This is a genomic window from Sphingomonas sp. ABOLG (assembly GCF_003950435.1).
GTDB classification, from domain to species: domain Bacteria; phylum Pseudomonadota; class Alphaproteobacteria; order Sphingomonadales; family Sphingomonadaceae; genus Sphingomonas; species Sphingomonas panaciterrae.
The window spans coordinates 1-45,300 of record NZ_QQWW01000019.1; the positions used below are offsets into that span (position 1 = coordinate 1).

44 protein-coding genes are annotated in these 45,300 nt (G+C 63.1%); 23 read left to right on the top strand and 21 right to left on the bottom strand.

Annotated elements, in window-relative coordinates; translation table 11 throughout:
* Positions 1 to 271: MobA/MobL family protein (locus tag CA236_RS16635; protein ID WP_164518970.1), on the bottom strand; the 271-nt coding region annotated here is incomplete at its 3' end.
* A gap of 173 nt (positions 272 to 444) precedes the next feature.
* Here CA236_RS16635 and CA236_RS16640 point away from each other — a divergent pair.
* The 9 genes from CA236_RS16640 (at position 445) to CA236_RS16685 (ending at position 8,075) form a co-directional block, all read left to right on the top strand.
* Positions 445 to 702 carry a DUF5808 domain-containing protein gene (locus CA236_RS16640; RefSeq protein WP_125946456.1) on the top strand — a complete coding sequence of 86 codons (258 nt, stop codon included), beginning with the start codon at positions 445 to 447 and terminating at the stop codon, positions 700 to 702.
* The gene (locus CA236_RS16645) at positions 695 to 1,018 is read left to right on the top strand and encodes a conjugal transfer protein TraD (protein WP_125946457.1); all 324 of its coding nucleotides are present in this window, start codon (positions 695 to 697) and stop codon (positions 1,016 to 1,018) included. The genes CA236_RS16640 and CA236_RS16645 overlap by 8 nt, the downstream gene beginning before the upstream one ends.
* Before the next feature lie 19 nt (positions 1,019 to 1,037).
* Positions 1,038 to 1,280: a conjugal transfer protein TraD gene (locus tag CA236_RS16650; protein WP_125946458.1), complete on the top strand. Its 243-nt coding sequence runs from the start codon at positions 1,038 to 1,040 to the stop codon at positions 1,278 to 1,280.
* Complete coding sequence (locus CA236_RS16655; RefSeq protein WP_125946459.1) at positions 1,261 to 1,545, top strand: hypothetical protein; 285 nt, start codon at positions 1,261 to 1,263, stop codon at positions 1,543 to 1,545. The genes CA236_RS16650 and CA236_RS16655 overlap by 20 nt, the downstream gene beginning before the upstream one ends.
* Before the next feature lie 539 nt (positions 1,546 to 2,084).
* Entirely contained in the window at positions 2,085 to 3,455 is a 1,371-nt protein-coding gene (locus tag CA236_RS16665) for an O-antigen ligase family protein (RefSeq protein ID WP_125946460.1), read from the top strand.
* A gap of 55 nt (positions 3,456 to 3,510) precedes the next feature.
* Positions 3,511 to 4,221 carry a polysaccharide biosynthesis/export family protein gene (locus CA236_RS16670; RefSeq protein WP_125946461.1) on the top strand — a complete coding sequence of 237 codons (711 nt, stop codon included), beginning with the start codon at positions 3,511 to 3,513 and terminating at the stop codon, positions 4,219 to 4,221.
* 106 nt (positions 4,222 to 4,327) lie between these two features.
* A complete protein-coding gene (locus tag CA236_RS16675; protein WP_241212725.1) occupies positions 4,328 to 6,451 on the top strand; it encodes a polysaccharide biosynthesis tyrosine autokinase in 2,124 nt (707 codons plus the stop codon).
* Complete coding sequence (locus tag CA236_RS16680) at positions 6,451 to 7,710, top strand: hypothetical protein (protein WP_125946463.1); 1,260 nt, start codon at positions 6,451 to 6,453, stop codon at positions 7,708 to 7,710. Before CA236_RS16675 ends, CA236_RS16680 begins: the two co-directional genes overlap by 1 nt.
* Entirely contained in the window at positions 7,707 to 8,075 is a 369-nt protein-coding gene (locus tag CA236_RS16685) for a hypothetical protein (RefSeq protein WP_125946464.1), read from the top strand. The genes CA236_RS16680 and CA236_RS16685 overlap by 4 nt, the downstream gene beginning before the upstream one ends.
* Before the next feature lie 41 nt (positions 8,076 to 8,116).
* Here the strand turns inward: CA236_RS16685 and CA236_RS16690 are convergent, their stop codons facing one another.
* The 7 genes from CA236_RS16690 to CA236_RS16720 are packed head-to-tail and all read right to left on the bottom strand — an operon-like array spanning position 8,117 to position 16,265.
* Positions 8,117 to 9,208 carry a DUF1972 domain-containing protein gene (locus CA236_RS16690; RefSeq protein ID WP_125946465.1) on the bottom strand — a complete coding sequence of 364 codons (1,092 nt, stop codon included), beginning with the start codon at positions 9,206 to 9,208 and terminating at the stop codon, positions 8,117 to 8,119.
* Positions 9,205 to 10,251 carry a glycosyltransferase family 4 protein gene (locus CA236_RS16695; protein WP_125946466.1) on the bottom strand — a complete coding sequence of 349 codons (1,047 nt, stop codon included), beginning with the start codon at positions 10,249 to 10,251 and terminating at the stop codon, positions 9,205 to 9,207. Before CA236_RS16695 ends, CA236_RS16690 begins: the two co-directional genes overlap by 4 nt.
* Positions 10,248 to 11,756, bottom strand: coding sequence for a lipid II flippase MurJ (locus tag CA236_RS16700; protein WP_164518971.1), 1,509 nt, complete (start codon positions 11,754 to 11,756; stop codon positions 10,248 to 10,250). The genes CA236_RS16695 and CA236_RS16700 overlap by 4 nt, the downstream gene beginning before the upstream one ends.
* Complete coding sequence (locus tag CA236_RS16705; protein ID WP_125946468.1) at positions 11,753 to 13,039, bottom strand: glycosyltransferase family 4 protein; 1,287 nt, start codon at positions 13,037 to 13,039, stop codon at positions 11,753 to 11,755. The genes CA236_RS16700 and CA236_RS16705 overlap by 4 nt, the downstream gene beginning before the upstream one ends.
* Before the next feature lie 7 nt (positions 13,040 to 13,046).
* On the bottom strand, positions 13,047 to 14,171 hold the full coding sequence (locus CA236_RS16710; protein ID WP_164518972.1) for an EpsG family protein: 1,125 nt from the start codon (positions 14,169 to 14,171) through the stop codon (positions 13,047 to 13,049).
* Positions 14,168 to 15,145, bottom strand: coding sequence for a glycosyltransferase (locus CA236_RS16715; protein ID WP_125946470.1), 978 nt, complete (start codon positions 15,143 to 15,145; stop codon positions 14,168 to 14,170). Before CA236_RS16715 ends, CA236_RS16710 begins: the two co-directional genes overlap by 4 nt.
* A complete protein-coding gene (locus CA236_RS16720) occupies positions 15,138 to 16,265 on the bottom strand; it encodes a glycosyltransferase family 10 (RefSeq protein ID WP_125946471.1) in 1,128 nt (375 codons plus the stop codon). The genes CA236_RS16715 and CA236_RS16720 overlap by 8 nt, the downstream gene beginning before the upstream one ends.
* 282 nt (positions 16,266 to 16,547) lie before the next feature.
* On the opposite strand from CA236_RS16720, the gene CA236_RS16725 reads away from it, so the two are divergent.
* Positions 16,548 to 17,927 carry a glycosyl hydrolase family 28-related protein gene (locus tag CA236_RS16725; RefSeq protein ID WP_125946472.1) on the top strand — a complete coding sequence of 460 codons (1,380 nt, stop codon included), beginning with the start codon at positions 16,548 to 16,550 and terminating at the stop codon, positions 17,925 to 17,927.
* 175 nt (positions 17,928 to 18,102) lie between these two features.
* Positions 18,103 to 18,876 carry an FkbM family methyltransferase gene (locus CA236_RS16730; protein WP_125946473.1) on the top strand — a complete coding sequence of 258 codons (774 nt, stop codon included), beginning with the start codon at positions 18,103 to 18,105 and terminating at the stop codon, positions 18,874 to 18,876.
* Between the two features lie 54 nt (positions 18,877 to 18,930).
* Here CA236_RS16730 and CA236_RS16735 read toward each other — a convergent pair whose 3' ends face one another.
* From CA236_RS16735 to CA236_RS16745, 3 genes are all read right to left on the bottom strand, one after another.
* On the bottom strand, positions 18,931 to 19,890 hold the full coding sequence (locus tag CA236_RS16735; RefSeq protein WP_125946474.1) for a GDP-L-fucose synthase: 960 nt from the start codon (positions 19,888 to 19,890) through the stop codon (positions 18,931 to 18,933).
* Between the two features lies 1 nt (position 19,891).
* A complete protein-coding gene (gmd, locus tag CA236_RS16740) occupies positions 19,892 to 20,959 on the bottom strand; it encodes a GDP-mannose 4,6-dehydratase (protein WP_125946475.1) in 1,068 nt (355 codons plus the stop codon).
* A 147-nt stretch (positions 20,960 to 21,106) separates the two neighbouring features.
* The gene (locus CA236_RS16745; RefSeq protein WP_164518973.1) at positions 21,107 to 22,183 is read right to left on the bottom strand and encodes an exopolysaccharide biosynthesis polyprenyl glycosylphosphotransferase; all 1,077 of its coding nucleotides are present in this window, start codon (positions 22,181 to 22,183) and stop codon (positions 21,107 to 21,109) included.
* Between the two features lie 439 nt (positions 22,184 to 22,622).
* On the opposite strand from CA236_RS16745, the gene rfbC reads away from it, so the two are divergent.
* The 4 genes from rfbC to rfbA are packed head-to-tail and all read left to right on the top strand — an operon-like array spanning position 22,623 to position 26,003.
* Complete coding sequence (gene rfbC, locus CA236_RS16750; RefSeq protein ID WP_125946477.1) at positions 22,623 to 23,183, top strand: dTDP-4-dehydrorhamnose 3,5-epimerase; 561 nt, start codon at positions 22,623 to 22,625, stop codon at positions 23,181 to 23,183.
* A gap of 14 nt (positions 23,184 to 23,197) precedes the next feature.
* Positions 23,198 to 24,250 (top strand): dTDP-glucose 4,6-dehydratase, encoded by a 1,053-nt coding sequence (gene rfbB, locus CA236_RS16755; protein WP_125946478.1) that lies wholly within the window; start codon positions 23,198 to 23,200, stop codon positions 24,248 to 24,250.
* Positions 24,247 to 25,137 (top strand): dTDP-4-dehydrorhamnose reductase, encoded by an 891-nt coding sequence (gene rfbD, locus CA236_RS16760; RefSeq protein ID WP_241212726.1) that lies wholly within the window; start codon positions 24,247 to 24,249, stop codon positions 25,135 to 25,137. The genes rfbB and rfbD overlap by 4 nt, the downstream gene beginning before the upstream one ends.
* Positions 25,134 to 26,003, top strand: a complete 870-nt coding sequence (gene rfbA / locus CA236_RS16765; protein WP_125946480.1) for a glucose-1-phosphate thymidylyltransferase RfbA — start codon at positions 25,134 to 25,136, stop codon at positions 26,001 to 26,003. The genes rfbD and rfbA overlap by 4 nt, the downstream gene beginning before the upstream one ends.
* Positions 26,004 to 26,306: 303 nt before the next feature.
* Here rfbA and CA236_RS16770 read toward each other — a convergent pair whose 3' ends face one another.
* Genes CA236_RS16770 through parA form a run of 3 tightly spaced genes read right to left on the bottom strand, consistent with a single transcriptional unit; the run spans position 26,307 to position 27,501 of the window.
* A complete protein-coding gene (locus CA236_RS16770) occupies positions 26,307 to 26,486 on the bottom strand; it encodes a hypothetical protein (protein ID WP_125946481.1) in 180 nt (59 codons plus the stop codon).
* A 56-nt stretch (positions 26,487 to 26,542) separates the two neighbouring features.
* Entirely contained in the window at positions 26,543 to 26,851 is a 309-nt protein-coding gene (locus CA236_RS16775; protein WP_125946482.1) for a ribbon-helix-helix domain-containing protein, read from the bottom strand.
* Positions 26,851 to 27,501 (bottom strand): ParA family partition ATPase, encoded by a 651-nt coding sequence (gene parA / locus CA236_RS16780; RefSeq protein WP_125946483.1) that lies wholly within the window; start codon positions 27,499 to 27,501, stop codon positions 26,851 to 26,853. The genes CA236_RS16775 and parA overlap by 1 nt, the downstream gene beginning before the upstream one ends.
* A gap of 1,299 nt (positions 27,502 to 28,800) precedes the next feature.
* Between parA and CA236_RS16785 the strand changes: the two genes are divergently transcribed.
* Positions 28,801 to 29,322 (top strand): SgcJ/EcaC family oxidoreductase, encoded by a 522-nt coding sequence (locus tag CA236_RS16785; RefSeq protein WP_125946484.1) that lies wholly within the window; start codon positions 28,801 to 28,803, stop codon positions 29,320 to 29,322.
* Positions 29,323 to 29,726: 404 nt separating this feature from the next.
* On the opposite strand, the gene CA236_RS16790 is transcribed toward CA236_RS16785, so the two are convergent.
* Positions 29,727 to 30,131 (bottom strand): RcnB family protein, encoded by a 405-nt coding sequence (locus CA236_RS16790; RefSeq protein ID WP_125946485.1) that lies wholly within the window; start codon positions 30,129 to 30,131, stop codon positions 29,727 to 29,729.
* 261 nt (positions 30,132 to 30,392) lie between these two features.
* On the opposite strand from CA236_RS16790, the gene CA236_RS16795 reads away from it, so the two are divergent.
* Positions 30,393 to 31,250: a thioesterase family protein gene (locus CA236_RS16795; protein WP_125946486.1), complete on the top strand. Its 858-nt coding sequence runs from the start codon at positions 30,393 to 30,395 to the stop codon at positions 31,248 to 31,250.
* A gap of 210 nt (positions 31,251 to 31,460) precedes the next feature.
* On the opposite strand, the gene CA236_RS16800 is transcribed toward CA236_RS16795, so the two are convergent.
* A complete protein-coding gene (locus CA236_RS16800) occupies positions 31,461 to 32,363 on the bottom strand; it encodes a helix-turn-helix domain-containing protein (RefSeq protein WP_125946487.1) in 903 nt (300 codons plus the stop codon).
* A gap of 463 nt (positions 32,364 to 32,826) precedes the next feature.
* On the bottom strand, positions 32,827 to 33,864 hold the full coding sequence (locus CA236_RS16805) for a replication initiator protein A (RefSeq protein ID WP_125946488.1): 1,038 nt from the start codon (positions 33,862 to 33,864) through the stop codon (positions 32,827 to 32,829).
* A 287-nt stretch (positions 33,865 to 34,151) separates the two neighbouring features.
* Here CA236_RS16805 and CA236_RS16810 point away from each other — a divergent pair, with 287 nt between their 5' ends.
* The 3 genes from CA236_RS16810 to CA236_RS16820 all read left to right on the top strand — a co-directional run bounded on the left by CA236_RS16810 (position 34,152) and on the right by CA236_RS16820 (position 36,262).
* The gene (locus CA236_RS16810; protein WP_125946489.1) at positions 34,152 to 34,337 is read left to right on the top strand and encodes a hypothetical protein; all 186 of its coding nucleotides are present in this window, start codon (positions 34,152 to 34,154) and stop codon (positions 34,335 to 34,337) included.
* Positions 34,338 to 34,547: 210 nt separating this feature from the next.
* On the top strand, positions 34,548 to 35,159 hold the full coding sequence (locus CA236_RS16815) for a hypothetical protein (protein WP_164518974.1): 612 nt from the start codon (positions 34,548 to 34,550) through the stop codon (positions 35,157 to 35,159).
* Between the two features lie 50 nt (positions 35,160 to 35,209).
* Complete coding sequence (locus CA236_RS16820) at positions 35,210 to 36,262, top strand: hypothetical protein (RefSeq protein ID WP_125946491.1); 1,053 nt, start codon at positions 35,210 to 35,212, stop codon at positions 36,260 to 36,262.
* A gap of 40 nt (positions 36,263 to 36,302) precedes the next feature.
* Here CA236_RS16820 and CA236_RS16825 read toward each other — a convergent pair whose 3' ends face one another.
* Positions 36,303 to 37,313 carry a tyrosine-type recombinase/integrase gene (locus CA236_RS16825; protein WP_125946492.1) on the bottom strand — a complete coding sequence of 337 codons (1,011 nt, stop codon included), beginning with the start codon at positions 37,311 to 37,313 and terminating at the stop codon, positions 36,303 to 36,305.
* Between the two features lie 294 nt (positions 37,314 to 37,607).
* On the opposite strand from CA236_RS16825, the gene CA236_RS16830 reads away from it, so the two are divergent.
* A complete protein-coding gene (locus CA236_RS16830; protein WP_241212727.1) occupies positions 37,608 to 37,910 on the top strand; it encodes a hypothetical protein in 303 nt (100 codons plus the stop codon).
* 463 nt (positions 37,911 to 38,373) lie between these two features.
* Here CA236_RS16830 and CA236_RS16835 read toward each other — a convergent pair whose 3' ends face one another.
* Positions 38,374 to 38,790 carry an acyl-ACP desaturase gene (locus CA236_RS16835; RefSeq protein WP_241212728.1) on the bottom strand — a complete coding sequence of 139 codons (417 nt, stop codon included), beginning with the start codon at positions 38,788 to 38,790 and terminating at the stop codon, positions 38,374 to 38,376.
* A 368-nt stretch (positions 38,791 to 39,158) separates the two neighbouring features.
* Between CA236_RS16835 and CA236_RS16840 the strand changes: the two genes are divergently transcribed.
* Both CA236_RS16840 and cueR read left to right on the top strand, forming a co-directional pair.
* Entirely contained in the window at positions 39,159 to 41,420 is a 2,262-nt protein-coding gene (locus CA236_RS16840) for a heavy metal translocating P-type ATPase (protein WP_241212729.1), read from the top strand.
* The gene (gene cueR, locus CA236_RS16845; RefSeq protein ID WP_122163086.1) at positions 41,417 to 41,800 is read left to right on the top strand and encodes a Cu(I)-responsive transcriptional regulator; all 384 of its coding nucleotides are present in this window, start codon (positions 41,417 to 41,419) and stop codon (positions 41,798 to 41,800) included. Before CA236_RS16840 ends, cueR begins: the two co-directional genes overlap by 4 nt.
* A gap of 32 nt (positions 41,801 to 41,832) precedes the next feature.
* On the opposite strand, the gene CA236_RS16850 is transcribed toward cueR, so the two are convergent.
* Together CA236_RS16850 and traA are read right to left on the bottom strand one after the other, a co-directional pair.
* Positions 41,833 to 42,534, bottom strand: coding sequence for a DUF6118 family protein (locus tag CA236_RS16850; RefSeq protein ID WP_206430613.1), 702 nt, complete (start codon positions 42,532 to 42,534; stop codon positions 41,833 to 41,835).
* 6 nt (positions 42,535 to 42,540) lie between these two features.
* Positions 42,541 to 45,300 (bottom strand): Ti-type conjugative transfer relaxase TraA (traA, locus tag CA236_RS16855; RefSeq protein WP_125946495.1); only part of this gene is annotated, 2,760 nt, incomplete at its 5' end.

The window sequence follows — 45,300 nt, forward strand, 5'->3', positions numbered from 1 at the left end:
AGAACTCCACCTCGCGGGCAAGCTGCGCGTCCTTGCGCTTCTCGCCTGCCTCCACCTCGTTCCAGAGCGCGGTGCGGTCGTTTAAACGCTCTGGCGCGCCGTCCGGTAACATCACCTCGGAGTGGATCACGCCCGCCTTATTGCTGAAATCGTGGTTACGCCCAAGCCGGTCATCGTGCAGCTCGGACGCGGAACGATAGGCGGCGCTCGCAACCGCGCTCGATCCGTTCGCACGGCTCACAACCTTGGCGGAGAAATGGTAGATCGCCATGACGCTCCGCACACTGCCCTACTTTGCGCACGTCGGCAACGACGTATAAGCGCGCACTCACACTCTCTGCCGTTCGCGTGATTGACTCCGTCGCAATCTACCAAGACCTACTGTTGCATTGGGCATACTCGCGTTACGCTGCGCCTTCTGTTGACGATGACGGGGAGACGATGATGCCTGAACCCGGCAAACAGGATGTGGCCTTGGAGGCGATCTGGTCGAACCTCGCGCACTGGGCTGAAGGAACGTTCGGCTGCTACTTCGCCAAAGAGGATCCGCGTCTGTGGGTGCCCCGGCGCAAGCCCGGCAGAGGACGGACGCTCAACATGGCGCATCCGCAAGCGGGAAAGCAGATATTGGGCAGCATGCTGTTCTGTGCTTTCTTCCCTGTCGCAGTGTTGGTGTTCACGAGGATATTGGGCAATGCGTAAGGTTCGCGATTATGACGCGGAGTTGAAGGCGCTGGAGGACAAGGCGCGGGCGCTGAAGGCGCGCCGTGTCGAACAACTTGGCCAGCTCGTCACCGCCACGGGAGCCGATGCGCTCGATATGGAAACGCTCGCCGGCGCACTGCTCGATGCCGTCGCCTCGAAAGACGCGGAAGCGAAGGAGGCGTGGCGCGCGAAGGGCTCCGCTTTCTTTCAACGGCGCGGACGCAAGGGTAGCCGGACTGCTGGCGGCAACAGCGACGGCGGAAACGCGCAACCGGGCGCTGATCCAGCGTCTGGAAGCGGCGCAGCGTCGTAGCGATACGCGAGGCTGGGTCGTGCAACGTCGCGAACGCACCCGCCACCTGATCGAGCTGGGCGGCCTCGTCCAGAAAGCCGGCTTGGTCGAACTCGCCGACGACGATCGCGCGACGATCTACGGCGCGCTGCTGGAGCTGGTCGGCCGCGCTCGCGGCGACGATGCCGGCGACACGCTCGCGCTCTGGAGGCGGCGCGGTAAACGTGCGTTCGACGCGGAAAGCGAAGCGATGGAGAAAGGCGATGGCGGCCCTGGATATTGAGGCGATCCGCGGGCAAATCCGGGCCCTGAATTTCGTGCGCGGCACCCCGGCCGAAGTCGCCATGTGGCGCGACGACGATGCGGACTCGCGCGCCAACCTCGCGATCGAAGGTATGGCGCTGAGCGCGCATGAGGAGGCGCTGTTCGATATGCTGCGCGACGAGGCAGTACCGCCAACCCTCGCTACACAAATCATCCTCAAGCTGCTCGGGCATCCCGATGCCGATCTGGCGCTCGCGATCACGCCGCTGGAACAGGCCTGCTGATCGCTGGTCCGTTCATCGACGGCCATCGGCCGATTAGTTGGCGGCTCGCGATCGTCGTCACGGCCTATGCGACGGGGCGATCGGGGACATGAAGCTGGAATACGATACCGTCAGCACGTCTCGTGGCACTGGTTGAGGCGGTAATCGCACCGGCCCCTCGGAAAGCGTCAGCGCGCATGTCGCGCTACGGCGACTCGCCACGCCCGACGAAATCATGCGCATGCCGCCCGACACGCTCTCAGTTCCGAATTCGATCGAGGGCGGCCCTATAGCTGTAGGAAGGCCAGTACTGCTCGCGGACAGCCGACAGACCCATGAACGTTTTATTTGATAAAGGACATTATCATATATCGGGCGCGTGCTCGTAACATCTCGTCTAACATGGTGGCCCAAAGCGGTTTGCTCCCGTTCCATCAGCGGGCGCCACGTTCCGTGTGGCTCTCAGATCGAGGCCAAGCGGCGCAAGACGAGATTGCCGTTCGATCGGCCCGCACCACCATGTGTTTTGAAAATTGCCGCGATCGAATAACAGGGCGCTGATGGTTCATGCGCACTCGTCCCAACGGTCATCTTTTCGGCCCGACCTTCCCCTCGTGCTCATCATTGCAATGGTTGCATTGCTGTGGATCGCAGGTGGCGCATCACGTGCGGATGCCATGGGGCAAGTCATCGTTCGGGCTGGCTGTTGGGCTATCCTGATCGCCGCCATCCTCGGCGGCTCCCTGCCCGCACTGGCGCGAGGGCGACCAGTGGCCATCCTGCTGGCTGCCACCATGGCACTTCCCCTTATCCAGCTAATCCCGCTGCCGCCCGCCTGGTGGCAGGCGCTTCCTGGCAGGGATATTCTGCTGATTCCAGGAGAGACGCCACCCTGGCGCCCGTGGACGATGACCCCCGGAGCGACGCATAATGCACTCGCATCGTTAATCGTCCCGGTTACGATGTTCCTCCTGCTCACCCAGGCAAATGACCGTATCGATCGGTGGATGCCGACTATCCTGCTCGGCATGATTGCTGCGGCCATGATGCTTGGCTTGCTGCAGTTTTCAGGCGCCGGTTTCAACAGCCCGCTTCTCAACGACACCCCCGGCGTCGTCAGCAGCATCTTCGCCAATCGCAATCATTTCGCACTGCTGCTTGCGATAGGTTGCGTGATCGCGCCGGTATGGGCGTTCATGGACCGGGAGGCATTGCGCTGGCGCGGGCCATTGGCGGGCGGGCTTGTATTGTTATTCGTCCTGACCATCCTGGCGACGGGATCGCGCGCTGGCGCCCTGCTGGGTGTATTGGCTCTGGCGCTGGCGCTCCTGCTGGTTGGCCGACGCCTTCGGCGTCGCCTGAAAAATGCGCCTCGCTGGGTGTTTCCGGCACTGGTCCTTGCTGCCATCATAGTGGTCGCCGGGTTCATCGCGCTCAGCTTTCTGGCCGACCGCGCCCAGTCGATCGACCGGCTGATCGCGGCGGAAAGCGGCGGCGAGGATATGCGATCGCGCGCGCTGCCGACCGTTTTGTCGATGATCGCGGCCTATATGCCATTCGGGTCGGGTTTTGGCGGCTTTGACCCGGTTTTCCGGATCCATGAACCGTTTGATCTCCTTAAGCTCACCTACTTTAACCAGGCCCACAATGACTATCTGGGGATCGCGCTTGATGGCGGGCTTGCTGGCGTTGCGGTGCTCGCGGCCGGTATCCTGTGGTGGCTGGTCGCCACGATCCGCATATGGCGAGCGCAGGAGAGCGACAACATCGTGCTCGCACGGCTCGGCTCCGCGATGATCTTTCTTGTTCTTGTCGCGAGCATCACTGACTATCCGGCCCGCACTCCAACGATCATGGCGTTCCTGGTGGTGGCCGGCGTCTGGCTGGCGCAGGTCAATATCGCCAAATCGCAGGCTGCTTTACCGGATTGACCGACAAACCTATAGAGCAGCCACATTTCACGCTATCTGCGGAACATTCACGCGCATGCGCTTCCCGATCCCTGTTTTGTGTCTTGCGCTTCTTGGAACCGGCTGTGCCAAGCATGAGCCGATCCGCTCCAGCGGGAGCCTTACCGTTGTTCCCGACAGTGCCGAGCTACCGCCGCCAGATCGCAGCGATCTGACGGCGGCTGATCGGCCCGCGCTGATCGGCCCGCTTGATACAATCGAGGTAAGCGTGTTCGGCATCCCCGACCTTGATCGCGAGATGCAGGTGGACGCCAGCGGCCGGATTGCCATGCCGCTTGCCGGCACCGTGGATGCGCGTGGCAAAACCGCCGCGGAACTGGCCAGCGCGATCGAAACCGCACTCAAGGCTCGCTACGTCCGCGATCCGCAGGTGACGGTGAACATTAAGAGCTCGGTCAGTCAGGTTGTGACGATCGATGGTTCAGTGGTCGAACCTGGCCTTTATCCGGTCACCAATCAGATGACCCTGATGCGCGTTGTCGCGTCGGCAAAGGGCCTGACAGAATTCGCCCGCCAGGAAGATGTCGTCATTCTGCGCACCGTCGACAATCGACGCATGGCCGGGCTTTACAACATCGCCGCAATCCGGCGCGGTGCTTATGATGATCCGGCCGTCTACGCCAATGACGTCATCATCGTGGGTGATTCACCGCAACGCCGCCTGTTCCGTGACTTGGTCGCGCTGTCGCCGGTTCTTGCGGCGCCGTTGATCGCCGTGCTCCAATAAGGCGCCTTTGATGCATCTCGTCAGTACCGCACATCCTTCCGGCGCCTTGCCGACTCTCCCAGGCCCCATGGTGCCTGGGACCAGCGGCGCTTCAGGCGGCGAAAGGATGCCGATCATCCGGCAATATCTGCGTATCGCCCTTCGCCGGCGCTATGTCATTCTTGGCGCCGTGGCGGCCTGTTTTATTCTTGGGCTGATCATCACGCTGCTGATGACCCCGAAATATACCGCCACCTCGACAATCGAGATTTCGCGCGAATCCAGCCAGGTCACCAATTTCCAGGGTGTGGAGCGCGAAACCAGCGTCGCCGATCAGGAATTTTACCAAACGCAATATGGCCTGCTTCGCTCGCGCGTGCTGGCCGAACGCGTTGCCACCCAACTCCGCCTGATCGACGACAAGTCGTTTTTCGAGCGTTTCGGCGTCAACCAGGACGATCTTGCCTTTCAGGAAGTCAACGGTCGTTACGCGCCCAGTGGCCGCAGCGAGCGCCAGCGTATCGCCGGTGAAATCCTGCTCAGGAATGTCGGCGTCGATCCGACCCGAATGTCGCGACTGGTGGAGATCCACTTCACCAGCCCCGATGCCGGCTTTTCGCAGAAGGTTGCCAACGCCTGGGCCGAAAACTTCATCCAGACCAACCTGGAGCGCAAGGTTCAGGCCACTTCCTATGGCCGCAATCTGCTTCAACGCGAGCTAGGCCAGGTCAAGGATCGGCTCGATGAGTCCCAGCGCCAGCTCGTCAATTATGCGGAGCAGCAGCGCATCATCAACCTGCCGAGCCAGGGCAACGGCGAGAATTCAACTGCCGAGCGTTCGATCGTCGCCGATGAGCTCGCGTCGCTGAACAGCGCATTGTCGCAGGCAACCGCTGATCGCATCGAAGCCGAGGCTCGCTTCCGCGAAGCCGGCCGTAGCGGTCAGTCGAGTGAAGCGCTGCGCAACCAGGCAATCAATTCGCTGCGCCAGCGTCGCGCCGAGCTTGCGGCGGATTATCAACGGCTGATGGTCCAGTTCGAGCCTGATTATCCCCCTGCACGAGCAGTCCAGTCCCAGATCAATCAGCTCGATCGTTCGATCACGCGCGAGGAAAATCGGGTATCTGGCTCGGTAGAGGCTGATTACCGCCAGGCGGCCGAGCGTGAAAACGCCCTGCGCCGGCAGGTCGAACGGCTGAAGTCGAACTATCTCGACCTGCGACGCCGCAGCATCCAGTACAATATCTACCAGCAAGAGGTGGATACGAACCGCGCGCTCTATGACGGACTGCTCCAGCGGTTCAAGGAAATCGGCGTGGCTGGCGGTGTTGGCGTCAACAACATTGCGATTGTTGACCCTGCGGACGTGCCCAAGGCACCCTCGAGCCCCAAGCTCCTGATCAACCTTTTCGTCTCGCTTGTAGCTGGCCTGGTTATCGGTGCAGCCCTGGCCTTCGCGCTTGAGCAGATGGACGAGGCGATCGCTGACCCGGGCGAGGTCGAACGGCGACTGGGGCTGCCGCTGCTTGGCTCGGTGCCCAAGGTGGAAGGTGTTGAGCCGCGCGAAGCATTGCTTGACCGCAAATCCGAGCTGGTCGACGCTTATCTGGCGATCCAGACCAGTCTCGGCTTCACCACCCAGCATGGCGTCCCCCGCTCACTTGCCGTTACCTCGACCCGGCCGGCAGAAGGCAAATCAACCACGGCTCTGGCCGTGGCGACAATGCTGGCCCGCTCGGGCAAGCGGGCGATCCTGGTGGATGGGGACATGCGCTCACCCTCGGTCCACCACCTCGGCGGGGTGGATCACGATCGTGGCCTGAGCAACTTCCTGGCCGGGAACGATGACATCAGCCAGCTGACGTTCGAGATGCGCGACCTGGGCTTTACCGCCATGTCCGCCGGTCCGATCCCGCCCAACGCTGCCGAACTGCTGACCGGCCCTCGCCTTCAGCTGCTGCTGACGCGATTGCTTGAAACCTACGACCATGTCGTGATCGACAGTCCGCCAGTGATGGGTCTCGCCGATGCCCCGCTGATCGCCAGCCAGGTCGAAGGCGTGGTCTATGCCGTTGAATCGCACGGCATTCGTTCAAGCCTGGTCAAGACGGCGCTGCAGCGCCTACTGGGAGCCAATGCGCACATCCTTGGCGGGGTGCTGACCAAGTTCGAAGCGCGCAAGGCGCATTTCGGCTATGACTATGACTATGGCTATGGCTATGGGCGCGAAAAGGCTGGCACGAGCCGCTGATGGCCAACGCGCGTCCAGTTCGCCGCAGGCAGCGTTCGGGGCGTGAATGGGCGCTGCGCTGCGTTCTTGCGGCTGCTGCCTTGTTGCTCTGCTATCTTTCGATGACACGGACGGCCGCTTTTGTGCTGCAAAAGTCCAATGCGGAGCAGGCTTACGCCCTGGCACCGCATGACGGCCGCATCGCCGCACGGCTGGCAGCGCGACTGACGACACAAAATGCCGATGCCCGGCAGCGGGCGCGGTCTGATCGGATCGCGCGCCAGGCGCTGGTCGACGAACCGCTTGCCGTGCAGGCCCTTACCACATTGGGTCTGAACACACTGTCGCGCGGTGACACCAACCGCGCCCGCCAGTTCTTCACCCATTCGGATGCGCTGTCGCGACGCGAACTGGGCACGCGGCTGTGGCTGATCGACGATGCCGTGGCCCGCGGGGATGTTCCAGGCGCGCTTCGTCATTACGACATCGCCTTGCGGACAGCGCGCGCAGCGTCCGACCTCCTGTTTCCGATCCTAACCGCTGCGGTTTCCCATCCGGCGGTTATTGAACCATTGGCTGACACGCTTGCCGCACGGCCGCCCTGGAGCCTGGGCTTTGTCAGCCATCTCGCCCATTCCAGCGTGACGCCAAAGGCCAGCGCAGACTTGTTCCGCCGCCTGTCCCAGCGCGGGATTTCCCTTCCTCCCGAACCGCAGGCAGTGGTCGTCAATGCGCTGGTGGACAGCGGCGCAGTCAACGAGGCGTGGGCCTATTACCAATCCTTCCGCCCCGGAGGTGATCGCCGTCGATCGCGCGATCCGCGCTTCACGGCCGATCTAGAAGCGCCCTCGGTATTCGACTGGAGGCCTGTGATGAACGACGCCGGCGTCACGGCATCGATCCAGTCCAATCGCGCAGGCGGCCTGTTTGATTTCGCCGCGCCCTCCACAGTTGGCGGTATCGTGCTTCAGCAATTCCAGTTGCTGCCGCCCGGGCGATATCGTCTCCAGGGTACAAGCGCCGGGATCGAACAAACGTCGCGCGCCCTGCCTTATTGGCAGCTGGTCTGTCGGGATGGGCGGGAATTGGGGCGGGTCGACCTTCCTGCGTCGACCGAAAACAACGGGCGTTTCGCCGGTGACATCACCGTCAATGGCGTTTGCCCGGTTCAGGTACTTCGCCTAGTCGCCCGGCCATCGTCCGAAATCGGCGGCGTAACGGGCCAGATCAAAAGCGTGGCGCTTGTTCCGGCCGCAGGTTCCACAGCAGGCAGACGATGATCATGCGCGTTCCGCCAATTATTCTTCTGGCTGCCGTGATGCTAGCAGCGCCACCTGTCCTGGCCCAGGTGCGTGATCCTGAAACGGCAGAGGTCGAGCGCCCCGCTCCCCCTCCCGTTGATGACACATGGGTCCGTGCGCCCCAGGCGAATACCGGTCGGATCGGTCAGCGCCAGACGCGCGAAGACGCGGCACGTGCAACCGGCATCAAGCCGATGGCCCGCATCAGCACCCGAATCAACAATCGCGTTCAGGCCCGGCTGCGCAATCGGATCGACCGGTATTACGACTCCACGGGCGATGCCCGTTCGGCATTCGCCACGGCCGAGGATCAGGTCAGCGTCAGCACTCGACCGAAGCGCTGATCATGCCGGTCACGCTGCCGGTCCCCGTCATGCCCCGCAGGTCAGCGTTGCAGCAGGCCCAGATAACGCGCGGCGATCGCATCCCAGCGATAGGTGGCCCGCAATTGCGCCAGTTCTTCATCCTCGATCGGCGTCAGCCCGTCGCGTAGCAGCACAGCGAGACTGTCGGCGTCAGTGAAATAGCTGCCGGCACCCGACAGCGTCGCCCGGTTGAACGCGCAATCGAAGCTCGCCATCCGGCTAGTATGGAACAGCGCCTCCACCAGTGAGGGATTGGTCCCGCCCACGCTGTGCCCGTGGATATAGCCGATCGCGCCTGCCCGCCACGGCTCTAGCCCGGCCTGGTCATAGATGGGATCGAGAAGCGTGATGCCAGTGGCATCGCCATAAAGTTCTCGCAACGCCAGGCCGTAAGCATTGGCTCGCCAATTGCCGATGAACACCAACGGCACCCCCGCCGCGATGCACCCCTGAATAATCGTCTCGGTATTGTTCTCCGGCTCGATGCGGGCGATCGCCAGATAATGGCCGCGCGGCGCGGCTTCAAAAACGGCCACATCGGCCGGTGATGTGGCAGGCAACACGGTGTGGTCGCCGCCATAAGCGATCACCACCGGCTCGTTGCGATACCGCTCACGGAAGAGATCGGCGAGGGCGTCATTGTCGGCAATGACGACCGATGCCGTGCGCGCCGCGCACCATTCCAATGCCTTCAGCAGCAGCCGTGCCGGGGTGGAGAATTTATCGCGGCGCCACTCCATGCCATCGACGTTGACGATGTATCGCACCCGCGGTCTGACCATCTTCAACACAGGCAGGATCCAGGCGCCCGAATAGCCGAAGATGAAGACCTGATCGGCGTTGCGCCGGAACACCGCATCAATCAACGCCAGCGCATCGTGGAACATGCTGGCCACGCCATTGGCGCGCAGCGGCAGGAAGATGCGCCGGTGACCGGCAAAATCGGCGCCGCGCTCATCCTGGCCATAAGCGCTGCGCTCGCAATAGACGATGAACGGCACGTCACGGGCGCAGACGTGGCGGCACAACTGCTCGGCCAGTGTCTCGAACCCGCCATAACGGGCAGGAACGCCCACCGTGCCGACAAGGGGAATGGCCTTTGCCGATGTCATGATGGGCGTCCGTTCATGGTGCGAAGTATATCCTCGAGCCGTTCCAGAAAGGCGCCTTCCGAAAAGGTCATGCGGCGGGATGAACAGGCAACGCGAAGCGCCGCATACCGGGCAGGATCGGCATGAAGTGAGCGGATGGCGCCTGCAATCTCCCCCGGATCGCGTGACGGCGTATCAAAGGCCAGCGCATTGCCCAGAACTTCGGGCAGCACCGTGGTGCCGGCGCCCGCAACGGGCACCAGCCGTGCCATTGCTTCAGCGGCGACCAGCGAAAACGTTTCACTACAAAGCTCCGGATCGGATGCCTGAAGAAGCAGAAAGCCGTCGCGGTACAGCACCTGCGGGTTCGCTTCGCCAAAGACGATCTCGATTCCGGCTTGGCGCGCTCTCGCGACCAGCGCCTGATCGTGCCGCGCCTCGTCCGACAGATACGCCGTCTTGCGCAGCGGCAGGTCGTCCAGCTTTTCCCCGACCGCCACGAACAGGGCAAAGCCCTTGATCGGCTGGGTCGTGCCCACGAACAGTAGGCGATCGCCTCTCGATGGCGTATCGCAATCGGGCAGCGACACCGGATTGTACAAAACCTTCGCCGGCAGGCCGATGCGGGCAGCGTGATCCGCAGAGACGCAGACGATCGGCACGCCCCGCCGGGCGATCAGCCGCAGGATAATCGCGAACGGCCGCGCAAACGTCGCCTCGTGCAGATGCACGGCCACCCGCTGCGGACAAAGCAACACTGCGAGCAGCGCCGGCAGCGCGGCATAGACCGTGTTGGCCCAGATCATCCGCCCGCGCAGCGCGGCGATCGCAACCGGCAAGCTGACCAGCAAGGCCCATAACGGATAAAGCAATTTGCGGATCGGCACGTTGCTGATCCCCAGGTCGGTCCTTGTTTCCGGCAGATCGCTGAGGAACCCGCCACCACCAAAGCCCAGCCTGACCTGAACGTCATGGCCAGCCGCAGCAAGCAGCCGAGCCATGTCGCGGCCGATACGCTGTGATCCGGCATAAGCGTCAAAGGGATTGAGCAGCAGCAATTTCATCGTAAAGCCTGACTGGTCGGCGTGGAGCGCATGGTGTCGCGGCCCAGCCAATGCTCGGCCAGCCACCATAATCCAGCCAGGAGGATTGCCAGCGCGCCCCCGGCAACCAGACGTCCCGGAAGCCCGAATTCGGCAGCAAGCAACGTGTCGGCACCGCGGAGCATGGATCCTGCCACCACGACGACCAGGATACGCAAAGCGGCATCACGCAGGACCTGCCAGCCATCGGCCGGGTCGATCGCGCGAAACATCAGTCCCGCCGCCAGGGCGTGGCTGATCGTCAGGCCGACCGGAATGGCGATAATGCCGATCAATGGAAACAATGCCAGCAGCAGCGCCAAGGCAACAAGGCTGGCCAGCGCGCCCAACGCCGCATAGGTCTTGCCCCGCCGTGCCGCCAGCAGCGCCGATCCCCCCATCAGGTACAGGACAACGGTGACAATCGCGACGGCATAGAAGCGCAGCAATTCGCTAAGCAGCGATTGCTGCGCGCCCGTGATGTTATCGCCGAACAGCAGCGGCGGTATGGTGTCCGACAGGCCGAACAGCGCGACCATGCCAATCGTGACCAGCATCAGGCACTGGCGTACCCAATGGGTCAGCGTCGCACGAAACGGAGCAATATCCTCGGCATTCCAGGTCCGGGCCAGCGCGGGCACCGCCAGTGCCGAAAGCGCGGCCGTGAAGACGGCCTGCACCGTGTTGCGCGCGAAAAAGGCATAGCTCAGGATCGACAGGGCGCCGGTTCCTGCGAGCAGCGCATATTGCCGCTCAACCACGCCGCCCACCTGGCCGAGCGCATAGGGCAGCAGGAGCGGCATGGAAAAACCCAATGCCTCGCGAGCATGGCGGCGGAATGCCGGGCCTTTCAGATGCAGCAGCGCACGCACGAGCTGGGGCCAGAACGATGCCCCCACCAGCAGCGGCATGACCAGCGCGACGTAATAGCTTCCGAGCAACAGCCAGGTGGCGGGAAGCTGCGGAAAGGTGACAATAAGGGCAAGGCCGACGCAGCCGCCAACCGTCCCCGCGATCTCCGGCGCATAAACCCGGCCATGGCAATTGAGGTGCGCGGTCAGAACAGCCACCACCTGCGACAGGGCAAGGGATGGGGCAAGCGCATACAGGAAGAAGGTGGCCGCTGGCGCCTGGCCCGATTGCTGCGGCACCAAGGCCGTTGCCAGCGTTGGCAGAGCCAGCGCCGCTGCCCCGGCAACCAGGATCGCCCCGCCGATCATGATCACGGCAATGGTGGCTATATACTGCTCGGCCGCCTCCTCGCCCTCGCGGTTGTCGATGCTGGCATAGCTGGCGCGGATCGTCTCGGTAATCGGCCCGAACAGCAGCATTCCCGCCGCATTGACGATGCCCAACGCCCAGATCCAGGCGTCATAGGTCGCGCTGGCACCAAAGACCCGGGCATAGACGAACATCATCGCCAGCCCTAGCGTCAGCTTGGCGCCGCGCGCGCCCAACAGGCCGACGAAATCCCACTGCAGCTTCAACCGGTAATCCTTGCACGATGCCGCGATTGTGCCGTTTTGTAGGCATCGAGGAATGTTCCTGGCCGATGAACGATGCGAAAGCGATCGCATTCGGTCGCGCACGCACGCGCCATTGTTTCGAGCCGCTCCGGGGCCACGATCAATTCCTCAAGCGCAGCGGCAATATCTCGACTGCATCCTTGCATGTCCGTCACGGGAATGCGGATGCCGTAGCTGGGCTCAACCACGTCGCGCATACCGCAATGATCCAGTGTCATCACTGGTACGCTGTGGCCCAGCGCTTCCCAGATCGAGGTTGTATTTGCCTCATTGAGGCCGGTGATGACGTGCAGGTGGCTGCGATCGAGCAGATCCAGCACCTCGCTACGCGCAACATGGCCATGCCAATGGAATTGGTCACTCACCCCCAGTTCCGCGGCGCGGGCGATCAGGCTCTCGCGAAGCGGCCCGTTACCCAGCACATCGACGCGGATCTGCTGCGGATCGCGCAGCATCCCGATCGCCTCGATCAGCAGGATCAGCCCCTTGCGCGCTTCCAGTGAGCCGATCCATAGGATCCGAATCGGCCGGGCAGGAAACTTGCTCTCGTCGAGGGTGATCGTCCCTTCGATCCCGTTCTCCGGTAGATAGCGCGATCGTACGCCCTTCAGGCGCTCGAAGATCGCCTGGTTTTCCGTGGTGGCGGTGAACAGAACGTCGGCGCGGCGCAGTGCCCTGGTCACCCGGCCGCTGAAACGAAGCTGCACCGCATTGCCCAGCGTGCGGGCAATCAGCCGCAGCTGCCCCCTGCCCGGCAGGGCGCTGCGCAGCCGCCAGGGGAAACTCGTCGCCCCCCCGATAGGGCCCCACACATAGGGCAGCGGCAGTTTCCACAGATAGCCCGGTTCACGATAACCGATCGGGCCGACGTAATGGATCACGTCATAATCGCCCCGCGCGAGGAGGCGCTTCGCCTCGGCCAGCGCCGCCCGGTGCCAGATGCGATAGGCCAGATAGAAGCTGTACGTCAGGATGCCGCGTCGGTTGAGCGCATTCAGGCGCCGCGCCAGGGGCGGCTCGGGTACGAAACGAAACGTGACGTCCCCTGGCGCGCGTCGATCCACAAAGCTGGGGCTCGGGAAATCGGTAACGTCGCCCATATGCGGTCCGGCTGCGCCGTACAGGACCGTCAGGTCACAATGCGCCCGCATGGTTTCGACATAATTCCACGCCACGGCATATTCCGAGCCGCGGACGGGCGAAATCATATAGGCCAGTACCAGGACACGCAGGCGTTCCGACATGATGCGCTCAGGAAAACTGATAGGGAGCGCTCCACGCCGCTCCACGCGAAACGGCGACGATGAGCCAGAGCAGGAAAACCGCGCCGATACCTGACGCAATCACGATATCACGCGGCTTTCGCGACACCATCAGGCAGTAGTGCATAACAAACCCGATACATATGGAACGCATCGCCACGAAGTAGAACAGGCCGCGTGCAAAAGGAAGAAAGTCCCAGGCATTGGCCACAGGCTGCAGCAAGGCAGCAGCAATATAAAAGTTATGGTATATTTTATAATTCATAACCTCATAATGCTTAGCAAGCTTGGCCGAGTAGGATATTATTATCAAGTCGACTATCGGCCATAGATACACTCCCAGGTTAAGGGACGATTGTTCCTTAGTGAAGGAAAGGTCGGCACGCGTGACATCGGCATAGCCAGAATAACCAATAAGGGATGTCATCAATGTGAACAGGCTTACGATCTGGTCGAAGAACAGCCCGACGAAAGCGTACGAAAAGACAAGCGCCGCTGCTTGAAACTGAACTTTCGGGAGCGGCACCCAACGCAGGGCAATGCCGATCGGGAAGATGATCAACGCACTGCGATGGAACAGATAAGCAAATAGTCCCCAAGCAAAAAACGCTACCCAGCGGCGCTCCGCAACGGCGGAAATGGCCAGCAGAACGGCAAAAAAGGCAATGCCCTGCCTGACGATGTTGTTCACATCGAGCAGGACCAGCGTCATGAAGGCGAAAACCGCAAAAGGCGCGATTTGCGGATGTTTGCGCAGCCAGAGCGAGAATAGCCCGATCTGTATGAAGCTGCTTACCACGATGATCGAGCGTTCAGGCATGCTGAACAGCTTCAGAAACTGAATCAGCAGCAGGAAGCCCGGCTCGAATACGACATCGTTGATGCTGTCGCCAAGCGACGTCCATCGATAATAATCGATATAGCCGAAATAATCCCCGCCAACATTATAGCGGCCACCAATCACCACCGTGAACAAGGCGATCGATATCACCGCTGCCTGCGTGGCGGCATGGGCGGTTTCTTCGACGCCGACCGCCAGCTTGCGCGTCGGAGCGGCCCAGATCGCCATCAAGGCGAGCGTCAGCCCAAGATAGACGACGAATGCCAGCGTCATTTCGGGCCTCTCGTCAGGGGCATCTGGAATGCCGCCAGTCCGAGAAGACGCGCATAGTTGATCAGCACGCGGCGCGGGAAATGCCGCCACCATCGCGCGCCAGCGGATAACGTGCGCGACAAAGACGCCGTTCGTTGCCGGCTCCGGCGATCGCTTCGAGCGGCATAATAACGTGCGGCGGCCAAGGCGAATCCGACTTCCCGGGCGAGTGCCTGTTGCTTCGCGCTGCCGGCCGGCGCTTGGTCAGCGCGCATACCGAGCGCCTCCGCAATAAATAGCATGTCTGCCATATGCTTTTCCGGCTTGCTGATGGCCATTATCGATCCAGAACGCAAACGGTACTCATAAAGAGTTTCCGGCATTCTCAGGATAGATTTTGCTTCAGTTAAAGCAGTAGTCACAAACAGGGCGTCTTCGTGAAAGATTCCCGGCTGAAACTTAATATCTGACCCCTCGAGGAGCGCACGAGAAAAAACGTATGGCCAAGCCGCACTAGGGGGGCGGCCAGAAATAATAAAGCGTATTGGATCTACAACTTTGTTGTAGACCGGCAAGTATCTATATTTTTTCATTGTTCCGCCAATTGTGGCGAACTCAAATGCCAGCACTTCCGGAGAAAATAGCTTTATACGCTCCACAAGATTTTCTATTGCAGTAGAGCATATCTTGTCGTCTCCGTCTACGAACCAGATATACTTTCCTCTCGCTTCCAATAAGCCTTTATTCCTGGCAGCGCCATTGCCTGAGTTTTTTTGTTGGATTATAATGGCGTTTTTCTTGCTTCGACACATACGCTCTATGATGTCTACGCTTCCATCTTCCGATCCATCGTCTACAATAATTACTTCGCAGTTTTCGTCAAATCCCGGAGAACTAAAAATGCTATTCAGGCATTCTCCGATATACTTTTCTATATTAAATACAGGTATAACTATAGATATGGCAGGAGATCTGTAGCACATGCTGTCAACCACGGTTTTTAACCTTTTGACGCCACATAATAGTATTTATCTTACGCTTTACACGTCCTGCCATGTTCCTTGTTCTATATAAGCCGAATTGCGCATCGGGCTTCACGATGACGCTTCGGGCGTCTTGCGCGCTTTCTTGACTCAACAACGTGCCGACCAGTGCCGAAATATCATATGTGTCCAAAAGGCTTTTCCGGGCCTTAGTCAGTGCGGGCAACATAGCTTGATAGATCGACTCCCCTTCGAATAATATGTTTTCGATTGTTCGGCAGGCTCTAGAGTAGTCGTCTAGATCTATCGCGATTGTTGAATTTGGAAAATAGTCATCTATGTTTTGGCAGCCCGCATATACTGGCACCGCATAACTCAATATTGAATCGGCAACCTTTTCCGTCCACAGATCGGGCACTGAGCAGTTTTCGACGCACAAGTGAAATCGATAAGGAAGAATAGCATCTTCCTTGTACTCCACATAACGATGGGGACGGCCAAATATGTCGATCCTGCCCGCATAATCGCGCGCCAGCCGATCCAGCAATGCGCGGCGCTTGATGTGCATTGGCAGGTAATTCAGATTCGACGTGACCGTCGAGAGCATCTGCGTCTTTTCCGGAGGCGGTAGATTGCGGATATAATCGTGCTCGTAGCGATAGCCGGTATCCCGGCTGTATCCGAAATGCCAATTGTTGAAATGTTGCTCACCCGACACCCGCGACCCCGAGCTGGCACCGGCGCAGAAAACCAAATCGAACTGACGCAAGAACGCCGTGGTGTAATTGCCAATTTCCGGGGGTTCGCCAGATATGAAAACTACGCGATTGCCGCGCACCCGCAGCGATTGGGGTGCGGTAATCGCTTCGAAAACAATGACCAGATCCCATATGCGTGGACTGTCATCGTTTTCGACCACATCGAACCCATTCCGAACCGGGTCAAAATGCTGCTTGAACAGCAGTTCATTATACTGATGCAGAATGTTCACTGCAGGGCGGACTTCAGGCGTAGGGAACATTTTCAGCCTTTTGAGGACATCAAGGAACCGCTGACGCAGCGCACGCGGTTTAATGTCTTTGTATCCGCGCAGCATCGCTGCCAGAGGGATGCCGCCTTGCCATCGCTGCATCGGAACGACGACAACCGCGTGCGCTGCCCTGCTCGTGTGAGAGCCTTGGGCAGACGCATGACGGGCACCGCTCGCTGGAACCGCGACGGGGCAGGCGCGCAAACCGTCTCAACGTTGCGAGCGCAGCCGTGCACGTAACGAAGATCGGGCATCTCATACAAAGATGCACCGATCCAATTGGCATGAAGGCGCATATAGAGAAATGTGAATATCTGATGTCTCAAGCCACCATGCGTGCGAACCACGATGTGATTCACAGCGTAATCTCCCGACAACCCAATATTGTCGTATCGACACACCGCGAACGCATGTCGGTTAGTCTCATGTGCATGTCCTGCGTTTGTCACCGATGGTGAAGGCCCAACGGATACATCGCAAGGCTGCAATGACCCTGCATCGCGTGCGCTGCTACCGCGCACGTCCATGGGCGTCAATTGCAAGCACCAGGCCGCACGACCGGTGTATCGTTTATGCCGCCTGGATCACAGGCAAGCGCCTGTGCGTCATAGGCGCTCGCGTACTCGTGGAGTGGAAGAACCCTTGTCGAACCAAACATCGCGGCGCAACGCCATCAAGATCCTGGCAACGGGCGTTGCCGCGCCTGGCGCGGCCCAGGCGCTGAACAGCCCTGCCGCAGCGTCGTCATCGGACCAAGGTGACATTCAGGTCACGCAGTTCGGGGCACGCGGCGACGGCACCGCGGATGATACCGCGGCCTTCGAGCGCGCGATCCGCGCCGCGTCCGAACAAGGCCGCAAACTGCGCATCCCGGCAGGTCGCTACCGGATCACCCGCACGCTCACGATCAATCGCGGTATCCGGATCGAAGGCGATGGCGTCGAGCACAGCATCATCCTGGCGGCATCGGGAAAAGGCCGGCCCGCCATCCATGTCGAGGCGAAGACGACGGATTCAATCATGGGCTTTGCGCTGTCCGGCATCCGGTTGCTCGGCGCGGTAGCGAACAATCCGTGCGACGGGATCCGCCTGTCGACGGCGGGCAATGGCGCCGCGATCCACCAGACGACCTTGCGCGACATTCATATCGTCAACACCGGCACGGGCATCGCGCTGGCGGGCGTCGTCTATCGCTCCTGTTTCGAAAACATCTCCGTCACCGGGCAAGTGACCCGTTACGGTTTCTATTGCGACGCGGGCTTCGAGGATGTCACGTACAACAGCTTCCGCGACCTCGAAGTCACCGATGTGCGGTCAGGTGCCTATGCCTATTGGATCCATTCCAGTTTCTCTAATTTCACCAACCTGACCGCGGACGGGTGCTGCTATTTTCAGTCGTTCGGCGGCTCGATCAGGAATCTCGCGATCGAAACGATCAGCGCGGAAAAGCCGCCGTCGAAAATCGCCATTCAGCTCAATCAGGTACAGATCGCAGATTGCCTTAACCTCATCGGCGTCGATCCGCGCAAATGCTCAACCGGCATCCACGTTTTGGGACAGGCCCTTTCGCTGCGCGCGCTCCGGTTCGTCGCGCCCCAGCCGAACCAGGCGATCATGTTCGACGCCGCATCCGAAGGCACCTTGTCGGGCGTGTACATGGATCGGGCGGTCTCCCGGATCGAAGACTATACGCCCGCCGAAACGCTGGAGCGCTGGAACATACAGGCGGCCCAAGCAGTCACGCGCCCGCGCCGGCCCCGATAGCACATGTCAGGCTGCATGAACGGGCAGTACCGTAATACAGTATAACGCCACTGTATCCGCATGGTAGTTTGACATCGGCGTCCCAGCCAATATCCTTGGCGCCATCAAAGAACCGTTTTTATATATTACAGGTAGAAACCAAAGCCCAGTTACATCATTCGCATAGGATACCCGGATGCTACGCAGTCGTGTCAAACACGCTCTTTTGCAGCTTGGCTTTTCGGCGTCTCCTATTGATCTTGCCAAAGCGTCATCATTGATTCGCGATTTGCGCCCTGTAAAGACAAAGATTCCTCTTGTTCGCATAGGAGGAAACAATGATGGCGCTTATCTTGTCCCTGATGACCTTGAAGGCGTCGCCGCGCTGTTTTCTCCCGGCGTTGCCGAAAGTGCAGCGTTTGAGGAATATTTCGCCGACCTCGGCATCCCTTGTTACCTAGCCGATGCGTCTGTCGAAAAAGCATCGGTCAACCATAACCTCTTTCACTTCGAGCCGCGCTATCTTGGGATTTTCAATCAGGATCCTTTCACCACGCTTGACGCCTGGATCAACAGACATGCCCCTGGAAACAGCGACCTGATCCTGCAAATGGATATCGAGAATGCAGAATGGGGTGTGCTCGCCAATGTGAGCGAGGAAAACTTACGCCGGTTTCGTATCATCGTGATCGAATTGCACGCCATGGACCGCATTCTGGATTCTGCGTTCCACCGCGATGTTATGCGCCGGTTGCTGCAAACGCATCATGTTGTTCATGCCCATCCGAACAATTCATCACCGATTATCACCGCGCGCGGCGTTAGCATCCCGCCGCTGATCGAGATGACGTTCCTTCGAAAGGACCGTGCGGAAGTGACCGGCCATGCCACGCACTTTCCGCACGACCTTGATATCGTGAACGTGCCCGGTCAGCCCGAAATGCATTTGCCCCGCAACTGGTACGCCTAAATAATCCGTAAGATGGTATGTGCGGCGCGGCGCGGCATACCATCTGCCCCTCGCCTACAAGCCGCGCTTGGTAACCGACTGGTCGAGAAAATCGCGATAGGCGCCGGCAATGCCTTCCCGAAGGCCGATGCGCGGCTGCCATCCCATGCCTGCCAGCTTGTCACCGGACATCAGCTTGCGCGGCGTTCCGTCGGGCTTGCTGGTGTCGCGCTGGATTGCCCCTTCGAAACCGACGACATCGCATACCAGCTGCGCCAGATCGGCGATCGCGATGTCCTCGCCCGATCCAGCATTGACGTGGCTCTCCCCCGAATAACGGCGCATCAGGAACACGCAGGCGTCGGCCAGATCGTCGACGTGGAGGAACTCGCGCCGCGGCGTACCGGTGCCCCAGATCTCGATAGCGGCCGCGCCCGCCAGCTTTGCCTCATGCGCCTTGCGGATCAGCGCCGGCAGAACATGGCCGCCGGCTAGATCATAATTGTCCCCGGGGCCGTAGAGATTGGTCGGCATGGCGGAGATGAAGTCGCGGCCATGCTGACGGCGATACGCCTGCGCCAGCTTGATCCCTGCGATCTTGGCGATCGCATACCATTCGTTGGTCGGCTCCAGCGGGCCGGTGAGCAGCGCATCCTCGGTGATCGGCTGGGGTGCAAATTTGGGGTAAATGCACGACGAGCCGAGGAACAGCAGCTTCTCCACGTCCTGCACGTGCGCCGCCTCGATAATGTTCGCCTCGATAATGAGGTTGTCGTAGAGGAAATCAGCCGGAAAGCTGTCGTTCGCCAGGATCCCGCCAACCTTCGCCGCGGCCAGGAACACCGCATCGGGCCTGTTCGCCGCGAACCAGGCGCGCACCGCGGCCTGGTTCTTCAGGTCGAGCTCGGCGCGCGAGGCGGTGAGCACCTCGCACCCCTCCAACCCAACACGTCGCACGATCGCAGAACCGACCATGCCGCGGTGTCCGGCGACATATACCCGCTTACCGGCAAGGTCATAAGGCTGGCCGATCATCTCACGCTCCCTTGGCGATCGGCGCGGTCTTCATCACTTCAAGATCAGCGAGCACCATCTCGCGCGCCAGATCGCGTGGGGATGTCTCGTGCACCCAGCCAAGCTTTTCCCTGGCCTTGCTCGGGTCGCCGATCAGCAGGTCGACCTCGGTCGGGCGGAAGTAGCGCGGATCGATCTCGACCAGGCACTTGCCGCTTTGGGTGCAATAGCCCTTTTCGTCCACGCCCTCGCCTTCCCAGCGCAAGCTGATGCCGACATCGGCAAACGACCATTCGACAAACGTGCGCACCGGCGTCGTCTCGCCCGTTGCCAGCACATAATCGTCCGCCTCGTCCTGTTGCAGCATCAGCCACATGCCACGGACATATTCGCGCGCATGACCCCAGTCGCGCTTGGCGTCGAGGTTACCAAGAAAGAGCTTCTCCTGCCGGCCCAGCTTGATCGCGGCAGCGGCCCGCGTGATCTTGCGCGTGACGAACGTCTCGCCGCGCAGCGGGCTTTCGTGGTTGAACAGGATGCCGTTCGACGCGTGCATGCCATAGGCTTCGCGATAATTCACGACGATCCAGTAACCGTAGAGCTTGGCCACGGCATAAGGCGAGCGCGGGTAGAAGGGCGTTGTTTCCTTCTGCGGCACTTCCTGGACCAGGCCGTAAAGCTCGGACGTCGACGCCTGGTAGAAGCGCGTCTCCTTCTCCATGCCCAGAATGCGGATCGCCTCCAGAAGACGAAGCGTTCCGACCGCATCGGCATTGGCGGTGTATTCCGGCGTCTCGAAGCTCACCTGAACATGGCTCTGCGCGGCGAGATTGTAGATCTCGGTCGGCCGCGTCTGCTGCACCAGTCGGATGAGGTTGGTCGAATCCGTTAGGTCGCCATAATGGAGGTGAAAGCGCGGGTTCTCCTCGTGCGGGTCCTGGTAGATATGCTCGATCCGCCCGGTGTTGAACGACGACGAACGCCGCTTCACGCCGTGAACCTCATAGCCCTTGGCTAGTAGAAGTTCGGCGAGATAGGCACCGTCTTGCCCGGTAACACCCGTGATCAGTGCCGTCTTACGCGTCGTCATGCTTTCCTCTTTCGTCTTGCTGCCACATGCAACGCATGCGCTCCGCTCGAAGTATGGCCTGCGTATCGGAGACGATTTGCGCGGTCCAGCAGCGCCCATGCTTCCATCAGCGTCAGCTATTGCCTGCGCCAGAGCTTTCCATGCGACTTATCGCGCGCCCGTTCCGGTAAACACGATCGCAATCGTCCGAAGCGCAATAAGGATATCTAGCCAGATGGAATAGTTTTTCACGTAGTAGAAATCGAGATTAAGCTTTTCCCTGACATCATTTACGTCAGTAACATGTCCTTGGTTGACTTGCGCCCACCCCGTCAGTCCTGGCTTGATAATATGGCGATAATGGTAAAACGGAATTTGAGTTTCATACCATTCACTCAGCGCCACTGCTTCCGGCCTTGGGCCAATAAGGCTCATGTCACCTCTCAGGATGTTGAACAGCTGGGGAAGTTCATCCAACCGGGTTCGCCGCAAGATACGGCCAAACCTTGTGATCCTGGCATCCCCATCCTTGGTCATAGCACTTTGAAGCAACGCCTCGGCATCGCGTGTTTCGCCCGCAGCATACATGGTGCGAAACTTGTACACGGTGAATGGCTTTGCCCTGAACCCCATTCTCCTCTGCCTGAAAATTGCGGGACCGGGTGAGTCTAGCTTTATCAGCATCGCGATGACGATCATTATTGGCAACAGGAGCAATATCAGGAGAGCCGATATGAAGAAGTCCAATACGGATTTTGCTTTCAACAGCACGTTGTTTGGATTAAGAGAGCCAAGCGTATTCTCATAGAGGTGGTTTATTTCCACTCGTCCAGTAAGCTGCTCCTTGGCCAATCTCGCGTCATATAGTGGAATTCCTGCAAGAACCCATTTGGTGATGGCGCTCTCCCATCGCGGGTCATGATCGACATGCAGGTCGACCACGACGGCATCCTCCCCTTTCAGTTCCGTATCTGGCGTTTCTATGCGGTGCCAGCGCACATTGGGCACATGCGCGAGCTCTCCCGCCAAGCCGCCGGGAACGTAGGAAAAGAAGAACTCCCTCGATCTTTCGAACTTCAAATGAATGAAAAGTAGGGTCGCTACAGACAATATATAGGAGCTCGCCATCTGCAGCCGTGTGTAATCAAGGCGCAGGACAAACATTATCAGCACGAGCGCGAAAAATGTTATTGTAAGTGATGTTATCGCATAGCCTCCGGAAGATATTCCGGGAAACAGCAACATTCTGCGATATCCCAGATATCCCAATATGATGGCTATGACGCTACCGAAAATCGTCACCAAATGCGTCGTCACATAGAACGGCAGACTAAACATTAGCTGCCGTATCAAAACGGGAAGAACAACACCAACTAGCAATCCTAAGCTGATTTGGTATCGAATTCTCTTCAACATTTTACACTTTCAAATCTCGGTACGTTTTCAGGTAACGAATGACGCTTTACGTCAAATACTGTCAACCTGATCCGTAATGGACAAATCTACTCCGGCACATCACCAAAGCCAAGTCGCGGCTGTACGGCAGGGTCGTCCCGTGTGGGCGCTTTTGGGAACAGAAATCTGTGCAGCCCCTTCATTGCTGCCTCTTGCCCCGGCGATCCGGTAGCCGCGGTTCTTTGCGGTGCAATTGCAACGATCCCTTGCAAAAGATAGGCAAAAGGTGATGTCCTCCGTCCAGCTCATCCGTCCCAAGCGCCACGGCGATGCCCGTGGCTGGTTCACCGAGGTCTATTCTGAGCCCGCGTTCGCCGCGCTCGGCATCACGTGCCGGTTCGTGCAGGACAATCATTCGCTGTCCGTGCCCGCCTTTACCTTGCGGGGCCTGCATTTCCAGACGCCGCCTCGTGGACAGGACAAATTGGTGCGCTGCATCCGCGGGCGGATCTGGGACGTGGCGGTGGACGTGCGCCGCGGCTCACCCACCTACGGCCAGTGGGTCGGCGCGGAGCTTTCCGCCGAGAACGGCCACCAGCTGTTTATCCCGATCGGCTTTGCGCACGGCTTCGTGACGCTCGAGCCCGATTGTGAGGTGACCTACAAATGCTCGGATACCTACGCCCCGGATCACGACGGCGGGATCCGCTGGGACAGCGTCGGCATCGACTGGCCGATCCCCGCCGGCGCGGTGCCTGAGCTGTCCGCCAAGGACCAGGTTCAGCCGACGCTCGCCGACTTCGACAGCCCCTTCGCCTATGACGGCAACCCGCTGATCCCGCTCGCCTGAAGGACACTCACCCCATGCGTATCTTCGTCACCGGCGGGGCCGGTTTCATCGGCTCGGCCCTGGTGCGGCACCTCATCGAGAACACCGATTATGAGGTGCTCAACTTCGACAAGCTGACCTATGCCGGCACCTTGTCGACGGTCGAGCGCGTGGCGAACAGCAACCGCTACCGTTTCGTCCAGGGCGACATCTGTGACGCCGAGGCCGTCCGCGCCGCAATTGCCGAGTTCAAGCCCGACGTGATCACGCACCTCGCCGCGGAGAGCCATGTCGACCGCTCGATCGACGGGCCGGGCGCGTTCATCCAGACCAATGTCGTCGGGACCTATACGATGCTCGCCGAGGCACGCTCCTACTGGCAGGGCCTTGAGGGCGACGCGAAGGAGCGTTTCCGCTTCCACCATATCTCGACCGACGAAGTGTACGGCTCGCTCGGCGAGGAAGGCCTGTTCACCGAGGATACGCCTTATGACCCGCGCTCGCCCTATTCGGCGTCGAAGGCGGGCTCCGACCACCTCGTCAGCGCCTGGGGCCACACCTTTGGCCTGCCGGTGCTGATCACCAATTGCTCGAACAATTACGGCCCCTATCACTTCCCCGAGAAGCTGGTGCCGCTGATGATCGCCAAGGCATTGGATGGTGAGCCACTGCCGGTTTACGGCAAGGGCTATCAGGTGCGCGACTGGCTGTTCGTCGAAGATCACGTCCGCGCGCTGCAGGCGGTGTTCGAGCGTGGACAGCTTGGCCGAACCTACAATGTCGGCGGGTTCAACGAGAAGCAGAACATCGAGGTCGTCCACACGATCTGCGGCATCCTCGACCAGCTGCGCCCACGCGCCGATGGCAAGCCCTATGCGACACAGATCACCTCGGTCGCCGACCGTCCGGGGCACGACAAGCGCTACGCGATCGACGCGACGCGGATCGAGCAGGAACTCGGCTGGCGGCCGCAGGAGACGTTCGAGACCGGCATTGAGAAGACGGTGCGCTGGTATCTCGATAACGAGGCATGGTGGCGCCCGATCGTCGAGAAGGGCGCGGCGCAGCGCCGGGGTGTCGCAGCGTGAAGTCTATCCTCGTCACCGGCGGGAACGGCCAGCTCGGCACCGAGCTGCAGCGCTGCGCCTGGCCGGCGGGCTACGAGGTCGTCGCGATCGATGTCGCCGATCTCGACCTCACCGATACCGCTGCGATCGCCGCCAAAGTAGCAGAACGTGAGTGGGCCGCGGTGATCAACGGTGCGGCCTATACCGCGGTCGACAAGGCGGAGAGCGACGTCGTCACCGCCTGGGCGGTCAACGCCATGGCCCCGGCCGCGTTCGGCGAGGCCTGCGCCAAGGCAGGTATCCCGCTGGTGCAGGTGTCGACTGATTACGTCTTTGCCGGCGACAAACAGGGCGCGTGGGAGGTCGACGATCCCGTCGCGCCATTGGGTGTCTACGGCGCGTCGAAGCTGGGTGGCGAGTTGGCGGTGCGCACGAGCGGTGCGCGTCACGTCATCGTGCGCACGGCCTGGGTCGTCTCGGCGCATGGCAACAATTTCGTGAAGACGATGCTTCGCGTCGGCGCCGAGCGCGACACGCTGACGGTAGTCGAGGACCAGCATGGCACGCCGACCAGCGCGGCGGATCTGGCCAAGGCGCTGGCGACGATCACCGTCCGGCTGGTCGAAGACGACACCGCACCGACCGGGACGTTCCACTTCTCCAACGCCGGGCCGACCACCTGGGCGGGCTTCGCGCGCGAGATCTTCGCGCAGAGCGCGGCCCGCGGCGGGGCATCGGCCGCGGTGAAGGGCATCCCCACCAGCGATTATCCGACGCCGGCCAAGCGCCCGGCCAATTCGCTGCTCAGCTATGCCGCGATCGGCGCGGCTTACGGCATCGAGCCGCGTCCGTGGCAGGACGCATTGAGCGACATCCTCGACGAACTGATCGGAGCCACCAAGGCATGAAGGGCATCATTCTCGCGGGCGGTTCGGGCACGCGGCTCCACCCGGCGACGCTGGCGGTGAACAAGCAGCTGCTGCCGGTCTATGACAAGCCGATGATCTATTACCCGCTGTCGGTGCTGATGCTCGCCGGCATTCGCGACGTGCTGATCATCTCCAGCCCGGAATATCTCGACAATTACAAGCGCTTGTTCGCCGATGGCTCGGCATTCGGCCTGCAGATGTCCTATGCCGAGCAGCCCAGTCCTGACGGCCTGGCGCAGGCGTTCACGATCGGCGCGGACTTCATCGGTGATGACAATGTCGCGCTGGTACTGGGCGACAACATCTTCTTCGGCGCGCACCTCAGCGACCTGCTGGCGAGCGCAGTCAACCGCTCCCACGGCGCGACGGTGTTCAGCTACCGCGTCGAGGATCCGGAGCGCTATGGCGTGGTCGAGCTGGCCGAGGACGGCCGTGCGCTCAGCCTCGAGGAAAAGCCCGCGCAGCCGAAGTCGAACTGCGCGGTGACCGGCTTGTATTTCTACGACAATCGCGTCGTGGACTATGCCCGCAACCTGAAGCCCTCCGCGCGCGGCGAGCTGGAAATCACCGACCTCAACCGCCTCTACATGGAGGCGGGCGACCTCTACGTCGAACAGATGGGCCGCGGCTATGCCTGGCTCGATACCGGCACGCACGACAGCCTGCTCGAGGCGAGCGAGTTCGTCCGCACGCTCCAGCACCGCCAGGGCATCCAGATCGCGTGTCTGGAGGAAATCGCTTACCTCCAGGGCTGGATCAGCAAGGACGAAGCCCGCGCAGCCGGCGAGAAGTTCAAGAAGACCAATTACGGCCGCGCGATCCTGAATGCCGTCGAGGGCCACTGATCGCTGAAGCCGGCCTTATCAGCGACTTAGGGGACGAGGCCCCTGCCCTCGCGCCGTCTACTTCATGGATCGGCCGGCTCCAGGCATATGCAACTTCGCGCTTCCGCGGTCGTTGAATAGAGGAGTGGCCAGTAAGTCGACGACAAGCTTGCGGCGCTTGATGTTGGCGTGTTTTTTTCAGGATGGGAGACAGCGCCTGGGGGTCGACAGGAGACGACCCAATGTACGGCACTTCACGCAGGCCACCTCTCTACGGCCTCATCATCGCGTTGCCGCCATCACTGGCGTTATGGGCAGCGATACTCATTCTTCTGCTTGACTAAAGCTACCCGCAGCCGCGCCTTGTTTATCAATGACCGTAGCGCTTGATGCCTGGCGGCGCAGTTTCTGGCGACGACGCTTTTCCCAGGACCAGGCGCCTAACGGCAAGCCGATAACCACCACCAGGATGATAAGCCCGTAGGCGATAACTTCGCGGTCCATTACTCAATCATACCTTTCACCATCCACGCCACCATTGTTTCATGGTTCATTGTGGATCACTCTCCAATCGGGCTTTCCCCGTACTTGCGTAAGACATCGTTGAACGCTTCTGCCATCAACGCCTGCAAACTGCGGTCCTGACGCCGGGCGAGCATGTGCATGGCAAAGCTCATCTCCGGGGTGAAGAAACCGGCGATCTGCTTGCGGCCGACCCGGCTTTCCGGGCGTGGTGTGGCGGGCGCTTTTGGCCTGTCTTCGGCCTCGTCCGATACAGCTGCGGCCTGTTGCCGGGGAAGATCGGCCAGCGGCGTTTTGGGCGCTGGGGCGGCGGTGCGCAGATTGGCGAAGCTCGGCTTGCGGCTCATCAGACGGCCTTTCGAAAACGCGGTGCCGGCATGTCTAGCTGTCGACATGTCCATTTATATAGATCGCGGATCTCGGCCGCGGCGCGGCCCTCGGGTTCCAACTCGGTCACGGTGCGCCCTTCGGCACTGGCATGGCGATAAGCGGCGCGATCGGGGAGGATCACGGGCGCAGGCGGCGTGCCGTAGCTGTCGACCAGCTCCCCCGCCTCGGCATAGACGCGGGCTGCGTTCGGAGGCCCGGCGGTGAAGACGACGAAAGCGGGCTTGCGCAGCAGTTGCACGAGCTTCGCCGTGGTCTGGATCGCAGCGAGGTCGAAGGCGCTCGGGCGGCACGGGATCAGCACGAGATCGGCGACCTCGACCGCGGCGCGCGCGGCGCTATCGGCATGGGGGGGCGTGTCGATGACGATGAGCTCGGCCCCCTGCCCTTCCGCCGCGGCGACCTTGGCGGCGAGCCGCGGCGGGGGGCTGTCGATCACTTCGGGCGGCTGATCCTGGCGCCAGGCCGCCCATTGGCTGGCGGTGGCCTGCGGATCGGTATCGATGATGAGCGCAACGCGCCCCGCCTCCTGCGCAATCGCGGCGAGGTGAAGCGCCAGCGTCGTCTTCCCCGCCCCGCCCTTCTGGCTGATGATCGCGATTGTCGGCATGGCGACGCTGCTACATGTCGACATGATGGCTTGTCGAGAAGCATTTTGGCCGGTGCCAGCGGTTTGGCCGCATCCCGTGGCGGGCGAGGCCGTGACGGCCGTGCGATGCGAAACCCGGTTGTTCATCCCCTGCCCTGGCGCGCGTGGGGCGGCGGTTCGGGAGCAGGCAAGGCGCATGGTCTGGCGGGGTGTTGGGTGTCGGGCAGGGACTATCTTGCCTGTCGATGTGTCGACAGGCCGACAAGTAGATGGGTGGGATCTGCCGTGGTCAGCCTGAGGAAGGTCCTGGTCGCCAGACGCCTGTCCTCCTGATCTGATCCGAGCCTCGCTTCTTTTGCAAGCTGATGAACAGCCAACATGCTACCGAATTGTCCACTATCCCGCTGTCCCGCCCAGAAGTGGACCGGCAGGAAGCGCGCCAAAGCCGCCGGTCCGCTAACGCCCAATTGCGGGCATTGCCGCGTCATGGATAGAAGAAGAGGTGCCTGACGCGACGAGCCAAGCTGACGATTATCGCCGTCCTTCCCCAACCCGCCCGGTAAGCGGGCTGTTGATGCTGGGCCTTCTGACTGTGCCTCTCTTGTTCGGCTGGTTCCTGGCACGCCGCGGCCACGCGAACAGCACGAGAGTAATTGTAGCAGTGTACGCTCTGCTCGCGCCCGCAATCGCGATCTTCGCTCGTTAGGGCAGCGAAGGGCGTCTGTCCGCTTTCCTCCCAGTTGCGGACATTCGCTAATCTGATCAGGAGCGAGGCATGGCGCAGCTAAGTCACCGTCTGCGACGGATCGTCGATCGCGAATGGATAAGAGTCGGTTGGGCCGGGATGCCGACACTGCGGCACCATCTAATCGCAGTTGCACCTATGATCTGCTTGCTCGTCCCGGCAACGGTAGTTGAGCAATGGTCGTACAATGCCGGTGCGGCGATCCTCTTCGTGGGCCTCTTCTTGTACGGCGGACTGATCATGTGGATACATGTGCGAAGAATGGTCGGCTTAGGCTACTGCTCTTCAATCCGTTCGAAACGCGTTGCGAAGCGCTTCCGGCGAAAGCGTATTCGGTCGTTTGCTTCTTCCGTTAACGAGAACTGTGCGAACGTCCGCTAGCCTTGCCATTCTCAGACATTCGGCCGCGGGTACTGGCTTCATCCATGCGGGTAAGATGGCTACGCTACGCCGCGGAAAAGCGTCACAAGGTGGAGGGTATCTACGCAACCAAGCGACCAATCCGGATGGCAGGGAGCCGTTGCTTTCCGATACGGCTGTGACATCCTTCGTATCTGTCTTGATGGGAGGGCGTGATGCGACTTGCCCGCTACAGTGTTCCCCTGCTTCTGTTAACGGCGGTTGTGTTTGTTCGGTCCGCCATGGCGCAAGATCTCAGCCCAGATGCTGCAACGAGGTCCGAGATCTTCGCGCTGGTCGCGGCCGAGGACAAGGCATGGAACAGTGGGAATGCTGAGGAATTCGGGGCCCGGGTTCTGCCAAACGTCGTTTTCACGAATATCGTTGGCATGTTCACGGTCGGGAGAGAGCCCTTTCTACGGCAGCACCGAACCATTTTCTCGACGATCTATAAGGGAAGCACCAATCATCAGACCGTTCAGCACATCACGCTGTTGAAGCCTGACGTGGCGATCGTCGACACGCTTTCCGTGGTCCGGGGGGCGCAGCATGTGCTCCCAGGAATACAGCTGATCGACGGGGCGATACACACCCGGCTTGAGCAAGTGCTCGTGCGGCGCAAGGATGGCTGGTGGGTGGCGTCTTTCCATAATGTCGCTGTAAACCCGGTGGCGGATCAACCGCCCCCGACGCAGTGACGTCCTACCGTTCTTTGAAGGGCGATGATCCTGCGGGTACAGCCCGCAATATTCGGGTAAATCACGTGCGCGGAACGGCAGAAATGCGTCATCACGACGGAGGGTTGCTCCGCCGCTACACGCCCGTGAAGCAACACAGCTGGTTTTCTCTGTAGATACAACCACCTGACCATCACTGCCAGTGCTGCCCAATCCATCGACATCCCGACATGTCGACAGATAAAGTGAGATAAGGCGTATGCGGGGCGGCTCCTGGCGACCGTTGCTTGTGCGTCGTTACGCCGGGTTGGGGCGCTGCTTGCGGCTTGGGCGCAGGTGGGAACCAGTAGCTTTACCGGCCTGGGGCGAGGGCAGTGCGGCTGGTCCCGGATGACGGAGCGTTCCTCCGCCACCCGGGTGGGGGCTCAGCGGATCAGGCTGGCGAAGACCGCGGCGACGATGCCGCTGGTGATGCCGACTAGCACCGCGTCATTGCCCGACTGGACGTAGTGATAGCCGCGCGGCGGGGCCGTGAGGCCGCGATACTGGCGATAGTCGATCTGGCGGTAGTTGCGGGCCTGGCGGCTGTCGAACCGCTCGCCCTTGCGCCAGTTGCTGCGATACTGGACCGCCGGGGCACGATAACGCGTGTTCTGCTTCACCACGACCGGGCCGTGCCCGCGCTGCTGGACGACCACCGGGCCATGACCGCGCTGCTGCACCGAATGGTGGGCCGGATTGTGCGCCGGGCCGCGATAGGGCTGCGCCGCAGCGAGCGTGGGCGTGGCGACCATCGTGGTGGCGAGGGCTGCGATCAGAAAGCGGTTCATGCTCAAACTCCTTCGTGCCGATGGTGATCGGCGTTGAAGGCAAGATGGCGGTCAGCTGTCGCCGGCATGTGTCGGGCGGCGGCCCAAATGGTCGCAAACTGTGCCAGCGCCCGGACGGCCTGCGCCGGAGCAGGGTACGACAAACAGACCTCGCGACACGTCGATGTGTCGACATTTCGACATGTCGGCTTTTTGGCACGCTCCGGTCCTTGGCGTTCCGGCGGATCTCACTCATAAAGTGGCGACAACAAAGGGGGATGCATGGCCGGGTTGATGGCAGCGACGGCGCTGGCGCCGAGCGGGGACGGGTATCGCGCGATGCTTGATCCGGCGTGGGAGATCTGGGGCCCGGCGGGCGGCTATATCGCGGCGATCGCGCTGCGTGCGGTGCGGGAGCGCGCAGCGGAGGGCCATCGGCCGGCGTCGCTCATGGGCCAGTTCGTGCGGGTGGCGAAGCCGGGCGCGATCGACGTCGCGGTCGAGGCGGTGAAGGAAGGGGGCTCCGCGCTGTATCTCGTGACGCTGGCGCAGGAGGGACGGCCGGTGTTCCTGGCGCAGATCTGGACGACGAAGCGCAGCGAAGCCTCGCTGTCGGTGACGCCGGTGATGCCCAACGTGCCGGCACCGGAGGCGCTGCGCGGCCAGGACGAGCTGCTGGTCGAGCGCGGCATCGCGTGGAACCGCTTCTGGGGCAATCTGGAGGGCCGGCCGGTGCATTTCCGGCTGGCCGAGGACCCGCCGGCGCCGGTGCCGAGCCAGCGGCGCTGGCTGCGCTTTCGCGACTGGGTGGGGGAGGGGACGCCGAGCGAGACAGCGGGCGACGAGGCGGCAGGCGACCCGTTCCTCGATGCGATGCGTACCGCGCTGCTGATCGATCTGGGCATCTGGCCCGGGCATTGGCACCGGCTTCAGGAAAACGCGGACTATCAGGCGCCGTCGCTTGACCTCACCGTCTATTTCCATGGCAGCGGGCCGGCCGGGGACTGGCTGCTGAGCGATGCGGACAGCGATGTGTCGGGCAACGGGCTGATCAGCGGGCGCGTGCGGATCTGGAGCCGCGACGGACGCGCGCTGGCGACGGGCAGCGGGCATTGCCTGGTGACGCGGCCGCGGGGCTAGGGCCACCCAGGACCAATTTGAACCGGTCTGCATCGATCTGCCGACACGTCGACATGGCGACAGGCCGACGCATCGACACTGACCGTTGAGTGCTGACCAGCGAGGGGCCACGCCAGAAACCGCTTGGTCCCCCTAGGGAGCATTGCGTCGGCGCAAGCCGGCGCTTCTAGCCGTGCCGTTTGAGGTTCGAGTGGTGGGTTAGGTGCGGGTTCAGCGTGTCTGGCCGTCAGGCCCGACGTGTCGGCCGACTAGGCCGACGCCGCTTTCCCGTGAACAGATAGAATCCAGTAGCGGTTGAGGCTGGTTTTGAGACTCGCAGCTAGTGATCGTTTCGCGGCGATCGATGTGAGCGCCGAGCTTGGCGAGGACGCGGCCGAGCGATCCGCCGACCAGGGTCTGGGCGAGCTCGCGGCAGGAGAGGCTGTCGTGCATCGCAGCGACCTCCGCGGTGCGCTCGGCCGCGCGCTGCTCGACGTCGACGGGAAGCGGGGCAGGGGAGAGCCAGCGCGGCAGGTGCGGGAGCAGGCGTGCGGGCAGCAGCGGGCGATAGGCGTTGGAGGTCTGGGCGTAGCGCGGGGCTTCGCCTGCGCCTTCCTCACGCGCGACACGCTTGAAACGGCGCTGGCGGACGAGGAAGCCGGCGAGCTCGAGCGCGCGCAGCGCCCGGGCCACGGTCGCGCGGCCGAGCGCGGTCGCCTCGGCGAGCCGGTCATAGCTGGGGAAGACGCGGCCCCGGTTCAGGCGGGCGAGGGTGCAGATCTCCTCATAGACGCGCACCGCGCCGGCAGTGAGCCCGGCAAGCGCGGCCTCGGCCGGCGATAGGACACGGCCCTCGGTGCGTACCGCGCGCTTCAGCCGGCGCCCGGCGTCGAGCGCGGCGCGCGCCAGGCGCAGCAGGCGATCGGGCTCGCCCTTGGCGGGGACGGCGAAGAAATGCTCCTCGAAGGTGCCCGCCTCGATACTGTCACGGCGGATCGGCGCACCGGTCCGGTGCGGCGCGCCGCTGCGGGCGGGCGGGCGCACGCGCAGGGCCGCCATGCCGGGCGCGCGGCCAGGCGGCGGGACGCGGCCAAGCGCCAGCGCCGTCGCTTCCCCCAGGGTAAACGCCATCATCTTCCTTCCCCCTCAAGGGGCCGGGACACAGACAAAAAGAGGGCGTGGCGCGAAACGCGCATCCTTGAACCGGGGAGGGTTCCGGGGTATCTGGAGGGAGCAGTTGGTTTTGCTCCGGGTCGACGTTTGGCGTCGTCGCTCCATCAAACTCCTGGGATGCCCGGCCTTCGTGCCGGGCTTTCCTTTATGAGGTCACGGCCACCTGCTTGCTTCGCGCCGGCCCCATGCCGGCGTTCCGCGATATTCTCGCAGGTTAATTCCATCATCGGAAGACGTTACAGTTCGTGCTTTCGAGTATGAAATGCCGAAAAAGTTCGTGCTTTCGAGTATCTATTGGCACGCGCATTCGTGCTTTCGAGTATTAATTACGGCAATACTTCGTGCTTTCGAGTATCAATTAATGCGGGTCTTTGCCGTGTCGGTGAGCCGATTCGAACACTGATTCGCGTTGCAGGGCGGAACGTCAGGCCACCTCGTCCGCAGCCTGATCGGAAAGCGCGGGCTGATCGCCAGATGCGCCCTTATCGACAGATGCGCCCTGATCTACAGATGCCGGCGCGCGGCGCGTGATGACGACGCTGACCGGCGCCGCCTTGCGCCCGCGCCCGCCGGTGTTCTCGGCCGGCGCCTCGCCCTCGACCAGCGCGAGATCATAGTCGGGGATCGTATCGGTTCCCGCGATCTGCTTCAGCGCGGCGCGGAAATTGGCGAGCGGGTTCTGATAGCCGATCTGCAGCCGGAAGGTGGCGAGATCGATCTCCAGCCGCTCGCCATCCAGCGTATCGGGGCTGGCGGCACGGGCGACTTCGTAGATGCGCCGCTCGATCGGTCCGAGCTGGAAATAGGCTGCGGCATAATCGAGCACCTGGCGATCGCGCAGGATCGCCCGGTACAGCCAGTCGCACAGCCGGACCTTGACGGCCTTCAGCCGCTTTTCGCCAGTACGCGTCTTGGAATAGTGCAGCCGTGCCTCGGACAGCCACGAGAAGAAGCCTTCCTCGCCTTCGCCGCCAGCCTCGATATTGGTCTTGATCTGCGTGCCCTGCAGCCGCTCGAGCGCCTCGGACAGCCGCTGATAGGAGCGCGCCGAGTGGTTCGACCCGGTGACCGAGAACAGATCGTGCGCGGTGAAGACGAAATCCTGCTCGACCTGCTCGCCCGCCTCAAGCTTCGCCGCCATCAGGCTCGCGATATAGAGCACGATTTCCTTGTCGTAGATCGTCGCGACGCCATTAGCGGACGGGCGCACCTCGATCGAGACCGGACCGTGATGATAGGTCAGCGGCTTCATCCACGCGCTTTTCGCCAGCGCGAAGAAGGGAAAGGCCATCAGCGAGCGTTCGCCGCGGATCTCGCCGGTCAGCGGGCTGTCGAGCTGGAACAGATCGCGCTGCGACCCGTCGCGACGGCGAGCAGGGGCCTTGGCGGCAGCTTTGACGGGGGACTTGGCCGAGGAGGGGGCGGGCGGCTTCGCGGCCTTGCCGGCGGGCTTGGTAGGCATGTTGGATTTCCTACTCGAAAGCACGAACTTTGGGGAGGAAAAGCCGCGCGCCCGTGGAAGGGGTGATGAAGCGCTGTTGGATTCGTGCTTTCGAGTATGAATTGGGCGCTGGGAATTTCGATATCGCAAAGGCCGCTCGACGGGTCGATATGTCGACATGTCGGAGGCTGGAATGTTGCCGTCCGCATTTCACCGCAAGCGCTGGTCAGCTCGCGGGATTACTACCGAATTGGCAGGAACATTCTGGACGATCGCCTGTTACGGCCTCCCGTCGCGGGGAGGTGTACATGCGTATCAATACTGAGTTCGATCCGGTCTTCGATGGGCAAGACCGGCGCACCGGCGATCAGCCGCGCGCCGAGCACGACCCGCACGCCAGGCATCGGGCGTTCGTGTTCGACGGCTGGTCCTATCAGCCGATGGCCGAACCGCAGGCAGCTGAAACTGTCCTGCCGGCGAAGCCAGCCCACTAGGCATCATCCGACGTAGATCGCCCCGGCGTATCGCTTGCTTTTTAGCAGGCACTGCGCCTTCACAGGGTGATGCATCAATTCGAGACCCTGACCTATCTTGACGTCCAGAAGACCGGGTCCTCGTTCGTTAGCCAGTTCCTATCGAAGCACATGCGTGAACGCGATGCCGGACTGCGCAAACATGCCCCTGTTGCCAATCGGCAGGCGAGGATGTTCTACCTGGTCTCGGTTCGGGATCCCCTGCAGCAATATATCTCACTGTTCCGTTACGGCGCTGGCGGCCATGGTTCGCTGCGGGCGTTCATCGATGCCCAAGGTCAAGGAGCGTTATACGACAGCGTGCCGCACGGCCCGGTCGCGGCGCTGGAACGCTGGCTCGATTTTGTTCTTCGCCCTCGCCATACCGCGATCTTGGGCGAAGGATATCATCTGTCCTGCCCCGACCTGATCGGGTTTCAGACTTTTCGATTCCTGATGCTGGCGCTGCCGGATGCCCGTGCGCGGCTGGCAACGGCGGAACGCCGGCTCGACGTGCGACGCCTATATCGCGCCGAGGGCCTGCCCGATGCGGTGATCCGCACGGAGCATCTGCGCGAAGATCTGGACGCTCTCATTGATGGGCCGCTTGCGCCCAGGCTGCACGATGCGACCGCCGCCCGCCACGACCTGCGCGACATCGCGCCCGTCAATGTCAGCCGCATTGCACCGGAGTTGCGCAATACGGCGATCAGCCCCGAACTGGCGGCGCGGGTGCGCGCCCGCGAGTGGCTGCTGTACGAGCAATTCTACGCCGATCCCGCCCGATCCGCCGATAATGCTTGATGCGGGCGCGAGGCACCGGAAGATACCGCGCATCATGTTGCGTCACTTCCATGGATGATCCCGGGCCCGCGCCGGGGGTGCGCCGGCGAACGGCGATCCTGCACATCGGCATGGAAAAGACCGGCACCACAACGCTGCAACAGGCGCTCGCCCGATCGAGCGATGCGCTGAGGCAGGGCGGCTTTCGCTATCCGCTGCTTGGCGCGGGGAACGCCCATGCCGCGCTGGTCGCGCGCGCCAAGACGCGCGGGGACGAGGCGGATCTGCCGGCGCTTGCCGGCCGGCGGGCCGATGAAAGCCGCGCCGCATTCGATGCCCGGATCGACGCGGAACTGGCCCGCGAGGTCGCCGCCCATCCCGATGCCACGTTCATTCTTTCGTCCGAACATGCCTCGTCACGGCTGAACCACCCGCCCTGCATTCGCCAGCTGAAGGCTGTGCTCGACCGGCATTTCGACGACATCCGCATCTGCGTCTATCTGCGCCGCTGGGATCGCATGGCCCTCAGCGCTTATTCCACCTTCGTCCAGAACGGCCTCGCCAGCCTGGCGCCGTTCCAGCATTTCCGGGGCACCTCCTATCTCGATTATGCCGGCATGCTGGCGCGCTGGGCGGCGGTGTTCGGGCCCACACGGATGCAGGTCGCGATCTTTGAACGCAGCAAGCTTGCCGGCGGCTCGATCGTGCCCGATTTCGCGGCGCGCTTCGGCCTGCCCACGCTCGACGAGCGGCGGGACGCGAATGCGTCGCTCGATTTCGACGATCTGCGCGCACTGGCGCTGATCAACCGCTTGCTGGAAGAGCGAAACCTGCCGAATGCGTCGGCCATCCGGGCCCACATCATCGCCGGCCTTCGAAAGAGCAACGGACCGATCCCGATCGCACCGGACAAGGCACGGCATTTCAACCGCTATCATGCCGATCAAGCCGAGACGATCCGCGCGCTGTATTTCCCCGAACGCCCATCGCTGTTCGACGATGATTACAGCGCCTATCGGGCGCCGGACGAACCAGCGGCGGTGAACTGGCAAATGACGGCGGGCAAGCTGGTCGAGGCGCTGAATGGCGTGCTTGGCGGATCGCCGGCTCCGCTGTCGCCCTGATCGTCACGGCGACACGCCTACGTGTCGACACGCCGACACGTCAGATCATGACCCGCTCCACCTCGTCCAGCGTCACTTCGTCCGAACGGCGGTCGTAGAGCTGCGTCGTACGGGTGGAGGCGTGGTTGGCCATTGCCGCGGCGCGTTCCAGCGTGCCCCCGTTCTTCAGGTAAGCGGTGATCCCGGTCGCACGGAACGAATGGTTGCCGATCGCCGTGTCGATCCCCGCCGCGGCCGCACGCCGGCGCACCATCTGATAAGCGCTGGCCTGGGGCAGGGGGGTCTGGCTGAGCTGCCCGGTGCCGCGCCCGATGGTGCGGAACAGCGGCGCGCGCCGGTCAGCGGGGCGATCCCCCGCCAGCCCGCAGCCATCGATATAGGCGTGGAGATAGTCTTCGAGATTGTGGTGGCAGGGCATTTCATGCCGCTTGCCGCCCTTTTCGTGCAATCGCACCCACAGGCGCCGGTTCTGCACAAAGACGTCGTCCACGCGCATGGCCAGCGCCGCGCCAATCCGCGCGAACGAATAGACCATGAGGCCGATCAGCGCGCGGTCGCGCAGCCCGATCGGTGTGGACACGTCGATCGCGTCGATCAGCTGGCGCGCCTCGGCAGGATCGAGCACCGGCGTCTTGCCGCGCCGCACGCTATACGCCGGGCCACGCACCGACACGGCCGGGTTCTGCGCCACCACCTGCGCGCGCACCAGCCAGTCGAACAGGTGCCGGATCCCGGCGAGCCGCTGCTTCACCGTCGGTACCGAGACATGGCGGCCGAGCTCCTCGATCCAGGCAGCGACATGCAGCGGCTGGATCTGGGGAAGGGCGGTGACCCCGCGCTGGGCGCACCAGCCGAGGAAATCGGCCACGCCGCGGGCATAGGCGCGGCGGGTGTGCGGATTGCGGATCGTGGCGGCGAAAAACTCAAGGAAGTGGCGCTGCGCCTCCGGCCCCGTCGCCACCACGATCGGCGGGAGCGCCAGACCCGGGAGAAGCGAGGGGGCGGGGGAGCGCGCGCCAAGGGACGCGGCGGAAGAAAGGCTCGCGAGCATGATACCGATCCTAGCAGCACGGAACGGCACGTGAATCCCCCTGGGGTGCTGACGGGGCAATTAACCCTCGCGCGCTTCGGGGTGGTTGGACATGTCGATATGCCGATATGTCGATATGTCGACGCGACGACATGGTGGCATCGCTACATGCTTGGCGAGGGGAGCCGCGCCGCGACCGGTACGCCCCGACCCACGGCTGGGCGCCAGAGGGCCAAGGTCAGAGGGCCAGGGGGTGAACCCCGGTCATGCAACCAAATCAGCGGCGCGTGGTTCATGCCGTGCGCGTTTCGCTTGATGGCGAAGGATGCCGTGCGCCTGATGAGGAGGACCTACATGATCACCAAATTCCTGACAGCTGCAGCCGCAACTGCCATGGTCGCCGCCCCCGTGGCCGCGTCGGCAGCCCCCGCTGCACCCACCAGCGCAGCCTCCAGCCTGTCGCTCGGCAACTCAACCCGCGCCGCCGCTCCGACGACCGGCGCCAACAAGGCAGCAGGCGGCAGCGGCATCGCGATCGCGCTGGGCGCCCTGCTGGCCGGCGGCATCATCTATGCCATTGTCGACGGCGCCGACGACAACGATTCCGACAGCAACTAAGCTGTTCCTCCGGCGCTCCTGCAAAGGGGCGCCGGACCGATACAGCACCCGCGGTCGTCCAAGACAACTTACGCTTCGAATACGGGATCTCCGTTGGTCGGCTTGGTCGGGAGCGGTCCTTCCTCTTAGTTGAGGCGGATGCCAAAACCCGGCTGCCTTCCGATCTCGCCCGGCCTGACTACTTCGCGCTATCAGGGCGGTGATCAGGACAAGTTGGGGAGGTCAGTTGATCGTAAGGGTCATAGGTTCACGCGCTGGCAGCATACACAACTGATCTTTTGCCAGTGTCATAACCGAGCGTGGCTGTTGAAAATCTCGCGTTCGAATTGATGTTGCGCGATTAGGGCACTGAGCGCTCTTTCAGGCCCCATTCGGCGGGCGTGTGTTAAAAAACCTATCGAACGATCCAGATTTGATGCGCCGGCCCGCCGGGGGGATGGCCGGGCCGGCGCCTGCAGCTGGCTTAGCGACGGGGGAGCTTTGCCAGGGCAGCCTTGTAAGCCGCGTAATGCGTGCCTTCGTCGACCGCGATCTGGCGGAACATCTGCGCCACCTTCTTGTCGCCGGCCGCTTCCGCCTCCTTGGCGAAATTCACGTACATCGTGACATTCTCGTAGTGCTCGCCCTTCATGGCGTCTTCGAGGTTCACATTGTTGCTGCTGCCGAGCCGCAGCGCCTGCGCTTCGCGATCGAAGTGCTCGTTGGCCTCGACGTTGGCCGATGCGCGGAAGAGCTTGGCGAGTTCGGGCTTTCCCGCCGCCTGCGCCTGGTCGGCGTACCGCAGATACTTCAGGTTGGCATAAGCCTCCCCGTGCATCGCGGCTTCGAGGTTCGCCCGCCAACTTGCGCCCTTGCCGCCTCGCTGTTGCTCACCCATCATGGCCGCTGCTCCCGATGTGTCGAAGCAGGGAACCCGTTAGAAACGCGATCGGATCATCCGGCCTTTTTCAACAGCCCCGACCGGTTTTGACCTCCTGCCATCGCGACCCTCTGGGAAAGAGACTACAGCGCGGCAGGCTCAGCAGACGATCGGGTAAACCTTGACCCTGACATGGTGTCAGACCCTACATGCTCTCGGGTCGAAGGAGTTGCGCCATGAACGACCCTCATTCTCATGCTCGTGCCGGGGACGGCTTGGCCGCCGCGGCTCCTGTCGAGCATGAACACCGTCACGCCAAAGCGGGCGGATGCTGCTCGGGTGGACGCGCGGGAGATGCCGCGGTGACGGTCATCGACCCGGTATGCGGGATGACGGTCGATCCGGAAAAGACGACGCATCATGCCGAGCACGCCGGCCATGCCTATCACTTTTGCAGCGCGCGGTGCCGGACCAAGTTCGTCGCCGATCCCGACGCCTATGTGAGCGCCAAGCCGCGTCCCGCGCCAATGGCGACGCCAGGAGCGATGTGGACATGCCCGATGCACCCGGAAATCCGGCAGGAAGGGCCGGGGACCTGCCCGATCTGCGGCATGGCGCTCGAACCGGAAGAACCGTCGCTTGATGATGCGCCCAACCCCGAACTGATCGATTTCACCCGGCGGCTATGGGTCGCGGGCGCGCTCTCGGTCCCGTTGCTCATCGTCTCGATGGTCGCCGAAATGCTCGGGCTTCATGTGGTCAGCCCGGCCGCCTCCCCCTGGGTCCAACTCGCGCTCACCGCGCCGATCGTGCTGTGGGCGGGTGCGCCGTTCTTCGTGCGAGGATGGCAGTCGCTCCGCACCCGCCACCTCAACATGTTCACCCTGATCGCGATCGGGGTCGGCGCGGCGTTCCTCTACAGCCTGGTCGCGACGCTCGCGCCCGGCATCTTCCCTGCCACCTTCCGCACGCATGGCGGGATGGTCCCGGTCTATTATGAGGCCGCCGGCGTCGTGGTGACGCTGGTGCTGCTCGGGCAAGTGCTCGAACTGCGCGCCCGGGCGGCAACGGGGCGCGCGATCCGCGCGCTCATGGACTTGGCCCCCAAGACGGCGCGCCGGTTGCGAGCGGACGGCTCTGAGGAAGAAGTCGGCCTTGCCGACGTGGCCGCCGGCGATCGGCTGCGGGTCCGCCCCGGCGAAGCGATCCCTGTCGATGGTGTGGTGATCGAGGGCCGGTCCTCCGTCGATGAATCCATGCTCACCGGGGAGCCCGCGCCGGTCCTCAAGGAAGTCGATGCGGCTGTCACCGGGGGCACCGTCAACACGACGGGCAGCCTGGTCATGGAAGCGCGCGCAGTCGGCTCCGATACGATGCTCGCCCGCATCGTCCGCATGGTCGCGGAAGCGCAGCGCAGCCGTGCGCCGATCCAGGCGGTCGCCGATCGGGTGTCGGGCTGGTTCGTGCCGCTGGTCGTGCTGATCTCGATCGCGACGTTCGTGGTGTGGTCGCTGGTCGGCCCTGAACCGCGCATGGGCCATGCCCTGCTCAACGCCATCGCCGTTCTCGTCATCGCCTGCCCCTGTGCCTTGGGGCTCGCCACGCCCATGTCGATCATGGTCGGCACGGGACGCGGCGCGCGTGCCGGCGTGCTGGTGAAGAACGCGGAAGCCCTCCAGGGGCTGGAGAAGGTCGATACGCTCGTGATCGACAAGACCGGCACGTTGACGGAAGGGAAGCCCAAGCTGGTCGCGATCGAGGCGTCGGGCGCGGTCAGCGAAGGCGAGCTGCTGGCGCTCGCCGCTGCGGTCGAGGCCCAATCCGAACACCCGCTCGCCCATGCCATCGTCACCGCCGCCAAGGAACGCGGATTGCAGCTTGGCGCGGTCGCGGACTTTGCCTCGCAAACTGGCCTTGGGGTCAGCGCCAAGGTGGACGGCCGCCAGGTCGTAATCGGTAACGCCGCGCAGATGCGCCGGATCGGAGCTGACCCCGCCCCGCTCGATGAAGCCGCCGATCGTCGCCGTCGCGAAGGCGCGGGCGTCATGCTGGTCGCGGTTGACGGGACGCTCGCCGGCATGGTCGCGGTCGCCGATCCGGTGCGCGCCAATGCCCGGGAAGCGATCGCTGCGCTCCGCAAGGAAGGGCTGCGGGTCGTGATGCTGACGGGGGATAATCGCACCACGGCCGATGCCGTCGCCCGCGCGGTGGGCGGACTCGATGAAGTCCGCGCCGATCTGCGGCCGGAAGACAAGGCCCGGATCGTTGCCGAGCTGAAAGCTGGCGGCGCACGGGTGGCGATGGCCGGCGACGGCATCAACGATGCGCCGGCGCTGGCGGCTGCGGACGTGGGCCTGGCGATGGGCACGGGAACGGACGTGGCGATCGAAAGCGCCGGCATGACACTCACGCGCGGCGATCTCTCGGCGATCGTGCGCGCCCGCAAGCTCGCGCACGCCACGATGCGGAATATCCGGCAAAACCTGTTCTTCTCGTTCCTGTTCAACGGCATCGGTGTGCCGATCGCTGCCGGCGTGCTCTATCCCGTCGCCGGCCTGCTGCTGTCGCCGATGATCGCTGGCGCGGCGATGGCGCTGTCGTCGTTCACCGTCGTCCTCAACGCGCTGCGGCTCAATGCGGTGAAGCTGTGAACATCGGGGCGGCATCCGACGCCAGCGGCGTCTCCCAGCGCATGATCCGCCACTATGAAAAGATCGGGCTCGTTCCCGCGCCGCCCCGGCGCGGCAGCTACCGGGACTATAGCGACGCCGATGTTCACCGGCTGCGCTTCATCGCCAATGCGCGTGACTTGGGGTTTCCGATCGAGGAAATCCGCACGCTGCTCGCCCTGTGGTCGGATCGCGGTCGGGCAAGCGCTGAAGTGAAGGCACTGGCGGAAGCGCGCGCGGCCGAGCTGGGTCGCAAGGCGCGCGCGCTGGACGCCATGCGCCGCTCCCTTACTGCGCTCGCCGAAGCCTGCCACGGGGATGATCGGCCAGATTGTCCTATCATCGAGCGCTTGGCGGAATAGGTGCGGGCAGCGGTCTAACTCCGGGTCGCTGCTCATTTCCTACTCCGCTCCACCGGCCCGATCCTGACTGTGCATCGCACCGGCTCACCCGTCTGGGCCGCGTCGCGCCCGCACCGCTCGATCGCGGCGCGGTTTTCCTGCATCAACAGCCCGCCCCGGATCATCGCGTTCCACTGCTCGGGCTTGCTCACGGCCGCCAGTCGCCGGCTCGCCTCCCAGGTGTCGAGCCGCAAGGTCCGCGCCGCCATGCGCTCGGGCCATAGCCAGCCTTCGGGAGCGGCGCGCGCGACCGCACCGGCGAACGCCGCCCATAGGATCATGCCGATCACCACCCCGCCGATCGCCGTCCACGCGAGCCGGCGCTTCTGCTCCCGCGCTGTCGTCGCCGTCGCAACCAGGCCGTTTAAACGACGCGCCGCCTCGTCCAGGCTGCTCCGCGCCGTGGCGATCGTCCTCGCGTCCTCCGCCCTGACCGTCACCCCCGCTGCCGCGATCTGGCGGGCGATTCCGTCCGGCGTGATGCTGACGCCCGGCCTCTCGGCGAGCACGTCCATGCGCTCGGCAAGCTTGTTGATCGCCTTCGCAATCCGCCCCAACGTCTCGCTATAGTCGGGCTGCTCGGGCTCGGCGCGCTCGGTCGCCAGCCGCTCCACCGCGCGCCGCAACAGCGCCAGCTCGCCCTCCACCCGCGCGAACGCCTCGGCCGCGGTTTCTCCGTCCTGCTCGTCGTCCATCATATTCTACAAGCTCATGCCGCGGTCGCGGTCGCGCCCGCCGATCTGCTGCGTCAGTTCCTGCCCGATCGACCGGCCCCGCTCCATTTTCAGCTCCAGCTCGGGCGCGCGCTTCGCCAGCGCGGATTCGAGCTGGGGATCGCGGTGCAACCCGCCCGCCAGCTTCTCCATACGACCGCGCAGCCGCTCCGCCCCTTCGCGATCGCCGGCCTTCTCCAATCGCGTCCGCTGCTCGCCCATCGCGCGCCAGCTCTCCACGAACCTGCCGGCGCGAAGCTCAGGGTTGGCGCGCACCCTCGCTTCCTCGGCCATCGCCCGCGCCGCCCCGGCGGTGTTGCCCTGGGCGGCCTGCTCGGTCAGCCTGGGATCGCGCGCGAGCGCGGAAGCGAGGTCGCGCGCCGCGTCCGGGCGGGTGCGGTCCAGCGCCGCGCCGGCCTTCTCAAGCGCCTGGGCCTGGTGGGGCAGCACCGGCAAATCCTTCGCGCGCATCCGCTCTATATCGGCCGCGGCGCGCGCGTAGCGTTCGATCGCCTTGCCTTGGTCGGGCGTGGCGGGACGGTCGATCGCCGGCAACGTCGCCTTCTCGGCCGCAGGCTTCGGCCGGAAGCCGTCGAACATGCCCCGCGCCTTGTCGCGGACCTTCGCCGCCACCTGACGCGCGAGTTCCGGGAACCGGATCTCGCGCCGATCGGCGAACGCGCGCGCCTGGTCCTGCTCGGGCTTGGCGTAATCGCCCGCCATGTCCTTACCCCGGTCGCGCGACAGGGCGCGGACGATCTGGCGTTGATCGGCGAAGTCGTCGAGGCCGTAATGGAGCTGCACGTCGTCACGATGCCGCGACATGCCGACATAGGCGCTGTGCCGGTCCATGCCGGGGGTGGCAAGGATGTGCGCCCGATCGACCGTCACGCCCTGCGATTTGTGGAACGTCGCCGCATAGCCGTGATCGACATGGGCGTAATCCTTCAGGTCGAACGCGACGCCGCGCCCGTCATCGAGGCGCACCGCCATGCCCTCAGGCGATACCCGCTCGATCGTCGCCAGCGTACCGTTCTTGACCCCCATGCCGCGCTCGTTGCGCAGAAACATGATGCGGTCGCCGGTCGCGAACTGCCGCTCGCCGCGCTCGGCCTTCACCGTCACGTCGTCGCCAAGGTCGCCGGATGAGCGCAACCGGTCGCGCGCCTCGCCATTGAGGCTCTGCACCTCGGCGTTGGTATGGGTGAGGATGATGCGGGTCTTGTCCGGCTCGGCCTGGCGCGCACGATCCCAACCGTCCACCAGCTCGGCCCGCGCCTGTTCGCGCGTGTCGGCCGCGTGAACCATGCCCATGCCGTCATAGGCATGGATCGCCTCGCCCGTGCGCCCGGTCGCCAGCGCGCGCGTAGCGTCGCGCTGCCAGTCCTCGCGTTGCCGGCGTATCTCGGTGATCTCGGCCGCGCCGTGACGCTCGGTGACGCTGCGGAACGCCGCGCCGGCCTCGATCGCCTGCAACTGCTCAGGGTCGCCCACCATCACGACCTTAGCCCCGGCGTCGCGTGCCTGGGACAGCACCCGCTCCATCTGGCGCGAGCCGATCATGCCGGCCTCGTCCACCACCAGCACGTCCCTGGGGCCTAGCTGCTCGCGCCCCTGCCCCCATGCGTGTTCAAGGCTGGCGATGGTGCGGGACTGGATGCCCGACCCGCCTTCAAGGTTTTCCGCCGCGATGCCCGATAGCGCCGCGCCGCGCACCTTGTAGCCCTGCCCTTCCCACGCTTCGCGCGCGACGCCCAACATCGCGGACTTGCCGCTGCCGGCGTAGCCGACGACGGACGCCAGCCCCGCATCGCCGGTCACATGGTCGAAGGCGTCGCGCTGTTCGCCTGACAGGACAAGGCCCCGCTCCTCGGCCGCGCCGATCGCCGCGTCACGATGCCGATTGGCGACCCCATGCCCGGCGCGGTCCGCCAGTTCGTCGCCCGCGCGCTCAAGCCGGTTCTCCACCGCAATCATGTCGCGCGACGTGAACCGCTCCTGGCCGCGACCGTCCTTCCCCAATGTGACCAGCTCGGGGCTGGCGCGCACCGCCCCCATCACCTGGTCGAACTGCTCCTTGCCGTCGCTGTGCCGGAACGCGAACGTCGCAAGATCGCGGACGGTAAACGTCGCCTGTTGCCGGGTGATCGCGTCCAGCGCGACATTGGGGTTGGCGATGATCTTCTCGCCGTTCTCGCGGGCGATGCGCGTGTGATCCTCGATCCGCTCCGCCTCAAGCCCCTGCTCCGGTCGCCGCGATGCGGCCGGGCCGATCTTGTGCTGCGGCTCCAGCCCGATCCCCTGCGCCTCATAGGAACGATGGTCGATCCGGCCTTCCAAGCCCAACTCGGCCATGCGCTCGTTGACGTGCGCGCTCCACGCCTCGCGCCAGTCCTTCAACAGCTCGGTCGAATTCCAGTCACGGTTCTTCTTGCCGAACCCCTCCGGCCCCACGTCCCGCATCGTCATCATCACATGCGCGTGCGGCTTCGGCGTGCCGTCCTTCGCCTTGTCCCAATGCACGTTCAGGTCCGCGACCATCCCGCGATCCACAAACTGCTTCTTCACAAAATCGCGGGCGAGATGGACGCCCTGCTTCTCGTTCATCTCGCGCGGGATCGAGAACTCCACCTCGCGGGCAAGCTGCGCGTCCTTGCGCTTCTCGCCTGCCTCCACCTCGTTCCAGAGCGCGGTGCGGTCGTTTAAACGCTCTGGCGCGCCGTCCGGTAACATCACCTCGGAGTGGAT

Bases quoted from the DNA above. Each gene is read 5' to 3' on its own strand.
- CA236_RS16680 (WP_125946463.1), top strand. From the start codon at position 6,451: ATGGCCAACGCGCGTCCAGTTCGCCGCAGGCAGCGTTCGGGGCGTGAA.
- CA236_RS16690 (WP_125946465.1), bottom strand. From the start codon at position 9,208: ATGACATCGGCAAAGGCCATTCCCCTTGTCGGCACGGTGGGCGTTCCT.
- CA236_RS16675 (WP_241212725.1), top strand. From the start codon at position 4,328: ATGCCGATCATCCGGCAATATCTGCGTATCGCCCTTCGCCGGCGCTAT.
- CA236_RS16745 (WP_164518973.1), bottom strand. From the start codon at position 22,183: ATGTTGCTGTTTCCCGGAATATCTTCCGGAGGCTATGCGATAACATCA.
- CA236_RS16805 (WP_125946488.1), bottom strand. From the start codon at position 33,864: ATGCCTACCAAGCCCGCCGGCAAGGCCGCGAAGCCGCCCGCCCCCTCC.
- rfbC (WP_125946477.1), top strand. From the start codon at position 22,623: ATGTCCTCCGTCCAGCTCATCCGTCCCAAGCGCCACGGCGATGCCCGT.
- CA236_RS16800 (WP_125946487.1), bottom strand. From the start codon at position 32,363: ATGATGGCGTTTACCCTGGGGGAAGCGACGGCGCTGGCGCTTGGCCGC.
- CA236_RS16815 (WP_164518974.1), top strand. From the start codon at position 34,548: ATGTTCTACCTGGTCTCGGTTCGGGATCCCCTGCAGCAATATATCTCA.
- CA236_RS16820 (WP_125946491.1), top strand. From the start codon at position 35,210: ATGGATGATCCCGGGCCCGCGCCGGGGGTGCGCCGGCGAACGGCGATC.
- CA236_RS16710 (WP_164518972.1), bottom strand. From the start codon at position 14,171: ATGACGCTGGCATTCGTCGTCTATCTTGGGCTGACGCTCGCCTTGATG.
- CA236_RS16775 (WP_125946482.1), bottom strand. From the start codon at position 26,851: ATGAGCCGCAAGCCGAGCTTCGCCAATCTGCGCACCGCCGCCCCAGCG.
- gmd (WP_125946475.1), bottom strand. From the start codon at position 20,959: ATGACGACGCGTAAGACGGCACTGATCACGGGTGTTACCGGGCAAGAC.
- CA236_RS16850 (WP_206430613.1), bottom strand. From the start codon at position 42,534: ATGGACGACGAGCAGGACGGAGAAACCGCGGCCGAGGCGTTCGCGCGG.
- CA236_RS16785 (WP_125946484.1), top strand. From the start codon at position 28,801: ATGCGACTTGCCCGCTACAGTGTTCCCCTGCTTCTGTTAACGGCGGTT.
- CA236_RS16705 (WP_125946468.1), bottom strand. From the start codon at position 13,039: ATGTCGGAACGCCTGCGTGTCCTGGTACTGGCCTATATGATTTCGCCC.
- rfbB (WP_125946478.1), top strand. From the start codon at position 23,198: ATGCGTATCTTCGTCACCGGCGGGGCCGGTTTCATCGGCTCGGCCCTG.
- CA236_RS16830 (WP_241212727.1), top strand. From the start codon at position 37,608: ATGGCGAAGGATGCCGTGCGCCTGATGAGGAGGACCTACATGATCACC.
- CA236_RS16825 (WP_125946492.1), bottom strand. From the start codon at position 37,313: ATGCTCGCGAGCCTTTCTTCCGCCGCGTCCCTTGGCGCGCGCTCCCCC.
- CA236_RS16730 (WP_125946473.1), top strand. From the start codon at position 18,103: ATGCTACGCAGTCGTGTCAAACACGCTCTTTTGCAGCTTGGCTTTTCG.
- CA236_RS16685 (WP_125946464.1), top strand. From the start codon at position 7,707: ATGATCATGCGCGTTCCGCCAATTATTCTTCTGGCTGCCGTGATGCTA.
- CA236_RS16720 (WP_125946471.1), bottom strand. From the start codon at position 16,265: ATGCAGCGATGGCAAGGCGGCATCCCTCTGGCAGCGATGCTGCGCGGA.
- CA236_RS16645 (WP_125946457.1), top strand. From the start codon at position 695: ATGCGTAAGGTTCGCGATTATGACGCGGAGTTGAAGGCGCTGGAGGAC.
- parA (WP_125946483.1), bottom strand. From the start codon at position 27,501: ATGCCGACAATCGCGATCATCAGCCAGAAGGGCGGGGCGGGGAAGACG.
- CA236_RS16655 (WP_125946459.1), top strand. From the start codon at position 1,261: ATGGCGGCCCTGGATATTGAGGCGATCCGCGGGCAAATCCGGGCCCTG.
- CA236_RS16810 (WP_125946489.1), top strand. From the start codon at position 34,152: ATGCGTATCAATACTGAGTTCGATCCGGTCTTCGATGGGCAAGACCGG.
- CA236_RS16835 (WP_241212728.1), bottom strand. From the start codon at position 38,790: ATGATGGGTGAGCAACAGCGAGGCGGCAAGGGCGCAAGTTGGCGGGCG.
- CA236_RS16670 (WP_125946461.1), top strand. From the start codon at position 3,511: ATGCGCTTCCCGATCCCTGTTTTGTGTCTTGCGCTTCTTGGAACCGGC.
- CA236_RS16695 (WP_125946466.1), bottom strand. From the start codon at position 10,251: ATGAAATTGCTGCTGCTCAATCCCTTTGACGCTTATGCCGGATCACAG.
- rfbA (WP_125946480.1), top strand. From the start codon at position 25,134: ATGAAGGGCATCATTCTCGCGGGCGGTTCGGGCACGCGGCTCCACCCG.
- CA236_RS16770 (WP_125946481.1), bottom strand. From the start codon at position 26,486: ATGGACCGCGAAGTTATCGCCTACGGGCTTATCATCCTGGTGGTGGTT.
- CA236_RS16665 (WP_125946460.1), top strand. From the start codon at position 2,085: ATGGTTCATGCGCACTCGTCCCAACGGTCATCTTTTCGGCCCGACCTT.
- CA236_RS16640 (WP_125946456.1), top strand. From the start codon at position 445: ATGCCTGAACCCGGCAAACAGGATGTGGCCTTGGAGGCGATCTGGTCG.
- CA236_RS16790 (WP_125946485.1), bottom strand. From the start codon at position 30,131: ATGAACCGCTTTCTGATCGCAGCCCTCGCCACCACGATGGTCGCCACG.
- CA236_RS16840 (WP_241212729.1), top strand. From the start codon at position 39,159: ATGACGGTCGATCCGGAAAAGACGACGCATCATGCCGAGCACGCCGGC.
- CA236_RS16795 (WP_125946486.1), top strand. From the start codon at position 30,393: ATGGCCGGGTTGATGGCAGCGACGGCGCTGGCGCCGAGCGGGGACGGG.
- CA236_RS16735 (WP_125946474.1), bottom strand. From the start codon at position 19,890: ATGATCGGCCAGCCTTATGACCTTGCCGGTAAGCGGGTATATGTCGCC.